Origin of the sequence: Flagellimonas algarum, from assembly GCF_040513375.1 — a bacterium.
GTDB classification, from domain to species: domain Bacteria; phylum Bacteroidota; class Bacteroidia; order Flavobacteriales; family Flavobacteriaceae; genus Flagellimonas_B; species Flagellimonas_B algarum.
Window position 1 is genome coordinate 115,343 of sequence record NZ_JBEVTG010000001.1, and the last position, 57,671, is coordinate 173,013.

General features: G+C 47.0%; 57 protein-coding genes and 2 riboswitches (2 of these 59 running past the window's edge). Of the genes, 5 read left to right on the top strand and 52 right to left on the bottom strand.

What is annotated here, in order from left to right; genetic code table 11:
- Positions 1–1,079 carry the 5' portion of a DNA primase gene (dnaG, locus tag ABV409_RS00610; protein ID WP_353875547.1) on the bottom strand. It extends 895 nt beyond the left edge of the window, so 1,079 of the gene's 1,974 nt are visible here — the first part of the coding sequence; its start codon is at positions 1,077–1,079; its stop codon lies beyond the left edge, outside the window.
- A 44-nt stretch (positions 1,080–1,123) separates the two neighbouring features.
- Here dnaG and ABV409_RS00615 point away from each other — a divergent pair, with 44 nt between their 5' ends.
- Positions 1,124–1,381 carry a zinc-ribbon domain-containing protein gene (locus ABV409_RS00615; RefSeq protein ID WP_353875549.1) on the top strand — a complete coding sequence of 86 codons (258 nt, stop codon included), beginning with the start codon at positions 1,124–1,126 and terminating at the stop codon, positions 1,379–1,381.
- Here ABV409_RS00615 and ABV409_RS00620 read toward each other — a convergent pair whose 3' ends face one another.
- The 12 genes from ABV409_RS00620 to rsgA all read right to left on the bottom strand — a co-directional run bounded on the left by ABV409_RS00620 (position 1,382) and on the right by rsgA (position 14,505).
- Positions 1,382–2,452 carry a hypothetical protein gene (locus ABV409_RS00620; RefSeq protein WP_353875550.1) on the bottom strand — a complete coding sequence of 357 codons (1,071 nt, stop codon included), beginning with the start codon at positions 2,450–2,452 and terminating at the stop codon, positions 1,382–1,384.
- Positions 2,453–2,532: 80 nt separating this feature from the next.
- The gene (locus ABV409_RS00625) at positions 2,533–3,264 is read right to left on the bottom strand and encodes a hypothetical protein (RefSeq protein WP_353875551.1); all 732 of its coding nucleotides are present in this window, start codon (positions 3,262–3,264) and stop codon (positions 2,533–2,535) included.
- A gap of 10 nt (positions 3,265–3,274) precedes the next feature.
- Positions 3,275–3,844 carry an RNA polymerase sigma factor gene (locus tag ABV409_RS00630; RefSeq protein ID WP_353875552.1) on the bottom strand — a complete coding sequence of 190 codons (570 nt, stop codon included), beginning with the start codon at positions 3,842–3,844 and terminating at the stop codon, positions 3,275–3,277.
- A 94-nt stretch (positions 3,845–3,938) separates the two neighbouring features.
- A complete protein-coding gene (locus tag ABV409_RS00635; protein WP_353875553.1) occupies positions 3,939–4,916 on the bottom strand; it encodes a polyprenyl synthetase family protein in 978 nt (325 codons plus the stop codon).
- A gap of 118 nt (positions 4,917–5,034) precedes the next feature.
- Positions 5,035–6,075, bottom strand: a complete 1,041-nt coding sequence (gene rlmN / locus ABV409_RS00640) for a dual-specificity RNA methyltransferase RlmN (RefSeq protein WP_353875554.1) — start codon at positions 6,073–6,075, stop codon at positions 5,035–5,037.
- Positions 6,076–6,150: 75 nt separating this feature from the next.
- On the bottom strand, positions 6,151–7,200 hold the full coding sequence (gene queA / locus ABV409_RS00645; protein ID WP_353875555.1) for a tRNA preQ1(34) S-adenosylmethionine ribosyltransferase-isomerase QueA: 1,050 nt from the start codon (positions 7,198–7,200) through the stop codon (positions 6,151–6,153).
- 76 nt (positions 7,201–7,276) lie between these two features.
- Entirely contained in the window at positions 7,277–8,506 is a 1,230-nt protein-coding gene (locus ABV409_RS00650; protein WP_353875556.1) for a 3-phosphoshikimate 1-carboxyvinyltransferase, read from the bottom strand.
- A gap of 56 nt (positions 8,507–8,562) precedes the next feature.
- Positions 8,563–8,889 (bottom strand): nucleotide pyrophosphohydrolase, encoded by a 327-nt coding sequence (locus tag ABV409_RS00655; RefSeq protein ID WP_353875557.1) that lies wholly within the window; start codon positions 8,887–8,889, stop codon positions 8,563–8,565.
- 219 nt (positions 8,890–9,108) lie between these two features.
- Positions 9,109–11,121: a DUF3858 domain-containing protein gene (locus tag ABV409_RS00660; protein WP_353875559.1), complete on the bottom strand. Its 2,013-nt coding sequence runs from the start codon at positions 11,119–11,121 to the stop codon at positions 9,109–9,111.
- Complete coding sequence (locus ABV409_RS00665; protein ID WP_353875560.1) at positions 11,118–13,019, bottom strand: DUF3857 domain-containing transglutaminase family protein; 1,902 nt, start codon at positions 13,017–13,019, stop codon at positions 11,118–11,120. The genes ABV409_RS00660 and ABV409_RS00665 overlap by 4 nt, the downstream gene beginning before the upstream one ends.
- An 80-nt stretch (positions 13,020–13,099) precedes the next feature.
- The gene (gene dtd, locus ABV409_RS00670) at positions 13,100–13,552 is read right to left on the bottom strand and encodes a D-aminoacyl-tRNA deacylase (RefSeq protein ID WP_353875562.1); all 453 of its coding nucleotides are present in this window, start codon (positions 13,550–13,552) and stop codon (positions 13,100–13,102) included.
- Complete coding sequence (gene rsgA, locus ABV409_RS00675; RefSeq protein ID WP_353875564.1) at positions 13,552–14,505, bottom strand: ribosome small subunit-dependent GTPase A; 954 nt, start codon at positions 14,503–14,505, stop codon at positions 13,552–13,554. Before rsgA ends, dtd begins: the two co-directional genes overlap by 1 nt.
- Positions 14,506–14,609: 104 nt before the next feature.
- Between rsgA and ABV409_RS00680 the strand changes: the two genes are divergently transcribed.
- Complete coding sequence (locus tag ABV409_RS00680; RefSeq protein ID WP_353875566.1) at positions 14,610–15,050, top strand: hypothetical protein; 441 nt, start codon at positions 14,610–14,612, stop codon at positions 15,048–15,050.
- A 50-nt stretch (positions 15,051–15,100) separates the two neighbouring features.
- Here the strand turns inward: ABV409_RS00680 and ABV409_RS00685 are convergent, their stop codons facing one another.
- The 5 genes from ABV409_RS00685 to ABV409_RS00705 form a co-directional block, all read right to left on the bottom strand.
- Entirely contained in the window at positions 15,101–15,775 is a 675-nt protein-coding gene (locus ABV409_RS00685) for a head GIN domain-containing protein (RefSeq protein ID WP_353875568.1), read from the bottom strand.
- 115 nt (positions 15,776–15,890) lie between these two features.
- Complete coding sequence (locus ABV409_RS00690; protein ID WP_353875569.1) at positions 15,891–16,973, bottom strand: chorismate mutase; 1,083 nt, start codon at positions 16,971–16,973, stop codon at positions 15,891–15,893.
- A gap of 2 nt (positions 16,974–16,975) precedes the next feature.
- Entirely contained in the window at positions 16,976–17,845 is an 870-nt protein-coding gene (locus tag ABV409_RS00695) for a prephenate dehydrogenase (protein ID WP_353875570.1), read from the bottom strand.
- Between the two features lies 1 nt (position 17,846).
- Positions 17,847–18,989 (bottom strand): pyridoxal phosphate-dependent aminotransferase, encoded by a 1,143-nt coding sequence (locus ABV409_RS00700; RefSeq protein ID WP_353875571.1) that lies wholly within the window; start codon positions 18,987–18,989, stop codon positions 17,847–17,849.
- Positions 18,986–19,813 (bottom strand): prephenate dehydratase, encoded by an 828-nt coding sequence (locus tag ABV409_RS00705; protein WP_353875573.1) that lies wholly within the window; start codon positions 19,811–19,813, stop codon positions 18,986–18,988. Before ABV409_RS00705 ends, ABV409_RS00700 begins: the two co-directional genes overlap by 4 nt.
- Positions 19,814–20,117: 304 nt before the next feature.
- On the opposite strand from ABV409_RS00705, the gene gldA reads away from it, so the two are divergent.
- On the top strand, positions 20,118–21,014 hold the full coding sequence (gldA, locus tag ABV409_RS00710) for a gliding motility-associated ABC transporter ATP-binding subunit GldA (RefSeq protein WP_353875575.1): 897 nt from the start codon (positions 20,118–20,120) through the stop codon (positions 21,012–21,014).
- 6 nt (positions 21,015–21,020) lie between these two features.
- On the opposite strand, the gene ABV409_RS00715 is transcribed toward gldA, so the two are convergent.
- The 29 genes from ABV409_RS00715 to ABV409_RS00855 all read right to left on the bottom strand — a co-directional run bounded on the left by ABV409_RS00715 (position 21,021) and on the right by ABV409_RS00855 (position 49,742).
- Positions 21,021–23,342 carry an outer membrane beta-barrel protein gene (locus tag ABV409_RS00715; RefSeq protein ID WP_353875576.1) on the bottom strand — a complete coding sequence of 774 codons (2,322 nt, stop codon included), beginning with the start codon at positions 23,340–23,342 and terminating at the stop codon, positions 21,021–21,023.
- A gap of 66 nt (positions 23,343–23,408) precedes the next feature.
- On the bottom strand, positions 23,409–24,122 hold the full coding sequence (locus ABV409_RS00720; protein ID WP_353875577.1) for a helix-turn-helix transcriptional regulator: 714 nt from the start codon (positions 24,120–24,122) through the stop codon (positions 23,409–23,411).
- A gap of 41 nt (positions 24,123–24,163) precedes the next feature.
- Positions 24,164–24,823, bottom strand: coding sequence for a hypothetical protein (locus tag ABV409_RS00725; protein WP_353875578.1), 660 nt, complete (start codon positions 24,821–24,823; stop codon positions 24,164–24,166).
- A 97-nt stretch (positions 24,824–24,920) separates the two neighbouring features.
- Positions 24,921–25,070 (bottom strand): hypothetical protein, encoded by a 150-nt coding sequence (locus tag ABV409_RS00730; protein ID WP_353875580.1) that lies wholly within the window; start codon positions 25,068–25,070, stop codon positions 24,921–24,923.
- A 139-nt stretch (positions 25,071–25,209) separates the two neighbouring features.
- Entirely contained in the window at positions 25,210–25,818 is a 609-nt protein-coding gene (locus tag ABV409_RS00735) for a MarR family winged helix-turn-helix transcriptional regulator (RefSeq protein ID WP_353875582.1), read from the bottom strand.
- A gap of 57 nt (positions 25,819–25,875) precedes the next feature.
- Positions 25,876–26,139 carry a DUF2024 family protein gene (locus tag ABV409_RS00740; protein ID WP_353875584.1) on the bottom strand — a complete coding sequence of 88 codons (264 nt, stop codon included), beginning with the start codon at positions 26,137–26,139 and terminating at the stop codon, positions 25,876–25,878.
- A gap of 4 nt (positions 26,140–26,143) precedes the next feature.
- Positions 26,144–26,863, bottom strand: a complete 720-nt coding sequence (locus tag ABV409_RS00745) for a hypothetical protein (RefSeq protein ID WP_353875585.1) — start codon at positions 26,861–26,863, stop codon at positions 26,144–26,146.
- 43 nt (positions 26,864–26,906) lie between these two features.
- The gene (locus ABV409_RS00750) at positions 26,907–27,140 is read right to left on the bottom strand and encodes a thioredoxin domain-containing protein (protein ID WP_353875587.1); all 234 of its coding nucleotides are present in this window, start codon (positions 27,138–27,140) and stop codon (positions 26,907–26,909) included.
- Between the two features lie 97 nt (positions 27,141–27,237).
- Positions 27,238–27,627, bottom strand: a complete 390-nt coding sequence (locus ABV409_RS00755) for a group III truncated hemoglobin (protein ID WP_353875588.1) — start codon at positions 27,625–27,627, stop codon at positions 27,238–27,240.
- A gap of 3 nt (positions 27,628–27,630) precedes the next feature.
- Positions 27,631–27,909, bottom strand: a complete 279-nt coding sequence (locus ABV409_RS00760) for a hypothetical protein (RefSeq protein ID WP_353875590.1) — start codon at positions 27,907–27,909, stop codon at positions 27,631–27,633.
- Positions 27,910–28,000: 91 nt separating this feature from the next.
- Positions 28,001–28,597 carry a Crp/Fnr family transcriptional regulator gene (locus ABV409_RS00765; RefSeq protein WP_353875591.1) on the bottom strand — a complete coding sequence of 199 codons (597 nt, stop codon included), beginning with the start codon at positions 28,595–28,597 and terminating at the stop codon, positions 28,001–28,003.
- Positions 28,594–29,691 (bottom strand): serine hydrolase domain-containing protein, encoded by a 1,098-nt coding sequence (locus ABV409_RS00770; RefSeq protein WP_353875593.1) that lies wholly within the window; start codon positions 29,689–29,691, stop codon positions 28,594–28,596. The genes ABV409_RS00765 and ABV409_RS00770 overlap by 4 nt, the downstream gene beginning before the upstream one ends.
- Positions 29,691–30,485 (bottom strand): head GIN domain-containing protein, encoded by a 795-nt coding sequence (locus ABV409_RS00775; RefSeq protein ID WP_353875595.1) that lies wholly within the window; start codon positions 30,483–30,485, stop codon positions 29,691–29,693. Before ABV409_RS00775 ends, ABV409_RS00770 begins: the two co-directional genes overlap by 1 nt.
- A gap of 13 nt (positions 30,486–30,498) precedes the next feature.
- Positions 30,499–31,599 (bottom strand): acyloxyacyl hydrolase, encoded by a 1,101-nt coding sequence (locus tag ABV409_RS00780; protein WP_353875597.1) that lies wholly within the window; start codon positions 31,597–31,599, stop codon positions 30,499–30,501.
- Positions 31,600–31,658: 59 nt separating this feature from the next.
- Positions 31,659–32,612, bottom strand: coding sequence for a methylenetetrahydrofolate reductase [NAD(P)H] (metF, locus tag ABV409_RS00785; RefSeq protein ID WP_353875598.1), 954 nt, complete (start codon positions 32,610–32,612; stop codon positions 31,659–31,661).
- Positions 32,609–35,299, bottom strand: a complete 2,691-nt coding sequence (gene metH, locus ABV409_RS00790) for a methionine synthase (RefSeq protein ID WP_353875599.1) — start codon at positions 35,297–35,299, stop codon at positions 32,609–32,611. The genes metF and metH overlap by 4 nt, the downstream gene beginning before the upstream one ends.
- Positions 35,300–35,581: an antibiotic biosynthesis monooxygenase family protein gene (locus tag ABV409_RS00795; protein WP_353875601.1), complete on the bottom strand. Its 282-nt coding sequence runs from the start codon at positions 35,579–35,581 to the stop codon at positions 35,300–35,302.
- Positions 35,582–35,584: 3 nt separating this feature from the next.
- Entirely contained in the window at positions 35,585–36,586 is a 1,002-nt protein-coding gene (locus ABV409_RS00800; protein WP_353875602.1) for a homocysteine S-methyltransferase family protein, read from the bottom strand.
- 75 nt (positions 36,587–36,661) lie between these two features.
- A riboswitch (SAM riboswitch) is annotated at positions 36,662–36,764 on the bottom strand.
- A gap of 142 nt (positions 36,765–36,906) precedes the next feature.
- Positions 36,907–37,968 carry an NAD(P)/FAD-dependent oxidoreductase gene (locus ABV409_RS00805; protein WP_353875603.1) on the bottom strand — a complete coding sequence of 354 codons (1,062 nt, stop codon included), beginning with the start codon at positions 37,966–37,968 and terminating at the stop codon, positions 36,907–36,909.
- Positions 37,969–37,982: 14 nt separating this feature from the next.
- Positions 37,983–38,564, bottom strand: a complete 582-nt coding sequence (locus tag ABV409_RS00810) for a precorrin-2 dehydrogenase/sirohydrochlorin ferrochelatase family protein (RefSeq protein WP_353875604.1) — start codon at positions 38,562–38,564, stop codon at positions 37,983–37,985.
- Positions 38,557–39,318 carry a uroporphyrinogen-III C-methyltransferase gene (cobA, locus tag ABV409_RS00815; RefSeq protein ID WP_353875606.1) on the bottom strand — a complete coding sequence of 254 codons (762 nt, stop codon included), beginning with the start codon at positions 39,316–39,318 and terminating at the stop codon, positions 38,557–38,559. The genes ABV409_RS00810 and cobA overlap by 8 nt, the downstream gene beginning before the upstream one ends.
- Positions 39,311–41,401: a HEPN domain-containing protein gene (locus tag ABV409_RS00820; protein ID WP_353875607.1), complete on the bottom strand. Its 2,091-nt coding sequence runs from the start codon at positions 41,399–41,401 to the stop codon at positions 39,311–39,313. Before ABV409_RS00820 ends, cobA begins: the two co-directional genes overlap by 8 nt.
- A gap of 69 nt (positions 41,402–41,470) precedes the next feature.
- The gene (locus ABV409_RS00825) at positions 41,471–42,094 is read right to left on the bottom strand and encodes a phosphoadenosine phosphosulfate reductase domain-containing protein (RefSeq protein ID WP_353875609.1); all 624 of its coding nucleotides are present in this window, start codon (positions 42,092–42,094) and stop codon (positions 41,471–41,473) included.
- A gap of 148 nt (positions 42,095–42,242) precedes the next feature.
- Positions 42,243–42,665, bottom strand: a complete 423-nt coding sequence (locus ABV409_RS00830; protein WP_353875610.1) for an RrF2 family transcriptional regulator — start codon at positions 42,663–42,665, stop codon at positions 42,243–42,245.
- A gap of 54 nt (positions 42,666–42,719) precedes the next feature.
- A complete protein-coding gene (locus tag ABV409_RS00835; RefSeq protein WP_353875612.1) occupies positions 42,720–43,193 on the bottom strand; it encodes a GNAT family N-acetyltransferase in 474 nt (157 codons plus the stop codon).
- A 6-nt stretch (positions 43,194–43,199) separates the two neighbouring features.
- Positions 43,200–44,369 carry a trans-sulfuration enzyme family protein gene (locus ABV409_RS00840; protein ID WP_353875613.1) on the bottom strand — a complete coding sequence of 390 codons (1,170 nt, stop codon included), beginning with the start codon at positions 44,367–44,369 and terminating at the stop codon, positions 43,200–43,202.
- Between the two features lie 78 nt (positions 44,370–44,447).
- Positions 44,448–44,768 (bottom strand): GIY-YIG nuclease family protein, encoded by a 321-nt coding sequence (locus ABV409_RS00845; RefSeq protein ID WP_353875614.1) that lies wholly within the window; start codon positions 44,766–44,768, stop codon positions 44,448–44,450.
- 227 nt (positions 44,769–44,995) lie between these two features.
- On the bottom strand, positions 44,996–48,382 hold the full coding sequence (gene thrA, locus ABV409_RS00850) for a bifunctional aspartate kinase/homoserine dehydrogenase I (RefSeq protein ID WP_353875615.1): 3,387 nt from the start codon (positions 48,380–48,382) through the stop codon (positions 44,996–44,998).
- 61 nt (positions 48,383–48,443) lie between these two features.
- Positions 48,444–49,742 carry an O-acetylhomoserine aminocarboxypropyltransferase/cysteine synthase family protein gene (locus tag ABV409_RS00855; protein ID WP_353875617.1) on the bottom strand — a complete coding sequence of 433 codons (1,299 nt, stop codon included), beginning with the start codon at positions 49,740–49,742 and terminating at the stop codon, positions 48,444–48,446.
- Between the two features lie 107 nt (positions 49,743–49,849).
- Positions 49,850–49,958: riboswitch (SAM riboswitch) on the bottom strand.
- Between the two features lie 220 nt (positions 49,959–50,178).
- On the opposite strand from ABV409_RS00855, the gene ABV409_RS00860 reads away from it, so the two are divergent.
- Entirely contained in the window at positions 50,179–50,880 is a 702-nt protein-coding gene (locus ABV409_RS00860; RefSeq protein WP_353875618.1) for a CPBP family intramembrane glutamic endopeptidase, read from the top strand.
- Between the two features lie 3 nt (positions 50,881–50,883).
- On the opposite strand, the gene ABV409_RS00865 is transcribed toward ABV409_RS00860, so the two are convergent.
- The 3 genes from ABV409_RS00865 to ABV409_RS00875 form a co-directional block, all read right to left on the bottom strand.
- A complete protein-coding gene (locus ABV409_RS00865; protein WP_353875619.1) occupies positions 50,884–51,177 on the bottom strand; it encodes a YdhR family protein in 294 nt (97 codons plus the stop codon).
- A gap of 46 nt (positions 51,178–51,223) precedes the next feature.
- Positions 51,224–51,592 carry a DUF2200 domain-containing protein gene (locus tag ABV409_RS00870; RefSeq protein WP_353875620.1) on the bottom strand — a complete coding sequence of 123 codons (369 nt, stop codon included), beginning with the start codon at positions 51,590–51,592 and terminating at the stop codon, positions 51,224–51,226.
- Between the two features lie 85 nt (positions 51,593–51,677).
- On the bottom strand, positions 51,678–53,606 hold the full coding sequence (locus ABV409_RS00875; RefSeq protein WP_353876868.1) for a CocE/NonD family hydrolase: 1,929 nt from the start codon (positions 53,604–53,606) through the stop codon (positions 51,678–51,680).
- A gap of 117 nt (positions 53,607–53,723) precedes the next feature.
- Here ABV409_RS00875 and ABV409_RS00880 point away from each other — a divergent pair, with 117 nt between their 5' ends.
- On the top strand, positions 53,724–54,659 hold the full coding sequence (locus ABV409_RS00880; RefSeq protein ID WP_353875622.1) for an ion channel: 936 nt from the start codon (positions 53,724–53,726) through the stop codon (positions 54,657–54,659).
- An 8-nt stretch (positions 54,660–54,667) separates the two neighbouring features.
- Here ABV409_RS00880 and metK read toward each other — a convergent pair whose 3' ends face one another.
- Both metK and ABV409_RS00890 read right to left on the bottom strand, forming a co-directional pair.
- Positions 54,668–55,921 (bottom strand): methionine adenosyltransferase, encoded by a 1,254-nt coding sequence (gene metK, locus ABV409_RS00885; RefSeq protein ID WP_353875623.1) that lies wholly within the window; start codon positions 55,919–55,921, stop codon positions 54,668–54,670.
- A gap of 152 nt (positions 55,922–56,073) precedes the next feature.
- Positions 56,074–57,671, bottom strand: the 3' portion of a protein-coding gene (locus ABV409_RS00890; RefSeq protein ID WP_353875624.1) for a carboxypeptidase regulatory-like domain-containing protein. Its footprint extends 1,090 nt past the window's final position; only the last 1,598 of its 2,688 coding nucleotides appear in the window; its start codon lies beyond the right edge, outside the window; the stop codon is at positions 56,074–56,076.

Here is a 57,671-nt window from a genome sequence, read left to right on the forward strand (position 1 = left end):
ACGTCTTCAAGGGCATTGTTTTTGGCGAAACTGTCGGGATCTTCCCCTTCAGGAAAGGTACAGACCTTGACGTTCATGCCTTGTTCGAGGATCAAATCGATACCTCGAAGTGAAGCCCTTAGGCCCGCGGCATCCCCATCGAATAGTACGGTGATGTTGTTGGTCAAGCGATTGATCAATCGGATTTGCTCTGGCGTCAATGCCGTTCCGCTCGAGGCGACGACATTTTCGATTCCCCTTTGGTAGAATTGGATCACATCGGTGTATCCTTCTACCAAAAAGCAATTGTCTTGTCTTGCAATGGCCTGCTTTGCGAAATAAATACCATAAAGCACCTTGCTTTTATGGTAGATGTCGCTTTCGGGCGAATTCAAGTACTTAGCGGCTTTCTTGTCATTCCCTAAAATACGCCCTCCGAAACCCAAGACCCTACCACTCATCGAATGGATCGGAAAAAGGACCCGGCCTTTGAACCTATCGAACTTTTTGGCAGGCCCGTTTTGCTGTTCCTTTACAATGGTCAATCCTGTTTTTTCAAGATATTCCAATTGATAGCCCTGTTCGATAGCCGTATCGGTAAAGGCACCCCACTCATCGAGGTTATACCCCAAACCGAACTTTTTCACGGTCTCATCGGTGAACCCACGTTCCTTGAAATAACTTAAGCCAATGGCTTTGCCTGGTGTGGAGTTCCAAAGGATATCGGCATAGTATTTTTGCGCATATTCTGAGACCAAGTACATGCTTTCCCGTTCGTTGGCAGCTTCCTTTTGTTCGTCGGTCTGCTCCGTCTCCTCGATTTCAATGTTGTATTTCTTGGCCAAATACCGAATAGCCTCCGGATAATTGAAATGTTCATGCTCCATCAAAAAAGCCACGACATTGCCTCCTTTACCGCTACTGAAATCTTTCCATATCTGTTTGACCGGCGATACCATGAAACTAGGCGTACGCTCATCGCTAAAGGGGCTTAGCCCCTTGAAGTTGGAACCGGATTTCTTCAACTGGACGAAATCACCGATCACCTCTTCGACCCGGGCGGTCTCATAAACTTGATCTATGGTACTTTTCGATATCACGATTGGGCAAACTGTAGTCGCTAAAGGTAGCCAAAATTCGTATTTTGAAAGACACAAACGCCCGAGATATGATTCTTTTCTTCGGAACCCGCACCGGAAAGAAACAAAGCCGTCGTTTAGCGGTCATTTGCCCTTTTTGCCAACAAAATAACAGCCTGACCTATAGCCAACAGGCCAACTATTTGCATCTCTTCTGGATACCTTTATTCAAAATCGGCAGTTTGCAAATGGTACAATGTTCCCATTGCAAAAAGACGTACCGTGAAAATGAATTTACCGAGGCGATGCGCGATGCGCTTTGATCAAAGGTCAAAGCGCAAGCCCAAAGAGATATTCCGTTGTTTGACCGGAGCATCCCTAAAAATCGGATTGAGATCGTATTTAACGTACAACAAGGTACCGCCGACACCGGCATAGGCGCTAAGACCGTATATCAGGTCGCTGGTGTTGTAATCGCGCTTAAGCTTGTCTTTGATCCGATCACCGTTGTTGGTGTACTTCAACTTTTGCCGGGTACCGATATTGAAACCGCCGTACCCCCCTATTCCAAGTCGGAACTGTCGATCTAAGGAGTAACGAATGCGATCTTTGCCTTCATAAAACTTCGATGAGCCGAATTCGAAGTGTAACGGAAATACAAGATTATCCATCCTGAACTTCGATTTATTCAATTCAAATTCAAATTCCTGTAGTTCGGTCTGATCGCCATTGGTGACGAAATACTGGTTATTGTCGGGTTTAAGTCCATTGAACTGAAAGTTAAAGCCATAATTCAATCGCAAAAAGTTGGAATTTCGAAAGACCCGGGTGCGCCATTGCCATCCCATTTCGAAAAATCGGCTTCCCCCTATTTTATAGGGCGAATCGTCTAAAGATTGATCTTCGATGATGGCATTGTTCAAACCAATGGCAATGACGAAATCGGAATAGGTACGACGATCGTATTTGATTTCTTTCTTCCACTTTTTCGAATTCACGCTAAAGAAAGGCCGGCCATCGACCATTAGGTTCAATCGGATGTCGTCATCGGAGATGGTATCGGCCTCGAGCAAGACCAAGGTCTTGCCTTCGTTACGGTCGAGCAAGGCAATTTGGTTTTCGATGATCGCCAAACGGTTTTCGATGTTCAAGGCCCTCTTTTTAGCGGCCTCCTCCTTTAAGATAGCGGCTTCTTCAGTTGAAATCGCCCCACGTTCGAGCCGCTCGTTTATCGACTTCACTTCAAGTTTCAAGGCATCTTTTTCTTGCTGGGTGATGCGTTCTTTTTGCTCTTTCAATACGGTAATGCGATCGTTGTAGTCTTTTTGTGCAAGCAATGGCACCGAGGTGATCAATAGTATGATCGCGATAAAGGCTCTGGTTTTTTTTCTCATGGTTTTTCGATTTATGACCGCCCCAGCCAGCCTCCCTTTCGGGAGGTCATGGAATGGGTTGGTTTGATTGATGAATGGATTTAATTGTTTCTATCGGCAACGGCCGTTCGTAGTTTGAGATAACCGCTCTTCAAACGTTCGAAGATTTGATCCCGAAAGGACTGATCCAATTCGGCTTCTACTTCGCCCAAAAGGGCCATGGCGTCGACCTTTCCACTATCATTGACCAGCTGATCGAGTAAAATCGATTTTTGGGCCGCATGCAATAAGGAGTCGATTTCGGCCTCAGTTACTTCAATGGCATTCCCTTCAAGGGCGGTTACCTGCGTCAATACTTCTTGGATTTTGGCATCGATGATCCCATCGTCAACGAGTTTCTCCTGCCCAGGTCCTTCCTGACTTTGTTCAATATCCAGATCCAGCTGCGGTGTTTCGACCACTGCGGCCAACTGATCATTATCTTCTTTTCCCATACGCTGATCACCTACCCTGGGAGCCTCAATATCCTGTGTTTCGGCCAAGGCTTCTTCTACTGGAGGAATCCGTTCTTCAACGACAGGGTCGACCGCTGGTTTGGCAGACTCCGTTTCAACGACTTTGATCTGTTGCTCTTGCGTTGATGGGCCCTGAAAGAACATGCTGGTCACAATAGCGATACCGACCAGACTGGCCGCAACGGCATACCACTTCCATTTGAAACCACTTTGGGGTTCCGGGTCCAATTGCGAAGCGACCCGTTGCCAACCCCTATCCGTTGGCTCGATACTTCGCTCTTCCAATTTCGTTTTGATATGTTCTTCCAATTTCCCCATATCGTTTTGTTTACGCTTGGCCAGTTCCTTTAGGGGCCAAGCCTTTGAGTTTTAAATTTTCTTGCAAGACCTTACGGGCCTTATACAACTGCGACTTTGAAGTGCCTTCTGAAATGTCTAGCATTTCAGCGATCTCGTGATGCTTGTATCCTTCAACCGCATACAAAACAAACACCATTTTATACCCTTCGGGCAAGGCATCGATCATCGCCTGAATATGCTCAACATCGTCAAAATGATCTTCATGCAAATTGCGATCACCAGCCAAATCAACCGTAGCGTCGTCATAAACAACAAACTGTTTTTTGCGCAGGTAAGAGATACTTTCCCTCACCATGATCCGGCGTACCCAACCTTCGAAACTTCCTTGGTTTCGAAAATCCTTTAAATGTTTGAACACCTTGACAAACCCTCCGATCATCACATCTTCAGCGAATTGCAGATCTTTGATATACTGCCTACAGACACTGAGCATTTTTGGCGCATAGCGGTCATAGATATGCTGCTGGGCCGCACGATGGCCAGCCGTCGCTTTTTTCAGCAACTGTCTTTCATTGCTATAAAATGAAATGATCTTCAATGGTTCTCGGTTTGTCTCTATTCTATAGACGCAGCCTTTTTCAAAATGGTTGTATCGGTAAGGAAATTTTTATCCGTTGGGTCCCTGACTTTGGCTATTTCTTTCGGTCGACCACATATTCGACCATCAGGATCAAGGCATCCTTATAGGGGGAGTCCGGGTAGTCTTGCAATAAGGCCAAGGCTTCATCTTTGAATTCCAACATCTTGGCAACGGCATACTCCAAACCACCTTTCTTCTTGACAAAGGCAATGACTTCTTTGACCCTTTGCTTGTCTTTGTTGTGGTTTTTTATCGAATTGATGAGCCATTTTCGCTCTGCCTTATCCGATTGGTTCAAGGCATGGATCAAAGGCAGCGTCATTTTCTTTTCTTTGATATCGATGCCGGTCGGTTTGCCGATACGTTCATTCCCGTAATCGAATAGGTCGTCTTTGATCTGAAAAGCCATCCCGCATAATTCGCCGAACCGTCTGAACTTCTCTACTTCAGGCGAATCGGGTTTGACCGAAGCGGCCCCCATACTGCAACATGAGGCGATAAGACGGGCCGTTTTCTGCTGAATGATCTGGTAATATACTTCTTCGGTGATATCGAGAAGTCGCGCTTTCTCGATTTGGAGCAGTTCACCCTCGCTCATCGAACGCACTGATTCGGAAATGATGTGCAACAGATCATAATCGCCATGCTCCAAAGCGACCAACAGGCCCTTGGAGAAAAGATAATCCCCGACCAAGACGGCGATCTTGTTCTTCCAAAGCGCATTGATAGAGAAAAAACCACGACGCTTGAGACTATCATCGACAACATCATCATGCACGAGGCTTGCCGTATGGATCAATTCAATAATCGAGGCGCCCGTATAGGTGCGTTGTACTACCTCGCCACCATTCAACATTTTTGCCGTCAGAAAAACGAACATGGGGCGCATTTGCTTGCCCTTGCGATTGACGATGTAGTAGGTGATGCGATTGAACAGGGCGACTTTAGAGGACATGGAATCGCGGAACTTCTCTTCGAAAAGTTCCATTTCTTCCTCAATCGGTTCGCGTATTTGGGCTGTGACCTTCAATTAAAATGCGTAAAACGCCAACATGGTTTCAAACATCAAATTTAGGTAAAATAGCTTCCTAAAACATCCTAGTTCCCAGTTTTCGCTTAGCGGTGGCAAAGGATCGATTTCCTGCAAATCAGGCTTTGTTGGCCAATTGGCCACAAGCGGCATCGATATCCTTACCCCGTGAACGTCTGACCGTAACCGTGATACCGTTTCGTTCAAGGGTTTCGATATAATTCGCTATTGCCGATTCGTCGGCTTGGGCGAATTCACCATCATCGATAGGGTTGTACTCGATAAGGTTGACTTTTGAAGGTGCGAATTTGCAAAACCGGACCAAAGCATCGATATCGATCTGACGGTCGTTGATCCCTTTCCAGACCACGTATTCATAGGTGATGCGATTTTTGGTCTTCGCATACCAATATTCAAGGGCACTTCTCAGGTCACTCAAGGGGAAGGTCGCATTGAACGGCATGATCGAGGTACGCACTTCATCAATGGCCGAATGTAGCGAAACGGCCAGTTTGAACCGCACTTCGTCATCGGCCATTTTTCGGATCATTTTCGGCACTCCCGAAGTTGAGACGGTGATGCGTTTTGGAGACATGCCCAGACCTTCGCTAGACGTGATTTTTTCTATGGATTTCAACACGTTGTTGTAGTTCATCAACGGCTCTCCCATACCCATGAACACGATATTGCTCAAAGGACGATTGAAATACAACCGGCTCTCTTTGTCAATAGCTACCACCTGATCATAAATCTCATCGGGATTCAGGTTGCGCATGCGCTTCAATCGTGCCGTGGCACAGAACTTACAGTCCAAACTACATCCTACTTGACTGGAAACACAGGCCGTGCTGCGATTTTCTGTTGGAATGAGGACGGATTCCACAATGAGACCATCGTGAAGCCGTACGGCATTCTTGATCGTACCGTCGCCACTGCGCTGCATGGTATCGACTTCAATATGGTTGATGGTGAAATTCGCCTCGAGCATGGAACGTGTCTCCTTAGACAGATTCGTCATGACTTCGAAGGAATGGGCCGATTTTCTCCAAAGCCATTCATATACCTGGTTGCCTCGAAACGCTTGATCCCCTTGCGAAACGAAAAACTCGCGCAATTGGTCTTTGGTCAGGGCCCTGATATCTTTTTTGGTGGCATTCATCGCAGCAAAGGTAGGAAAGTAAAAATCCCGTCACGGAGAATCGCAACGGGATCTTTGGTATTCGTTTCGTTTCGACTACAAAATCAGCATGGCATCACCGTACGAATAGAACTTGTATTGTTCCAAAATAGCCTGTTTGTAGGCCTTCTTCATCAATTCGTGTCCTGTAAACGCGGAAATCATCATCATCAAGGTCGATTTCGGCAAGTGGAAATTCGTCACCATACAGTCAGCGATACTGAACTCATAAGGAGGAAAAATGAACTTGTTCGTCCAACCTTCGAAGGTATTCAAGCTGCGTTCTGAAGACACCGCACTTTCGAGACCACGCATGACGGTGGTACCTACCGCACAGACCTTTCGCTTATTGGCTTTGGCCGAATTTACGATTTCAGTGGCACGTTCATCGATTACCAATTCCTCACTGTCCATTTTGTGTTTCGAAAGGTCTTCGACCTCTACCGGGCTGAAGGTCCCTAGCCCGACATGAAGCGTCACTTCGGCGAAATCGATGCCTTTGATCTCAAGGCGTTTCAAAAGGTGTTTCGAAAAGTGCAAGCCCGCGGTTGGAGCTGCAACGGCCCCTTCATGTTTTGCATAAATCGTTTGGTAACGTTCCTCATCTTCGGGCTCAACATCACGCTTGATGTATTTTGGCAAGGGCGTTTGCCCCAGTTCGCGTAATTTACGTCTAAAATCAGTGTACGATCCGTCGTAGAGAAAACGAAGGGTCCTTCCCCTTGAAGTGGTATTATCGATTACTTCTGCCACAAGACTTTCGTCTTCCCCGAAATAGAGTTTGTTTCCGATTCGGATCTTACGCGCGGGATCGACCAACACGTCCCACAGGCGTTGTTCATCGTTCAATTCGCGTAACAAAAACACCTCAATACGAGCCCCGGTCTTTTCCTTATTGCCGTACAATCGGGCCGGAAATACCTTGGTATTGTTCAACACCATCACATCACCTTCATCGAAATACTCGATCATGTCTTTGAACATGCGATGCTCGATTTTTCCGGTATCACGATGAACGACCATTAGCCGTGATTCATCGCGATTCTCTGCAGGATATTCTGCCAACAATTCGTTGGGTAGCTCAAAATTGAAGTTTGATAATTTCATCTACGGAATTTTATAAGAGCGCAAATATACAATCTGGCTATAGGGGATGTCAAGCAAAACGAGGAATTATTTGACCTTAGGCCTCTTTGACCGAAAAACCGATACCGGCCAGGTCGTTCCAAAAGTCAGGATACGATTTTGAAACCACTTCGGCCTCGTTTACCTGAAAAGCCCGTTTCATGGCCAAAGGAGCGAAAGCCATGGCCATTCTATGGTCGTGGTAGGTATCGACCGCGACCGGATCTGAATGGAGGTTCGTTGCCTTCAAGTGCAGACTCTCGGCATCGATGACGACAGTGGCACCGAATTTTTCCAATTCGGTCTTCATGGCCGCCAAACGATCGGTTTCCTTGATCGGAAGGGTATGCAAGCCCGACAGATGACAGGTCATACCAAGCCCGTAGCAGCTTACGGCTACCGTCTGCGCAATATCGGGAGCATTGGCAAGATCGAGCTGCAGATGGCCCGTCTTTGGCGTTTCGGTTTTGGTCAGGACGATATGGTTTTCAAAAAAATCCGTCACCACCCCCATCGCGTTATAGACCTCCGCAAGGACCCGATCACCTTGAAGGGAACGGTCTTTATAGGAAGCCAACTCAATGGTCGACCCTACTTCGGAAAGGGCTGCGATGCTATAGTAATAACTCGCGGCACTCCAATCCGATTCGACTACCATGGTCGTATCGGCAACCTCCGATTTCGGTTGGATACGGATGGTTTGCCCATCAAAATCCGCGGTGACCCCAATTTCGGCCAACAACCCCAAGGTCATATTGATATAGGGTACCGAGGTCACTTTGCCGATCAATTCGATTTCAAGGCCATTTTCGAGACTCGGGGCCACAAGGCAGAGCGAAGAAATGTATTGGCTACTGATATTCGCCGGTAAGCTAACCTGTTGCTTTACAATCTTCACGCCATTGATGGCCAGGGGCGGGTAGCCGTCGTTTTCGACATATCGGATATCGGCTCCAAGATCGGTCAAGGCATCGACCAACACTTTGATCGGGCGCTGCTTCATGCGGGGTGATCCCGTCAATTCGACCGATTTACCCGGTTGGGTGGCGAAGAACGAGGTCAGAAAGCGCATGGCCGTACCGGCATGAAAAATATCGACTATTCCTTGATCGATGGCCAGACCTTTCTGCATCACCTGGGCATCGTCACTGTTGGAAAGGTTGGTCAGACTGAGATTCGGAAATAGTTTTTGCAAGAGCAACAAACGGTTCGTCTCACTTTTGGAGCCGGTAATCTGTACGCTTGCACTGATTTTTTTACTGGACGGATAGGAAAGCTGTATTCTCAAAATGCGCCGTTTTCGGAAGCTCCAAATTTAAGGAATCGCCCTTAGCCGAACGGTATTTATTTTAACTTTTGGTTGTTGTGATGCCGGTCATGGTCCCTTTTGGTCTTGAGGTCCAATTTTTTATCGAAGGAAGCCTGTAAATCGATTTCGGTTTGATTCGCCAAACACAACAAGACGAACAATACATCGGCCAGTTCTTCACCAAGATCCTTGTCTTTGTCGGAAGCTTTCTCACTCTGCTCGCCATACCGACGGGCAATGATCCGGGCGACCTCACCGACCTCTTCGGTCAATTGGGCCATATTGGTCAGTTCATTGAAATAGCGCACCCCATGTGCCTTGATCCAATCATCTACCGCTTTTTGGGCATTTTCAATGTTCATCAGTCGAACTTTTAGGTGTTCTTTTTGTTTTCAATGACAATATAGGCATTGTTAAGGGTCTATTGGTATTTTTGACTTTTACCTAAATCAAGCCGTTACGATCCCAATACTATCGAAATCGAAGGACCCTTTGCTACGGTTTCCATCAAATGGGCTATAAACGCTTACAGTCCAATCCTTAGCAATAGGCACTAACCCCTTTAGCTAGGCTGCGGTTCCTTATATCCTTGTCAATACTACTTTCTCAGCTTCTTTTTTGATAATCCGCGAATAAAATTCCTTAAGGGCTTGGTAGTAATTCGGAGGCACGATCGAAGTATTGATCTCGGTCGAACAGGAAAATTGCAGTTTATTTCCCATGGCCTTCAAATTGTATTTGAAAGCTCCCAATCCCTCAGGCAAAGCAAAGGATGCCGTTTCGGGTATGGTCTCGACCTGATACCCTTCGGGGATTTCAAAATTGATGGTTATCTTCCCGGTTTTCGGATAAGAGAAATCGACCGGATAATCCCGTGAATCCAGCTTGAACGGATTCTCGTCCATGGCCATGAACAGCATGGGCCTAAAATAGATCTTGTCACCGATGATTTCAGTCTGGTTCTCCTTTTCGAACGAATAGATTTCGGAAACAGGTTTCCCCATTTGTTTTAGGTTTTTAAGTTCAAAATCCAGGATTTCCATTTCACCATAACGGTTCTCCAATCGTTCGATATAATCGTCCTCCTTGTTTTCATCGAACCCTTTTCGAAACTGGAAAGCCCGTTGGTAGGTGAATTGGTTTCGCAGTTTCCCTTCAATTTGTCCTTCCTCTCCGATTTTGACCTGTGCAAAGGAAATGAGTTTTGAATTGCCGTTTGGCGTCAATTTGATCGAGGTCGAACTTCCGTCTTTTCGCACCAATCGCCCATTCCAGTTCATTACCCTTGGGGCCAATATCCCGGGAATGGCTTTTTTCTCGGTGGCATCGCATAGGATCATCCCTTTATCGGTCTGAACAGCGGTAATCACATAATTGAACCCATCTTGTGTGGGAAACAGGGGAATGCCGTGCGATTTGGTACTGACCAAGACCGGATCCGCCTTCAAACCCGCATGACGCAACATGGCGGTTAACATGAGATTGATGTCGGCCACATTTCCGACCCCTTCTTTATACGCCTTTTTAAGACCATTACTACCGATGGAGTTGAAATTATTCCAGGTCATCTTATTTTGTACATAACCATAGACCAAAGCTACCTTCTGCATATCATCACCAGCTTCGGCCAATAAAGGATCTAAATCACCATTGAAGTAATTCACTTTTGCCAATTCACCACCAAAACTATCATACTTGTAAATGGATTCGGCCACATCTTCCCAACTCAGGCTGTAGTTTTTGTACGGACGGTTTGGGAATTGAGTGGATGCCAGTTCGAACTTGACAGCACTGCGGTAGTTATCGATATTATCCGTATAATCGACTTCCTTTAAAGAAGGGATGGCCGTTGATTTGACTTTATAGACGTTTTCATAGAAATTAAGTTCCCCATTTTGGGTTCGTGAACCCGTTCTTGCTCCCAATCTGCCGGGATCGAAATCTTCTTTATACTGAACGGCGATCTTGCGGTTCTTTCGCGATTGTGCGATATCTATAGGATAAAACCCCCTGCCGTACCGCTTGAAAATGAAATACTGCGGAATCTCGATGGTCACATCCACTTCGTTCACCGGCACTCCGTATTGGAATTGAAAGTCATCCATATGCCAATACAGGGTCGATCGAATATCGAATACAATATCAAGTACACTACCCTCTTTGACTTCCGGCATAGTGATGGAAACCTTGTTTCTGTATTTGTTGACTTCCTCTTGGAAAACCCCATCTTTTTTAAGTTTCACCTTCTCGACCGAACCATTAGCCAGATTAAAGGTATAGCCCTTGACCCCTGAAATCCGTTCGCCGTCAACCCCTGACACGTAGAGCGGCACTTGAAAAGTACCTCTTTCAAGGCCTTCCTTCTTATAAATTTTGATTCGGTAATGCGCCTCCCGCATTTGCGACCATCCGGTTTCTGGATTGTAGTCGAAATAAACCCGTTCTTTTTTATATAAGATAGCGGCTTCGGCATCCTTTTCAACAGGATGCTCCGTCGCCTCGACTTCAGCTTTGGAGACTTTTCCGAATTTAACTTCGTTTGCGCTCAATTGCAGTGCACTGACCAGTGCAAAAAACAACAGACTTTTTCTCATGGTTTGGTTTTGGTTAAAACAATTCGTGAATTATCGCTGCGGGCGACTTTCTTTTTAAAATTTCGGTACGACTCGTAATCAGCCTTATCGTATCTACCGGCCCTGATGATCAACTCCCTACTATACTTGATCCGATTGGGGTCCAACAGCTCGATTTTCCTGAGGTATAGACCGAAGTCATTCTTGATTTCAAGGTCTTGGAGCATACTTGAAATCGAATAACCTTCTGGAAGTTGGATGATGAATTCATCAATATCGTGATATCCCCTGGAGATGACCATATCCTGTTCTCGATTTCGATGGCGTTTGGGCACATATCGGTTCTTGTTGAACATGTTCGGGGCAAACAACAATTCGTTGTTTACCACGCTGGCATAGTTGGAGGCATTGAGCACGACCTTCTCTGAAAATACGATTTGGTTCTTGTCATTGTCGAGGGTAATGTTGTCAACAGACAAATCATTGATGTCGCTCCAATATTCCTTGTAATACGTTTCGAGTTCGTCTTTCTTTTTCATCGGCAGATCGTCGCGATCGGCATATTGGATGCCGGTGGATTCCAATTCAACCGATGCCTTGATTGATCCATCAGCACCTAAATTGCATTGGGCAAAGGTCTTAAGGGCACTGTCTTCGGCTTTATAGGTCTTGGTCGAAACAATCTCACCTCCCTCTGGGGTCACACGTAAAACCTTGCGATTATCCGTGAAGGTGCCGTGAAAATCGACCGGATCTCTTTGACTGGTGCATTCCAACCAGATCTCCCGTTCTCCAAGGGGTACGTTTAAAATAACATGATTGCCTTGCATGGCCGGGAAATTTGGGTCGATATCCTTGGCTTGCCGGCCCGCATGGACAACGGTATAATAGGAGGGTATTCCGACGGCGTCCAAAAGTGCTTTGGTATAATTGGTCAAGCCTTTACAATCCCCATATTTAACGCGATCGACTTCGTCGGCCGCAATGGGCATCCAACCTCCGATTCCCAATTGCACACTGATGTAACGCGTATTGTTTTGGACGTATTCATAAATCGTCCTGACTTTTTCTTCATTGGTCATCGCACCGTTTACCAATTGTCTGATCTTGGCAACCGTGCTCTCATCCAAATTCGCCTGATCTCTGAGCAAACGTTCGTACATCCATTTCCCAAAACCATTCCAGTCCTTTGCCTCCCCGTCGATCCCTTCGATATGGAAACGTTCAAGGGCCAACTTGACCGATGGGGCGATTTCAGAAAACGGAGGTGAAAGGGTTTCCCTTTTCAAGGCTGTTAAGGGCCCAGCACTGAATTCATAGGACGCTGGATCACTATCGGAACGCACACCGAATTTTTCAAAGTGATAGGTTTTATGACGAACTGCGATCGAAGGAAGCACATTGAGCTTGTAATGACTCTTCTCCACACTGACATTGTAGCCGTCCAAGAAATACCAATTCGGAAGAAAGGCCGTGTTAATCGTGCCCGTCTTTTTTTCAAAAACCACGGTGTAGGGGTAGGCAGTCGGGGTATATCTTAAAAATTTCATTCGGGAATCGGAATACAGGGTGCCGCCGGATACGGCACTTTGATCGATAAAATCCTTTTCCTTGAATTTCTTGATTTCCTTACCGAGCTTGTCATAAACCCTGGCCTCTAAATCCAAAACTTTATCATTCTTATCGTAACCGACATAGGCATGCACAAAGCGTTCACCATCCTTGTTCAATACCGTTACGACCCGTTTGGATTCGATTTGCATATAATCTTGACGCTCAACGGTAATTTGTGTTTGGTCTAGACGTACTACCGCATCGGCATTTTCAAGAAGGGTTGGGTCAATGGAATTGTAGGTAAGTCCTTCTTGCTGAGCAACTAACAAACAAGGAAGAACAAGGCTTAGAAAAAACAAGCGCATGTTAGGGTCGGTTTAGGTTTTAGCTTAACGACATGAAAGTACTTTTTCTTACGGAATGAGCGAAAAAAATGTCAGAAAAATTATTCCTTCTTTTTGCTGTCCATCACAATGGTTACCGGTCCGTCATTCAACAAGGATACTTTCATGTCGGCACCGAAAATACCGGTTCCTACTTGCTTGCCAAGCAAGACTTCGATAGTCTTCACGAATTTCCGATATATGGGTATTGCGATATCGGGTTTCGCAGCCTTGATATACGAAGGGCGATTCCCTTTCTTGGTCGCTGCCTGTAAGGTGAATTGACTAACGACGATGGCGTCGCCGGCTTCTTGCAATAACGAACGGTTCATTACGCCATCTTCGTCATTGAAAATGCGAAGGTTGCAGATTTTCTTGGCCAACCAATCAATATCTTCTTGCCCGTCGGCTTCTTCGATACCGACCAGAACCAGTAATCCTTTTGCCATGGCCGCAACGGTTTTGCCCTCAACCACGACACTTGCTTCCGAAACCCTTTGGATCACTGCGCGCATCAGTCTATTTTATGGATATCCACGCGATAACTCTCTGTCGTATCTTCCTCCAGCATCTGCACATAGCTCCGGTATCTGCTCCATGGCAGCTCCCCTGATTCCAAAGCTGCTTTGACCGCGCATTTGGGTTCATCGAGATGCAGGCAATTGTTGAATTTGCATGCTGCTTTCAGTGCGAAGAACTCAGGGAAATAATCGCCGATTTCCTCCTTATCCATATCAACGATACCAAAACCCCGTATTCCGGGGGTATCGATGATCTTGGCCCCGAAAGACAAGTCATACATTTCGGCAAAAGTAGTGGTGTGTTGGCCTTGCAAGTGTTGGCTGGATATTTCGGAAGTCTTTAATCGCAACTCGGGTTCCATTTTGTTGATCAGGGTCGATTTGCCTACCCCTGAATGCCCAGAGAACATGCTGGTCTTTCCCTGCATCATTTCCATCACCTGTGTCACGTTCGTTCCTTGCTTGGCACAGATCTCGATACAAGGATATCCGATTTTCCGATACAGGGCGATCAAATATTCGACCTCGACGGCTTGTTCGTCATCATAGAGGTCCATTTTGTTGAACAATAAGACGGCCGGAATGCCATAGGCCTCCGCCGTAACCAAGAAGCGATCGATAAAACTCGTAAACGTGGTCGGGTTGTATAGGGTCACCATCAAGAACACTTGATCAAGGTTGGCCGCTATGATGTGTGTCTGTTTCGACAGGTTGACCGATTTTCGGATGATGTAATTCCGGCGTTCCGAAATGCCCGTAATCACCCCAAGGGTCTCGTCTCCGACGGTTTCCAGTTCGAATTCGACCTCATCACCGACAGCCACCGGGTTGGTGCTTTTAATGCCTTTGATCCGGAATTTCCCCTTGATCCTACACTGAAAGAACCCCTCATCGGCCGATTTGACGGTATACCAGCTGCCTGTCGATTTATATACGGTTCCGCGCATTAAATGGCTTGTTGATAACAATTTATACAATAACAAAGAAACAATTTTCTTTTCTTACAAAATCCTGTTAACATTGGATTCAAATTCATAAAACATAAGCAACCATGAAAAAAATCGTATCACTTGTCGTTTTGGCACTTGTCGCTTCTTTCGGCGTTGAAGCCCAAGAATTCAAGGTCATTACCAGTGTGGAATCGATCGTACCCAACGGATTGGGAAGATCGCGAATCATCAATGCCTTGGAAGACAAGGATTATCGGGAATACACCAGTGTGCAGACCGAAGAAGACAACACCCGTAACAAATCGAAACGAGGCGAAATCCGCGTTAAGAACTTCGAGGAGACCAAATTGTTGAACTTCTACAATCTGGGAGGTATCCGTTTTCAGAACATTGCGGCCAACGATGCCCTGATCACTTCGATGATCAATGACATGGTCACCAATGGATGGGAATTGGTTTTCGTCACCAGTGCCGTTGAGAGTGAAGGCGGTAAAGGGGATGGAAAAGGGATATTCATCACCCGATACATTTTCAAAAAGTAAGCCAACAAAAAAGCCCCGGAATACCGGGGCTTTTTCTTTATCACCTCAATTTACTCCACTATGCGGACCCTTCCGCCAGCGAATGTCTTTTTGTTCACTTGTTGAGGCTGCCCGTAGACGGTAACGTCTCCACCGGCCCTTACATTGATATCGACCCTTTCAGAGGCGAACACATCGGCCTCACCGCCCGCTGAGATCTTTACTTCCAAGGTTGCGCTCCGCAAGTCACGGCCATCAAAAATACCTCCGGTATTCAGCACGATGTTTTGATTCTCGGCCAATCCGGAAGCTTCAATGATCCCTCCGGTCACCGCCCTGATATCGGCAAAACCGACTTCCATACCGATTCGGATTTGGGCACCTTCTTGGGCCCTGAGTTCAATTTTATTTTGATCGACCATCTCATTGCAGGTAATGCGGGCGCCTTCATTGGCGTCGATGACGTCGACCGAGGTATAGTACACCTCGATAAAGGTATCTTCCCCTGTGAATTTCTTGTCCAATTGCATGCGCAATTTCAATACCCCGTCTTTGTTCGTCCAGGTGATGTCATCCACGTTTCTCCCTTTGATCATGATCCTGTTCTCATCGGATTGGATCATATTGACCTCGATCAAATCGAATACTTTGATCTTATTGAATTCACCGACTTCACGGTCGATGGTACGTTGCGCGATCAAGGTTGATGCGAACAAGGCGAAGCAAACTGTAATTATGGCTCTCATGTTGTAGTGATTTGTTTGTTGAATGATTGTCGGATTTTCGATTTGTTACAGTACCAATCAAAAAAAATGCCATTTCGTTTGAAATGGCATTAAAATCCAAAAAGCAAAAAAAGCTTTAAGCGTTGATGATTTTTTCTTGATGATTGATCGATTCTTGGTGGATGGCCTTGAACATGCGGAGCACGAACTCCTCGCTCAAGCCATATTGCTCCCCTTCCAGGATCATCTTACCCAAGATGGCGTTCCATCGGTTGGTCTGAAGCACGGCTACGTTGCGTTTCTTTTTCAGGGCACCGATACCATCGGAAACTTTCATACGATCCCCCATCATTTCGATCAATTTATTGTCGATTACATCGATTTGGGCCCTTAGATTGGCCAAATGGGCATTATACTCGGCTTCTTCATCGGTTTCCTTTCGCATCTTCAAGTCTTTGAACATCTGCTTTAGTACCGTTGGGGTGACCTGTTGGGCGGCATCACTCCAAGCGTTATCCGGATCGGTATGGGTTTCGATCATCAAACCGTCAAAGTTCAAATCGAGGGCGGTTTGCGATACATCGAAGACCATATCCCTTTTTCCGGTGATGTGGCTTGGGTCATTGATCAAAGGCAGGTCAGGAAACCTGCTCTGTAATTCGATCGCCAACTGCCATTCGGGAATGTTGCGGTATTTCGTTTTTTGATAAGTTGAAAACCCTCTGTGGATGACCCCCAGTTTTTCGATACTGGCCGAATACAACCGCTCGACAGCCCCAAGCCATAAAGATAAATCCGGATTGACCGGGTTTTTGATCAGAACGACCTTATCGGTACCTTCCAAGGCATCGGCGATCTCTTGTACGATAAATGGACTCACCGTTGAACGGGCCCCGATCCAAAGCAGGTCGACATCGTGCTCCAAAGCCAAATCGACATGGGCTTTATTCGCTACTTCGGTGGCGGTTTTCAATCCGGTCTCTTCCTTTACCTTTTGCAACCATTTAAGGCCTATGGCGCCCACCCCTTCGAAATTACCGGGTCTTGTTCGTGGTTTCCAGATCCCGGCACGGTAGTAGCTTACGTCGGAGTCTTTCAACTCGTGGGCGATCTTCAACACCTGCTCCTCGGTTTCCGCGCTGCACGGACCGGCAATGACCAGCGGGTGCGGTAATTCCATTTCATCTAACCAGGTCCGTAATTTTTTTGAATTTTCCATTTTCAATCTGCTGTTTTAGTAAGGGGTATTCCTTTTAAGATTTGTTTTATTCGATTCGTATTGTTCATTTCATCGTAGATTGCCTTGAAATCACCTGATTGCATCAGCGCTTTAAAGGCTTCGAGATTTTGTATGTATTCATCCAAGGTCTCGATAACATTGGCTTTGTTCTGTTCGAAAATCGGTGTCCACATATCCGGTGAACTTTTCGCCAGCCTTACGGTACTTTCAAAACCACTCCCTGCCATATCGAAGATATCGCGTTCGTTTTTTTCCTTTTCAATGACGGTCTTGCCCAACATAAAGGAACTGATGTGCGACAAGTGCGACACATAGGCGATATGCTTGTCATGGGCATCGGGGTTCATATACCGGATGCGCATGCCCAGGTCTTGAAACAGTTTCAAAGCCCGTTCCTGTAATTGAAACGCGGTCATTTCAACCTCGCAAATAATATTCGTCTTGCCATCGTACAAGCCATCAAAGGCAGCCGAAGGACCTGAGAATTCCGTTCCAGCGATCGGATGGCACGACAAGTAGTTGCGACGTTTTGGATGATCGGCTACCGTTTCGCAGATCAGGGCCTTAGTCGAACCTGCATCTACGACCACACAAGTATCGTTGACGGCATCCAACACTTTGGGCAATTCACTGACCAAGGCATCGACCGGTATCGCAAGGAGTACCATATCGGCTTTTTTCAGGGCATCCGTATCGGCCTTGTCATCGATGAGGCCCTGTGCAAGGGCTTCTTCCAAATGTCGGGCATTGGCATCGGCCCCCTGGATTGAAACCGCAGGATGCAGTCGCTTGATTCCCTTGGCAAAAGAACCGCCGATTAGGCCAACTCCGATGATCACTACATTTTCCATATTATAATCGGGCTATCGCCTCTTTTATCTTTTCTTCGGTGACGCATAAGGAAAATCTGATATAGCCTTCCCCATTGCTTCCGAAAATCGTTCCGGGAGCTACGAAAATATTCTTATCATAGAGCAGCTCGTCAATATAAGTCTCGGCTTTCTTGGCATCTTCAGGCAACTTGGCCCAAACGAACATCCCTACTGCCCCAGGGTCGTATGAGCAGCCCAAGGCTTCGACCAATTCATAGATCGCGCTCCTTCTTCTCGAATAGACGGCATCTAGCGTTTCGAACCATTCCTGACCGCTTTCAAGGGCGGCTATCGCCCCCTTTTGGATGCCATAGAACATTCCCGAGTCCATGTTACTCTTTACTTTTAAAACCGCATTGATATGATCTTGGTCCCCCATAAGCATCCCCACACGCCAACCGGCCATGTTGAAGGTTTTGCTCAGGCTATTCAATTCCAATACCTGTCCTGTGGCACCAGGCACTGCCAAAATACTTTTAGCACTGGGATTTAGAACGAAACTATACGGATTGTCATTGATCAAAAGGATGTCGTGTGATTTGGCAAAAGCCACCAGGGCCACGAACTGTTCGATTTCGGCCGTGGCCCCTGTGGGCATATGCGGATAGCTGCACCACATCAATTTCACTTTTGAAAGGTCTTGTGCCACCAAAGCTTCCAGATCAGGAAACCACCCGTTTGCGGCCTTTAGATCGTAAAACCGGGGTGCGGCCTCTACCAATCGGGTGACCGCAGCATAGGTCGGATAGCCAGGGTTCGGTAAAAGCACTTCATCACCGGGATTTAAAAACGCCATGCTGATATGCATGATCCCTTCTTTAGAACCCATAAGGGGTAAAATCTCCTTATCGGCATCGAGTCGTACCCCGAATTTATCGGCATAGAATTCCGCCATGGCCGCGCGTAAAGCCGGTAATCCTTGATAACTTTGGTATTGATGGGCCCCTTGATCACTCAATGCGGAGCTTATCGCCTCAATCACCGCTTCAGATGGGGCGAGGTCAGGAGAGCCGATCCCCATATTGATGATCGGTCGACCTGCTGCCATTAATCCGCGGACCTCGCGCAATTTTTTGGAGAAATAGTACTCTTGAACGCTATGTAACCGGTTCGCTGTTTTCATTTCAAGGCATTCTGATATTCCCCCAAGACCCGAAAGTCTTCTGACATGATTTCGAGTAGGGCTTTTGATTTTTCAAATGAGGCGTAGTCATCGAAGGTCACATCGACGAAAAACGCATATTTCCATGGTGTTTCAATAACCGGTAGCGATTGTATCTTGGTCAAGTTGAGATTGCAATCACTCATCACATTGAGCACCGTGGCAAGGCTTCCCCTTTTATGGTCGGTTATGAACCGTAAAGAGGCTTTGTTGATCGCCTCTTTTGGAAGGACCTTGTTCTGTCGTTTTAAAACAATGAATCGGGTCGCATTGTTTTTGATCGTTTGAATGTCTGCCGCAATGACGTCCAACCCATATAACTCAGCAGCGACCTTAGGGGCGATGGCAGCCACATGCCCCAGCTGGGACTTTTGGATCTGACGGGCGGTCTCGGCCGTGTCGACGTCCTCAACCAGTTTCAAATGCGGGTATTGTTTTAGATACTGTTTGCATTGCAACAACGCCATGGGGTGGGTACGCACTTCCTCGATGTCGGCCATTGTTTGGCCTTTCAGTACCATCAGGTTATGGTGGATACCCAAATAGTGCTCCCCGATAATGTGTAAATCGTTATGATAGATCAGGTTGTAATTCGGGATAATGGAACCGGCAATGGAGTTCTCAAGCGCCATCACCCCTTGATCGGCTGTACCTTCAAGCAGGTGTTGTACCAAAGCATCAAAAGAAAGGCACTCGACCAAGACAATGTCTTGACCAAAATAATCAAGGGCGACCTGGTGGTGGTTGCTTCCTTTTACTCCTTGTATGGCGATTTTCGGTTTCATTCAAAAAAAAAGCCCCGAATGATTTCGGGACTTTCAGTGTTGTATCGTTATCCTATACTAGCACAGCCCCTTACCTCCCTCAAAGAAGTAAAAATAAAAGCCGGTCCAGAAATAAGTATGGTTCATAATCAGTAATTCCCGGCTAAGATTATCCATTCCTTCGAGAATTCAAAGCAATGCCCGGAATTTTTTGGATTTTTAGGCAAATCAGGGATTTCGGTAAAAATTCCGCTCGCGAATCCGCCAAGAATTCAGAATATCGAAATGGAATGGAAAGTGTATTTTTGAAATCAAAACCACACCCATGTCGATATCCGTCGCGAACATCTCGAAATCCTTTGGGGAGCAACAAGCACTCAAATCGGTTTCCTTCACCATTGAAAAAGGGGAAATCGTTGGTTTTTTAGGACCCAATGGCGCGGGCAAATCAACCTTAATGAGGATCCTGACCACCTATTACAGTGCCGATGAAGGTGATGCCCAAGTAAACGGTTTCGACGTTTTGCAGACCCCAAAATCGGTTCAGCGCAGTATCGGGTACCTTCCAGAACACAACCCGCTCTATCTCGACCTATACGTCAAGGAATATTTAGCTTTCAATGCCAAGGTTTACGGGGTCGATAAGGCTACGATAGCCGAAGCCATCGAAAAGACTGGACTAGGTCAAGAGGCCCATAAAAAAATCGGACAGCTTTCGAAAGGGTATCGCCAAAGGGTGGGTTTGGCCGCTGCCCTTTTACACGATCCCGAAGTGCTCATCTTGGATGAACCCACGACCGGGCTCGACCCCAACCAATTGATCGAAATACGCAAGCTGATCCAAGAAATAGGGCGACAAAAGACCATTTTACTTTCGACCCATATTATGAAGGAAGTCGAGGCCGTATGCGATCGGGTCATCATCATCAACAAAGGGGAAGTCGTTGCCGATAAAAAAATCGAAGCCTTACGTGAGGCGACCTCGCAAATCATCGAAGTCGAATTTGATTATCGCGTCGAAGAAGTGTTGCTCAAACAACTTGGGCATGTAAAGCAGGTGAAAAACACCGGTGGTTTCGTCTATGAAATCGAATTCGATACCGACACCGACATGCGCCCGGCCGTATTCGATTTCGCCCATGACAACCAGCTTAAGACCTTGCAATTGAGTCGAAAGAACAAAAACCTCGAAACACTTTTCACTGAATTGACCGCTCCTTGATCCGAATCATCGAATGCGATCTGAATTGGCATCAACATTCCTGTTTTTGAATTTGGCATTGCCTGAATTCCCAAAGCGGTATTTCAAGGCTACCGCAACTTCACGTACGTCACCGAAGTAAACCCCATCCGCGATGACCCCGTTCAGGGAATAGCGCTCCTCAAAGTCCATCGCCCGAGTGATATCGTTGAAGCGTACACTAAGGTCCCAATGTTCGAAAAGGCGTTTTGAGACCGCGGCTTCTAAAACGACCAATCCATTTCGCTCAAAGATGCCTTCACGTCGTTTCCCCATCGCCCAGCCCCCTAAGACCAAAGTGGTGTCTTTCGCGATTTGCAGTTGGTGGTTGGTATAGGCATAGAGAAAGGGCCTTGTCCCTGAAAAACCCGCACCTTCGTCCTTGATTTCATTGTAATTGAGAGTAAGGGTATTGTTCGAAGTCCATATCCCTTTGGTGAATGGAAGGGTGAGACCCAGGTACCCTCCGATTTCCTTATCTAGATTGACCAAGGACAACAAGGCGATATCATTGGCAGCATCATAGGAAATGGTAAAGTTGGTCGGGTATCGACTTTGATAGAGGTTTAGGAAAACCGTTTTGGAGCCCTTTTGGTAACTCAAGGAAACCTCATCGGTCAAGGTTGGTCTTAAATTGACGTTACCCGTACCCTCGAGAAACGGATTGATAAAAACGGTGATGGAACTGGATCTTGAAAAATCAGGGCGTTGGATGGTTCGGGCGTAGCTGAGGTTCAGCGTCTGTGTGCTATCCAAAGTCATATTGAACTTGGCTTTTGGAAATAAATTAGTGTTCTCCCTAGCGATTACCGGCGATGTTTCCGAAGCCAAGACCCCATCGACCTCATTGTGTTCGATCCGCAGCCCCAATTCGAAATCGATTTTGGATTCGGGTTTACCCGATACGGAGGCATATCCGGCCCAAAGGGATTCGTCATAAGCGAAATCGATAGGATCCATTGTATCGATCCCATCGTTTATTTGGGTGAAAGCTTCCGCTTTGGCCCTACTGGCATTGATACCGGCCTCCCATTTGAAGTTTTCATGGAATGTTTTCGAAAGATCAATTCGAAATCCGAAAGCATTGATTGCATACTCCTGTTCCCGAAACTGCCCATCGGCAATGGTCTGCCCTTGCTCGACATTATCAATTTCGGTTTCCAGTTCTTGCCGAAAGCCGGAATACTGTAACCCAGCGAAGTATTCGAGTCCCCCCGACCCTTTTTTGTTGAAATTTATCGAACCGCTGTAGTAGTCTTTTCGATTGTCGTTACGGGTATCCGTCAACACATTGGATAGGTCTCCCCGATCATTGATCGAAGTCTCGGTATCGAATGGGGCTTCATCGGTCTGCAAACGTACCGAACTGTTCAATGAAACATAATCGGTTTCGTTCCATTGGTAGTAGGCCCCGAATCCACCATTCCATTGTACACGTTGGTTTTTCGGGATACGTACTGCATAGTCGACCACAAGCTCCCGTTCCGGGATTTCAAAAAGGAAACTGTTACTCTCCCATTGTTGGAGTTTGTTATAGGCCAAATTTCCCCTTAGCGTCAGTTTATCATTCGCATAGGTGAGGTTCGACGCCAGGTAATTATTGAAATTCCGTTTGAAGGAAACGGTTTCTTGAATACTTCCTTGCATACCCAGGTCTTGCTGCCTTGATAAAGTTACTTTGACCACGGCACGCCCATCGGCCTCATATTTGGCGGATGGACTGTTGATCAGTTCAATGGATTGGATAGCGGCGACCGGCAAGTTCAAGAACTCTTCCATACTGATCCGTTGCCCGGATAAATAAATCAACGGTGTCCCCTTTCCCAATAAGGTAAACGATTCACGATCGGTGGCCAATTGTACGGTCGGTATCCGGGCCATCAATTCAACGGGGTCTGAGATTGTATTAAAGTACGGATTGGTAACGTCGACCTTCACATTTCCGGATGCGTAGGAGATGGGGTTCTTTGCAGCGAAGACCGAAACCCCATCCAATTCCGTAATATCCTCCTGTAAGGTCACCGTCAAAAAGCGATCCCCCTTGATGGTAATCGGTGTTTCGAAGGTTACGTACCCCAATCCTGAGATCTTCAAGACATACGCCCCATTGGCAACCCCATCCAAACTGAAAGCACCATTGACCACGGTGGAATATTGGAGGAGTCGCTCTTGGTCCTGGTCGAAAAGCAGGGCATCACCTATGGCAATCGGTATTCCTTGGGCATCGATGACCCTACCCGATAGTTGGGCAGCTTGCTGTGCAGCGAGTTTTAATGTAAACAAGAGCAAGAGAACCAGAAGTCGTTTCACATCAAAGGGATTTCGATGCAAAGAAACGGCCGAAGACCTTGGGGACCCGAAAAGCAGGGGTATGAATTAGGTACTAGTACCCGTACCCATTCGCATTAATTCTTGTCGGTTCGAGACTTTCGACTTGGCGTAGATATTGGTGATATGCGATTTGACGGTGCTTAAGCTGATAAACAACTCATTGGCGATTTCTTTGTTGGTCTTGCCTTCCAAAATCAATTGTCGCACCGTGATCTCCTGCTTGCTCAGTTCGGGCTTGACTTGCTTTCGCGATCGTATCAAGCGATGGGCCGACCACCCCACTACCAACAAAATTCCAAACAAGGCCAAATTCAATCCTTGGCTCCATCCTAGTTGTCGTTCCAATTCACGTTGGTTCAAAAGGGCCATCTTTTCTTCCAAAAAGACATATTCAACCGGTGGAATCGCACTTAGCCGCAACTCTTGCAAAAGATTTTGATAATACCCGACATTCTCGGCAATATCCTTTCGCAACAGGGCCTTTTCATCCAAGAGTTTGACTGCCATGAGTTTTACCCCGAGAATACGGATGGAATCCTTTGCATATCCTATCAACCGTTGTTCTATTGACGGACTTGCCAATTTGGAATCCGCCAACTTTTGCTCAAAGGCTTTGAATTTTTTCCATTCGGATAGGGATAATTCTTGAAAAGCCGTGTCTTCAAACCCGAAAAGATCTTCGGCCGACCCTTCACGGTCTTGGGCAGTCAACTGAAAGGCTACCAATAGCAAGGCGATAAAATAATTGATTCTAGGCATAGTGTGTTTTTTAGTAATTACCTACTTTGACCCCATTCGGATCACGCCCGCTGCCGGTCAACCCAAAAAGCGATTCCGGCAAGTACAAAGTAAGTGACCAAGGCCGAAACGGTCAAACCCATCAGGTCGTTATTGGCCGGCAGTACGTAATAATTCAAATAATTCACTGCGATCAAAAAAGCGACCAATGCGATGGACGCGAATTTTCCGGTTCTTGAGCGGGAGGTGGTTTTCTTCAAATAATAACCCAAACCGGCGATCAGCAACAAGGCCTCTAACCAAACCGTGGCCGCCTTATACTGCCACAAACCAAAACCCAACTTCGGTTCGCCGGCAACAATAGGCAAATCAGGGGTATGTACGACCAAATCGGCAACCCAATGGGAAGCCACCGCGATCGCCAATACCCATGCAATTCGTTTTCGATCTGTACGTTTGGGTCCGGCCAGCACATAATATACAGTTGCGAAAACCAGACACCAAAACAAGGTTCCAACGATGCCGTGGGTAAATGGGAATTCCATTTTAAAGTCATTTACGGCGGTATACCCCGGAACGAATTCTATGGATTCAAGCCCCAATAAAGCGAGTGGAAAAAAAAGGATATCAACGAACTGGACCGCAATGAACAACGGCCCCAACGGTGTTTTCGGTTCTTTTCCCTTGAGCGCCAGTGCGGCCGCATAATGACCTACGAACATAATGGATACTTTTAAAATCCACCAAGTGGATTTCAATCGAAGATACTAAAAGTGGGGGCTAATTGCCGAAAATCAAGCTAAGAAGGATGACGTGGCCCTAGTTCTTGGCGATTTTGTCGTCATTGGATTCGGTAACCAATTCATCAACGGCGGTTTCATTCCATTGATTTTCTTCAGCGACTTCGCTAACCTTCCAAAGGAAGATGGCTACCAATAAAAGAAAAAACAAGAGTACACTTTTTCTCATAGAAACGCTTATCTCCCTCCAAAGTATTGAGAAGCTGGACAACTCGGGTAAATTTCCTATGAAGTGCAGTATTTTGGGATGAACTGTCGGTAATTGGCGTTTTTCGAGCGATGAATGCCCCTTTTCGCGGGTTCGGAGGTCATTGCCCAAGGGGTCGGTGTTCCAAACAATCGATTCGCATTTCAGCAATGGTCAACGGCTTTTCCAACAGTTGGCAGTACGAACGATCAGCCGACTTTTCAAAATAACGGCAGGTTTGACACATGCGCTGCAACTGCAAGACGTTTTTGCTTTTCAATCGAAAGAGCAATTTTGACAGCATTTGGTACCACTGCTTTTGCTGTTCGACCGATAAACCTTCGATGGATTCGTAAACCGGATTTGCAAAAGCTTCGGTTTCGGATACGATGGCCGCTCCCTTTGGTGAAAGACCAATGACATAACTTCGGGAATCTTCGCTAGTAGCGTGTTTCTCGATCAACCCTTTTTTGAACAAGACTTTGATGGCATCACTGATTGTCGGCTTGGTAACATTGAACTCCCGCGCCAAACCACTCACTTTGTTCAATTCTGAAGGGTGATATGCTATGAAAATCAAAAGTTGGATTTGGATGGGACTCAGGCCCATCTTTTTCGCGTGATCCCATAACAGCACTTTATACGCTTGCCCAACGCGCTCCAAACCTGCGACGATCTTGGCCGGAAGGTCCGATTCTTGGAAATGGGGATCGAATGCTGTTTTCTTCATCAGATTAAATTGCCTGTCCGCCTAAGCCGACAGGCAAAGTTAGTTATCCTTATCAAATTAATCGCAATTCTCGATTTCGATGATATGGTATCCTTTTTTGCGAATAGAGAACGCCAAGGGCCCAGGGGCCACAGCGATATGGCATAATCGGCATTCGCTAGTCGTCAAAGTACCCGTTTCATACGATTTGGCACTTAAATAATCCCGACCATAGCGCAATATCGTCTCAGTGTCTATGACATCCTTAGGTACCAAAATGTCAAAGTGCATGGTCTTGTTGCCAGCGCGTGCTACATAGGTGTCCCAAACTGCTACTTCCATATGCTTATTCTACTCGAAATGGAAGGGAAAGATCGCCACTGGCCACACCATAAACCTCATAGACCCCCAATAAGGGCAGCGTATCATCAGAGGTATTGACTTTCATGAAAGCCGTAACCCCATCATAGTTGAAATCGGTTTTATGATTGATCCGATAATCAGGAACGACCACCTGGATGGTTTGTTTCGAAGTGCGCACCCCAAACCCGGGTGAATCCATATACATGGGCATCCCCGGATTGGTTTTTGGTAAAACCACCGAATCATCACCCTGCTTGAATTGCTTGACCGAAAATCCACCTGAAACCCGTTCGTCTTTGATCAATATGACCCAATGCGGATGCCAGACCAATCCATCATTGTCGTAGTCTTGATCACTATTCTCGTCCCAAAGTGGCGTATCGTCGAAATCTGGGTGCGAAGTCAAGGCCAAGGCAACAATACCCTCCGTTGTACCGAAACCTACATCAGAGGTACCCAAACTGGTTGGAAACACATAACCTAAGACCGGTGCACCATCCAATTGGCCCTTTGCCTGAGGAACGGTTTCCCCGGCCGTACCTACTAAGGTCATTTGCCAAACCGTAACGGCAAGGTCAGCATGATGGGTCACCTTGACCTTCTTGATTTGAAAATCATTGTTTTTCTTTTTGTTTTCTTGCGCACAGGCCGATACCAAAATGGTACAGGCCAGAATTGCTAAATAATGCTTGTGTTTATACATTGCTTTAATATTTAGGATTCCTAACTTTATGATTTAAAATTTTTTACTTTTTCAGATCATCCAAAGAAGCCCCGAAGTTGATATGAAGCACATTCCCCTTTGGGGTGACCAAGGCTGGAACGGACTTAACCAGATAGGATGCCGCCGTTTCGATAGCCTCGGTATCCTTTGATAAATCGACCACTCGTACTTTCTGACTACCGATCAGGTCTAAAATTTCATTTTCCGCTTCCACACAGACCGGACAGCCCGCATGATAAAAAATTGATTGTTCCATGATGTTTTTTTTAAGTTGTGCAAAATCGCGGAACAAATATAGTAAGGATTCCTTACTTTACAAAAGACTGTTGGATTTCATCATAGGAATCCCACTTCTATTCCTTTTGGTTTTTATGGATAGCAAGCATCAGTTGGGTACCCATCGCACGGGCTACATGCTTTAATTTGTCGGCATTCGGGCCCTCATAAGCGGTATCGATGGTTTGCATCCAATGCCGAAGCCATAGTCCGAAATGATACGGGGAAATCCCGCCGGTATGGCCCGCTGCCAATCTAGCATGTACGGCTTTCGGATTCCCAATGTAGCTACGTGTGTAAAATAGTTGGGATTCCCAAAAGTCAGCGATCCTTTTTAAATGTGCGGGCCAATCGGATATGGCGGTTTCGAAAAACACCCCTAGTTCCGCATCGGCCCGAACTTCCCGATAGAAGGTTTGCACCACCTCATCGATATGCTTACGGTCTTGGATATCGGTCAATCCCATGTATTAGCTGTTCAACAATAAAAGTACGGTGTTGACCAGTAAACCGACAAAGAACAGTTCAAAAATGAGTTTCGGTTTTTGTTGCGACAAAATGGAGGCATTGAATACCATGCAGATGATGGTCACTAAAAACAATTGTAACAACTGGGATATACTCGTGCCCTGCATGAGAATGAACATGGCAGCGATGGATCCCAAACAACTTTGGACAATGATGAAAATGGACGAATATCCTTTTTCGTTTCTTTTGAATTCCTCTAGATAGGTCAGGTACGTCTTCATGATCTTGGTATTTAAAGATGATGAAGCAAAGGTATTCCGACCCTTCAGCTTGATTTTATGACTTATGTCATATCCACCTGAATTGCACCGATCATCGCATGATCTTGTGATCCTTTAAGCGCAACTCCCCTTGATGTTCAAGTGCTTTTACGGTTCTGATCACGGTTTCGACCCGCAGTCCGGTCAAGTCGGCAAGCTGCTGCCTTGATAAATCGACAATGAAGACCTCCTCCTTGGATTTATGATGTACATGCTCCTTTAAATAATCGATCAACCGCAAGATCCGATGTCCGGCATTTTCCGATGATATTTCCGCGGCCATGGTAGCTTTATAGTGCAAGCGATGGGCCAGGCTTTTGGTCAGTTCAAGATGGGCATCCGGGTTCTCTTGAAGCAACTTGAAGAATCGTTCGGAAGAAAGACGCCATAAACTGCTTTTCTCCATAGCTTGGCAACCGGCCGGATAGTTCAGGTCGACTAACAAAGGGGGTTCACCGAAACCCATTCCGGAAGTAAACATGCCTTGGATGAACTCCTTGCCTTCACTATTGAAGTTGTTCATTTTGACCTTTCCGGAAATCACTTGAAAGTAATAGCGTGCTTGATTCCCGTTGTCAAATAGTATTTCCTTGGAATCCAATTGGATTTTGACGGCCCCATAGCGTTCCAACAGCGTTTGCGAAATCATAGCGAGTGCGAATTGAATAGTTGTAACACGGAGTCAATTGCCCCATCAAGCTCCTTTTGCACCCCTGGATCTGAACAATTGATCAGTAGCGAAACGACCACCCCTTGATCGGGAAAGACGAAAAAGTTGGTGTAGGCCCCAACGCTATTGCCAACATGGCCTACAAAACGAAACCCGGAAGGGTTGAAACTCGATTGAAAGCCTAAGCCGTAATAGGTAGACCTACCCTTGACCGAACCCGCCTCAAAAAGGGCGGCATAGGTGTCGCTTCGCAAGATTTTACCCGCTAAGACCGCTTGACCTAATTTCGCGATGTCGGCACTAGTGGCCAAATAGCCTCCACCGGCCAATTTATAGAAATTATCGACCGGAATCGCCTCCCGAAACCCCCTACCCGAACGCTTGGTATAAAAAAGGGCGCTTTCCGTCCCTTTGGCGATCGAAGGGTCGATTTCCTTTGGTGTCAAGGTATGTCGCATATCCAAGGGCAGCAATACTTCTTGCTTGACATACTCTTCAAAAGGCATCCCCGATGCTTCTTGCATTGCCAGGGCCAGGAGCACAAAATCAAAGGAGTTATACTGATACCCCATACCCGGTTCGAACAGCAAGGGGTCTTCTTGAAAGACCCCGATTCCTTGCTTGATGGAAAGGGTTTGGTTCAATCCGAATTCCTTGCCCCGATACGGACGTATTCCCGCTTGATGACCCGCAAGTTGCCTTAGGGTGAAATCCCATTTCTTTTTTGGAAAATAGGGCACATGGTCATAGATGGAGTCATCCCAGCCCAGCAAACCTTGTTCGACCATTTTACCAAAAGCCAAACCCGTGATACATTTCGAAATACTGGCCACCCGGAACAAGGTCAGGGCCGGGTCGATTTTGGATGCCTTAGTGATGTCAGCCCATCCATACCCTTTCTGGAGTAGCGTTTCCCCATGATGGGCTATGGTTGCCGACAATCCCGGAAGCGCTTTCGACGCCGCCAATTGCCCGAATACGGCATCCGCATGTTCGACTCCGTTCACGATTTCCTCCGGCTGGGTTTCCCCGGTGTTAAAAAACCAGTTGCGAAGGCTATCCAATGTCCCCATCAATCCCTAAAAATAAGTCGTCCTTCAAACAGCTCTTCCACGGCTATGGTGGCCGGGCGATTCAAACTGATCACATCCCCATATCCACGAATCACCCCTTCGATCCCCAACTGCGGATTCACAATGACATCATTGGTGCCCCGGTGATCGATGATCACTTGGTCGGCCATGAGATCATCGGTTTCAATTCGTGAATCACCGGCGGCTATGGTAATATCCAAACGAGGTGATCGACCACTGAGTTTAAAATAGGCGATGCCATTGACGAAGATTTCGATAGCCGTGTTATCGAATTGCAAGTCGAACGACCCATCGGTCGTTTCCGAATCCGGATTTACGAAACTTTCAGACACCAAAGACAAAGCCGGATAAGACAATGGGCCATCACTGGATATTAAGAGCCCCGTACTACTACGGATCTGGGTGATATTTGGGGCGGTTACATAAACCGTTGAAATACCGAATTCGCGAAATAAGTTGCACCCATTGTCATTACTGACCAAAAGGCGATCCCCTTCGACCTTTGCTACCAGATCGTTCAATAGGAAACGTCCTGATTCCAATTCGACTTTTTGTTCGGCACCTTGCTTGAGCACCAGGTTAAGGTTTTCAAAAACGGTGATGCGCGAGAATTCAGGCAATTCGACTTCGATGCGTTCGAGTGGGCCGGCATTTTGGAAACAATCAGGCGCATTTTCATCGTTGCAGGCCAAACTGAACCACATACAAGACATGAGCACTAGGGCAAGCTTGATTTTGGTCAAAAAACCAGTCATCGACGTTCTTTTTTTCATGGTCTCTTTATTGCTATAATCGAAAACCGATGCCGAATTCGACGGCTTCGGCGGCGGCCGCATGTGATTTTAAAGTTACGGCACCAAACCATCGGTCGCCGAAATAGTGTTTTAACCCAATGCGATTGTATACCCGACCTTCAAAATCGAAAGGATAATATACATAATACCCTAACTGGGTAATCACACTAAGTTTGTTGATGAACAATTCATGTCCGAGAAACACCCCTGCCCTTTTGAAATCGGTATCGGCATCCACTTCCATTTCAGGAAATGAAATGGATTGAAAACGAATCAGATCTTTCAAAAAGTAGGAAGCGAAAAAATCAGCCCCTACTTGTAGGGCGCTTTTCCGTCCAAGCCTTTTTTCGGCGTATGCCGAAAGGATCCAAAACCCGAATTGTCCTGAATTGACCACATCACTTTCATTGATCCCTCCCCTCAAAACGACATTCATCGCAATGGGAAGCGGTTCGAAGATTTTCTTTTCGCGTTCGATATAAGAAGGGTCCTTGTCCGGGTTCAGGTCATAAGTAATTCCGAAGTTGAAGGCCATGGTATTCGTTGAGGTATTGGGCGCCCTGAAGTTGGCATTGCTATAATGGATCAGGGCCAGTCCCGCCTTTAGCCCGAAACCGTGGAACAGCCGTTCCTTCTGATAATTCAATAACGCCATGGTCGAACTCAAAAGATGGGAGCCATAGGCATTGTTCCGAAAGTTCGATTGCCGGTCGTAGGGGTTGGTATTGTATGCGATACCCTGCCCTATCCTAAGTTGTAGGTTCCGCTTGAAAAAATAGAAGTTATAGTGGGCATATACCCCGAAATGCTCCCCTAAAGTGGGATTGTTCATGTCTTGGTAGATAAAGGTAAACCCGGTATCGGGATACCCATAGTCCGATTCCCATTCCGATTCGCCAAAGCGTTTCCGGTTCAGGCTAATTAGATACCCATCAGGACGTGAGGTGATCAAATGGGCGATGTCGGGATTGTGCAACAAAATCGAACCATTGAACCGGTTGAAATCGAGCACGTATTTAGGGCCGTGGTCATTTTCTTGGGCATTGCTGATGACAAGGAAGAACAAAAAAAGAAGTTTGACGAACTTTCGCATGCTGGGCAAAGGTAGCTGTTTAGGATCTAGAATATGGGGTGTCGGCCCAAATTGCAACCCTAGAAAACCGCTTGGGCAATGGCCTTAATATTGTCTGATTTTCCCATGGAATAATAGTGCAATACGGGTACTCCCGCCTTTTTAAGTTCCTTGGATTGTTCGATACACCATTCGACGCCGACCTGACGTACTTGCTTGTTGGTATCGCAGCGTTCAACGGCTTCTATCAATTGTTCGGGGATATCGACACGAAATACCTGGGGCAACAATTGCAGGTGCTTTTTTATGGCAATGGGTTTGATACCGGGTATAATGGGTACCGTGATGCCCATAGCCCTTGCCGCATCGACGAATTCAAAATACTTCTTGTTGTCAAAAAACATTTGGGTCACTACATAGTCGGCACCCAATTCGACCTTCTCTTTCAATCGCTTTAAATCGGTGCGGAGCGAAGGCGCTTCCATGTGTTTTTCAGGATAACCGGCCACCCCGATACAAAAATCGGCACAGTTGTCGGTTTCGATGACCTCATGCAAGTAATTGCCTTGATTCAAGTCAGTGATCTGTTTGACCAGATCTGAGGCGTAAAGATGCCCCCCGTGCGAAGGTTCGAAGTACCGTTCCTCCTTCATGGCATCACCTCGAAGTGCCATGACGTTGTCGATCCCCAAATAATGGCAATCGACCAAGAGATACTCCGTTTCCTCTTTGGTGAATCCGCCGCAAAGCACATGGGGTATGGCGTCAACATCATATTTATGCTTGATCGCGGCGCATATGCCCAAGGTACCTGGCCGCATTCTCGTGAGTTTTTTATCCAGCAGACCATCACGATCGATGTACACATATTCTTCACGTGAAGTCGTGACATCAATGAAGGGTGGATCGAATTCCATCAAAGGATCGATGTTGTCGTAAAGTTCTTGGATGCTTTTGCCTTTGACCGGGGGAATGATCTCAAAACTGAACAAGGTATCCCCTTTGGCCTGTTCGATATGCTCGGTTACTTTCATTGCTCTTCCGCTATATTGGGGGCCAACCATTTCTGGGCGACCCCAAGTTCGATTCCTTTTCTATTGGCGAAGTCGGCGACTTGATCGTCCTTGATCTTACCCAATCCGAAATATTTCGCTTCGGGATGGGCAAAATAATAGCCACTTACACTTGCTGCTGGCCACATGGCCAAACTTTCGGTCAAGGTCACCCCAATGGTAGCCGCCACATCGAGTATTTCCCAAATGGTCAATTTCTCCAAATGATCCGGACAGGCAGGATACCCTGGTGCCGGACGGATACCTTGGTACCGCTCTTCGATCAATTCGTCGTTATCGAATCGTTCTTCTTGGGCATACCCCCAATGGGTGGTCCGCACTTCTTTGTGTAGGTATTCGGCAAAGGCTTCGGCCAACCGATCGGCAAGTGCTTTGATCATGATCGCGCTGTAATCGTCGTGTTGTCTTTCAAAGTCCTCGGCCAGTTCACGGGTACCAAACCCGGCACTCACACAAAAACAGCCTACATAATCCTGTATACCTTTATTTTTGGGCGCAACGAAATCGGCCAAGGCGATGTTCGGCACCCCATCCCGCTTTTTGAGTTGTTGTCGGAGGGTCCTAAAATGGTAAAGGGTTTCTTTGTTTCCGTTCGCTACCCGCACTTCAATATCATCGTCATCCACCTGATTCGCCGGAAACAAACCGAATACGGCCTTGCCTTTCAATTGTCGTTTTGCAAGCACCTCGGCCAGCATGCTCCTGGCATCAGCGAACAACTCCGTGGCCTGCTCACCCACTACGGCATCTTGCAAGATATCAGGGTATTTACCATGGAGGTCCCAGGATCGAAAGAAAGGGGTCCAATCGATGAACTCCTCCAACTTCGACAGATCGAAATCATCCCAAACTTGGACTCCCAAATGACGTGGCCTCGAAATCGTCTCCCCCGAAAAGTCCAAACGGATTTTGTTGTTGCGCGCAGCTTGAACATCCAAGAACGCTTGTTGTTTTTTTCTTCCCAAGAACTTCTCCCTAAAACTTTCATAATCGAGCTTGACAGCATGTTTATAGGTATCGGAATTGCCTTGGTGCAATAGATCGCCCACAACGGTAACCGCCCTCGAAGCATCGTTTACGTGTACGACCGCATGGCTGTAGACCGGATCGATCTTGACTGCCGTATGGGCCTTACTTGTCGTTGCCCCACCGATCAGTAAGGGCACTTTGAAATCTTGACGCTCCATTTCTTTGGCCAAAAACACCATCTCATCAAGTGAAGGGGTGATCAATCCACTCAAACCGATGATATCGACCTGTTCCGCAATGGCTTTTGCTATGATCTTCTCCGGGGGCACCATGACGCCCAAATCAACGATCTCATAGTTGTTACAAGCCAAAACCACCGATACGATGTTCTTACCGATGTCGTGCACATCCCCTTTGACCGTGGCCATCAATATCTTACCGGCCGATTTGGTATCGGCATCTTTTTCTTCTTCTATAAATGGGGTCAAATGGGCCACGGCCTTCTTCATGACCCGGGCCGATTTCACGACTTGGGGCAAAAACATTTTTCCACTGCCGAACAAATCGCCTACCACGTTCATGCCGGTCATCAAATGCCCTTCGATAACGGCCAAGGGTCGTGAAGCTTGTTGTCGGGCTTCTTCGACATCTTCAACGATGTATTCATCGATTCCTTTGACCAAGGCCCTGGTAATGCGCGCCTGTAAGGGCTCGTTACGCCAAGACAAGTCTACCGTGGTTTCTTTGGCCTTACCCTGAACGGTCTGGGCAAACTCCAATAAGCGTTCAGTGGCATCGTCCCTACGGTTCAAGATCACATCTTCGACATGTTCGAGCAACTCCTTTGGAATGTCATCATACACCTCCAACATCGCTGGATTGACGATACCCATATTCATACCTGCCTTAATGGCGTGGAAAAGAAAGACCGAATGCATGGCCTCACGAACCGGATCGTTACCTCGAAACGAGAAGGAGACATTGCTGACGCCTCCACTGACACTGCAATAGGGAAGGTTTTCACGGACCCATCGCGTGCCCTCGATGAAATCGAGTGCATTTCGTTTGTGTTCATCCATACCCGTCGCCACGGGAAAAATGTTCAAATCGAAAATAATGTCTTCAGGGGCGAACTTGACCTGGTCGACCAAAATTCGATAGGAGCGTTCGGCAATTTCGATACGACGCTCTAGGGTATCGGCTTGACCGACTTCATCAAAAGCCATTACGATCACGGCAGCACCATAGCGCTTGATCAAGGTCGCTTGTTTCATAAAGACCTCTTCACCTTCTTTTAGGCTTATCGAATTGACGACGCACTTGCCCTGGACCACTTGTAGCCCGGCTTCGATGATGTCCCATTTGGAGGAATCGATCATGATGGGTACCCGGGCAATGTCAGGTTCAGCGACCACCAAATTCAGGAATTTGACCATGGCCTCCTTACCGTCGATCAACCCATCATCCATATTGACATCGATGATCTGTGCCCCTCCTTCGACCTGATGTCTGGCAATCTGAAGGGCTTCCTCATAGCGATCTTCCTTGATTAATCGAAGAAACTTTCGGGATCCGGCCACATTGGTACGTTCACCCACATTGATGAAATTGCTTTCGGGGGTGATGACCAGGGGTTCAAGGCCGCTTAATTTCAGATATTTCGTTTTACGATCTGCCATTCAGTGGTAATGTAGTACTTCAGGGAACGGATTGTAAAAATGATGTAACAACCGCTTCCATTCTTGATATTCCTTTGATTTTCGAAAACCGACTTCATGATCTTCCAAGCTTTGCCATCGCACCAACAATATGTATTGGTCTTTACGTTCGATACCCTTTTTCAATTCGTGGCCGATGTACCCCTTCATTCCAATTAGGATACGTTCCGCTTGGGCAAAACTGCGTTCAAACGCTGCTTGCCGTTCTAATTGTACGGGTAATATGGCTACTTCCAAAATCATGGTTCAGAATTGCAACAATTTTTTGCGTGGTTTATAGTCAGCCACGATGTCGGCCATCGCCTTGATATGTTCCGGGGTGGTTCCGCAACACCCGCCGACGATATTGACCAGTTGTTTCTCTAAATATTCACGGATCTGCGCTGCCATCATCGTTGCGGTCTCGTCATATTCGCCAAAGGCATTCGGAAGTCCCGCATTCGGGTAGGCCGATATGTAGAAATCCGCTTTTGCTGCCAAAACCTCTAGATATGGAGTGAGTTGTTTGGCCCCTAAAGCGCAATTGAACCCGACGGAGAGTAAGGGAATGTGCGATACCGAAATCAAAAAAGCCTCGGCAGTCTGACCTGACAAGGTGCGCCCGGAGGCATCGGTGATCGTACCACTGACCATAATCGGGATATCCAAACCACGTTCTTCCTTAAGCTCTTCGATGGCGAACAAGGCCGCTTTGGCATTCAGGGTGTCGAATATGGTCTCGACCATCAGCATATCGGCCCCGCCATCAATCAAAGCCCCGGCCTGTTCCTTGTACGCTCTTCTAAGATCGTCGAATGAAACGGCCCGAAAGCCTGGATCGTTAACATCGGGTGAAAGACTGGCCGTCTTGTTGGTAGGTCCCATGGTTCCTGCTACGAAGCGAGGTTTATCCGGATTTTTTTCCGTGATTTCATCAGCGACCTGTTTTGCAATTTTGGCTGATTCGAAATTCAATTCATAGACCAAGTCCTCCATCGCATAATCGGCCATGGCAATGGTCGTTCCTGAAAAGGTGTTGGTTTCCACGATATCGGCGCCCGCTTCGAAGTATTTTCGATGTACTTCGGCAATGGCTTGGGGTTGGGTCAACGATAACAGGTCATTGTTTCCTTGCAAAGGATTAGGCCAGTCTTTAAAGCGCTCCCCCCTAAAATCCGATTCGTCGAACCCATAGCGTTGTAACATCGTGCCCATCGCACCATCCAACACCAGGATCCGTTCTTCCAAAATATCATATATCGTATTCATATCCTTTGGGTCATTTTTAATTTGACCGGAACGTTACCAAGGAAAATGAATGTGCAGAAGACCTAAAGGCCGTTGACGTCATCTGTTTCCTTAACCGGAATAGAATGTAGCACCTTCTCGAAGTCGAGGGTTGCTAAGGCTTCAAAGGGTCTATTCCCTCCACCTTTCTTGATAACTATTCAATCTATAATGAACTGAAACGCAAAGTAACGTTAGGTAAAAATCAAAACCAAATTATTCCCCTTGTTTTTGGTCTTAAAACCAAAAAACCTTCCCGATCTGAATCCGGGAAGGTTTCTCGCTGATGAATAACCCCACATTTAAGCGATGCTTTGCACCACTTCTTTCTTTGCTTCTTTTTTGGTGCCGTCGAATCCTTCCACTCCCCCGACAGTCGTATACTTCATGACGAACCTTTTGTCAGGGTTGATGATCTTATAGGCATATTGGCACATGACCGCGGCTTCATGAAAGCCCGATAAGATCAACTTGAGTTTCCCTTCGTAGGTATTGACATCCCCAATCGCAAAAACCCCGGGAATGTTCGTTTGGTAATCCTTGGCGTTGTTGACCTTAATGGCGTTTTTCTCGATTTCGAGTCCCCAATTCCCCAAGGGTCCCAGTTTGGGGGAAAGACCGAACAAGGGGATGAAGTGATCGACTTCCAAATATTCCGGTGCTTTTTCAGGATCGGTGTACTTGATGACCACTGCTTTAAGTTCCTCTTCACCATGCAGTTCTTTGACCTCGGCCTTGGTGAACAACTTGATCTTACCGATCTGGGCAAGTTCACGGGCTTTTTCAACAGAATCCAAAGCACCCCTGAACTCGTTCCTGCGGTGTACCAAGGTGACTTCGGAGGCGATATCGGCCAAGAAAATGGACCAATCCAAAGCCGAATCCCCACCGCCTGCGATGACTACCTTCTTGTTTCGATAGACTTCGGGGTCTTTGATGATATAGGAAACCCCTTTTTCTTCGTAAGACGCTAAATTTTCGATTTGGGGCTTTCTAGGTTCAAAGGAACCCAGACCTCCTGCAATGACCACTACCGGGGCATGGTGCTTCGTACCTTTATTCGTGGTCACGATAAAGGAACCATCATCTTGCTTTTCAAGGGTATCGGCCCTTTCTCCTAAGGTATAGCCCGCATCGAAGGGTTTGATCTGTTCCAATAAGCGTGTAACCAAATCACCGGCCAGGATTTCGGGATAGGCCGGAATATCATAGATCGGTTTTTTAGGATAGATTTCAGCACATTGCCCCCCAGGCTCTGCTAAGGCGTCGATCAAATGGCACTTCATTTTAAGGAGTCCTGCTTCAAAGACCGTAAAGAGTCCCGTTGGTCCCGCGCCAATAATCAAAATATCCGTTTTTATCATTTTTTAGTTCTTTTTTATGCGTTTTGCACCAATTTCTCGGTGATTTCATTCATTTTATTGACTTTTTCCTCAAAATCACCGGTCAGCCTTTTTCGATAACTGTTTAGATATTCGACCATATCGCTGATATTATCAGGGAGCACCTGTTCAAAGAATTGTCGGAGCCTCTTGGCCGTAGTCGGTGATTTACCATTGGTTGAAATGGCTATTTTCACATGGCCTTTATTGACGATTCCGCCCATATAAAAATCACACAAAGGTGGGTTGTCGGCCACGTTGACCAAAATGTTCAATTTTCTACAATCTTGGTATACTTGTTCGTTTACCTGGGGATCATCGGTGGTTGCGATGACCATATGCTTTCCATAGAGCAGGTTGGCATCATACCGCTGTTCGATGATTTCGACATTAAAGGCCTTTGCTAGGGTCAAGGTAGCTTCCCGCACAAAAGGAGCGATTAAAGTCACCTTGGCATCCGGACTTGATTTCGTCAAAAAATGCAATTTCTCTTCGGCGACATTGCCCCCACCAACGATCAAAATCTCCAATTGGGAGGTTTTCAAAAAAATCGGATATAGCGTATTTCGTTCATTCATGGGTGACCAGTTGTTCGTTCGCAATATGCAAGAGTCGTTGCCTGTGGTTGACGACTTCGCCAATGATAATGATCGCGGGATTGGACAGCTGTTGCTCCCTTGCCTTGGATTCAATCGAAGCAACAGTGCCAATTCCTATTTTTTCTTCCGCGGTCGTACCCGCTTGAATGATCGCAACCGGGGTATCCGCTTTTCCTTCTTTTATGAAACAGGCCATGATCTCGTCGAGTTTAGACATCCCCATCAAAATGACCACGGTCGCGTTCGATCGGGCTGCCAATGCGATATCTGAAGACAGCTTGTGTTCTTTGGTGGTTCCGGTAATGACCCAAAAACTCTCGGCGGCCCCGCGTTTGGTTACCGGAATATGTTGCATGGCGGGTACGGCTACCGATGAAGAGATGCCCGGCACCACGGCTACCTCCATCCCATGCGAAGCCGCAAAAGCCAGCTCCTCGGCCCCACGTCCGAATACAAAAGGATCTCCGCCTTTCAATCGCACTACATGTTTGCCTTGGGTTCCACGTTGCACGATCAGTTCGTTGATCTGTTCTTGCATATAGCGGTAACAGCCTTTCCGTTTGCCCACGTCGATCTTTTCGGCCTGTGGTGCATGATCAAGCAATCGTTTATCGATCAAAGCGTCATACAAGACCACATCGGCGCTTCGCAGTACCGAAATTCCACGAAGGGTAATTAGATCCACAGCCCCGGGACCGGCCCCTACCACACTTAATTTTCCTTTTTCAAACATGCTCCAATTCCAATTTACGGTAGGCTTCCAGTTGCTCTAAAACAGCCTTGGCATCTTCCAAATAGGCTTTGGCGAATGCCTCGTCAGGCCGGTTTTTGTTCAACTGCAATACCAAATCCCCAAAATTCGAAATCGCCGGGATCTTCGCCGTTTCAATAAACAAGCGGTCAAAATCCTTGATGATACTCGAATGGGTATTCGTTTTCACTTTTTCGGCGGTCAAAAGGGCCTTTGCCGAATTCACCATCGATTGATAGCTATAATAGATACTCGCGGCCCACTTGCCTAGACCGTACGCTTCAGTTGCTTGATCGATCTTTTCTTGGCTTTCGAAAAATAAAGTCGCCACAAGATCCACGATGACCCCGGCACATTCTCCGATCCCGATTTCTTTTTTATAGCGTTCCGCATTGCCCCAGTCGATAAAGTCGTCGGTAACCAAATTATCAACGTTCGAAAGGTGTTTCAAAAGCTCATAAAAATACGCTTCACCCTTTTCGGCATAGTACTCCTCAAAACCCAGTCCGCGACCATTGCTTTCGTAATCATCCAATATCAACCGCAGTGCTTCCGGGCCACGTTTACTTGGTATTTTCACCACCTTGTCGGCGAAGGTCGCCCGGCCATTGCCATGGTTACCTCCTCCCAACAGTACTTGTAACCCAGGGGCCACCAATTTGTCTTTGGTACGGATGCTCATACCTTGAAACCCGATATGGGCCATGTTGTGTTGCCCACACGCGTTCATGCATCCACTGATCTTAATCACCAAATCAGGGTTGTTGACATAGGAAGGGTATTCTTCTTTGATGACGGATTCCAACTTGGCGGCAATACCGGTACTGCTTGCAATACCAAGATTGCAGGTATCGGTACCCGGGCAGGCGGTAATATCAAGGGCTTTATTATACCCAGGGTCGGCAAAGCCCAACTTGTCGAGTTCTTGGAAGAACCAAGGAAGCATCGCCTCTTTAACATGGGGTATCAAGATGTTTTGTCGCAACGACAACCGGATTTCGGAAGCGGCATATTGCTTGACCAAGTTGGCCAATTGCCTGGCTTTATCGGTATAAAAATCCCCTAAGAGTACCTTGACCCCTATCGCCACATAGCCCTGTTGCTTCTGCGGGATGACATTGTTCGATTTCCACGCCAAGTAGCGATCTTCATCGTCGATTTTGGCGGCTTTGGCTTCGGCTTCGGCTAGCTGTACTTTGGGATAGGTCTCCACCGCAATGGGATAACTGACTATCGGAATGGCTTGTCGCTCGTTGTCGAGCAGCGCTTTGAACGCTTCCAAACCGATATTCTTGATCAGAAACTTCATTCGGGCCTTTGCCCTACTCTTCCGCTCCCCATACCGATCGAATACCCGTATGACCCCTTCCATTAGCGGAATGATTTGATCTTCGGCTAAAAATTCATACAACACATCGGCATGACGCGGTTGCGATCCCAATCCGCCGCCTATCATTACTTTAAATCCTCTATTTCCGTTGTCGACTTTGGCGATAAAACCCAGATCATGCATGTATGACAGTCCGGTATCGGCATCCGTTGCCGAAAAGGAAACCTTGAACTTCCTTCCCATTTCCTGACCGATGGGGTTTCGCAAAAAATACTCGAAAACCGCTTGGGCGTATGGTGAAACATCAAAAGGCTCATCGGGATCTATCCCTGCGGTTTCACTTGCCGTAACGTTACGCACGGTATTGCCACAAGCTTCCCGAAGGGTCACCTGGTCCTTTTCGAGCTGTGCCCATAATTCTGGGGTCCGCTCCAAGTCGACATAGTGAATTTGGATATCTTGTCTCGTAGTGATATGCAACCTTCCGGTGGAATATTCATCCGAAACATCACAGATACGAAGCAGTTGATCTGCTGTCACCTTACCATAAGGCAGTTTGATCCTGATCATCTGAACCCCTTGCTGTCGCTGTCCATATACCCCACGGGCAAGACGAAGACTACGGAACTTTTCTTCATCCATGTTCCCTTCATTGAACAACTTGATCTTTCGTTCCAAATCAATGATATCGCGTTCGACGACTGGATTTTCTATTTCGGTTCTGAAGCTTTGCATTATCCTATTTTTCCTATTATTTTTATAGACTATTAAAATAAACGTTTCCCTGCTGGTATTTGGCATGGATCAGGTCAGGTGGATGCCGCATTCACGCGACTCCAAAGCCTTGACGGGATCGAAATAGGTACTGTTTTTCGGGAGTTCATGGGCCTCTAAATAGTCATCGAGGTCTTCATCGGACCAATAGTAAAACGGACTGACCTTCAAAATACCCTCCTTACTATAGCTTAAAATGTCTTTGGAAGTCCGTAGCTCGGTTTTGCGGATGCGGATGTTGGTAAACCAAATTTCAGGTTGGTGTTCGGCCAAGGCCCTTCTAAACGGTTCCAATTTGACGATTTCGGAAAACTCGGAATGCTCCGGTTGATCTGCTGTCGGAAAACCCAAGCGGTGTTCGGTATACGCTTTGGTTTCTTTTGGCACATAGGTATGCAGATCCAAATTCAACCGTTGCGTCAGGTACGCCGCGTGCTCGTAGGTTTCAGGTAGGTTATAACCCGTATCACACCAAATCACCTTTACTTTGGGGTCGTTGATGCTAAACGTATTCAACAACACCGCGGAATATTTGCCAAAACTGGTAGTCACGATACGACGTTCCGATAGTTGGATCGCCCAACCGATGATCTCTTCAGGGGGAATGCCCCTGAACTGCCTGTTATAATATTCCAAATCCAATTGTAGCGCCATAGCTCCTTATTCTCTACTGTTTTACTAGGGTAACAAACATAGGACAAATATTTCGTTGAATTCGTTAAAATCACGATAAATATTTATTTGTCCTATAGTTTTAATAGATTATTTGTTTTGATGGATGCACATTGCGGTTTTTTCAGTCTTAGGAGGGTTGCTTTGCGATTAAATCGGCCAGTGAGGTATTTCGGTATACCTCTAGGTTGGCATCTCGGACCTTTAGCATCAAACGGAAGACCGAACAAGCCCCTTCGTTCGGGCAATCATCACATTTTTCGTAGAAGTTTAAGCTGACGCAAGGCACCATGGCTATGGGGCCCTCCAAAATACGCATAACGGCCGTCATCGGAATCTGTTCGGGTTCTTTGATCAGGTAGTACCCGCCCCCTTTGCCTTTCTTGGAACCCAACATGCCATTTCTTCTTAAAGTAAGCAAGATGCTTTCCAAAAATTTCTGGGAAATGTTCTCGTGGGATGCGATTTCAGCTATCTGAACGGGATCTCGGTTTTCTTGGGCGGCCAGATACGTCAACGCCTTTAATCCGTATTTGGTCTTTTTGGACAGCATCCGACTAAGATATGAAAAATTAACGCAAAGGCTTTTGCACGAAGGGATGCGCGCTTATTCGATGACGAATTCCATCTTGATGTCACCACGTTCATACGGCGGGTTCTCTTCCATTTCGACTTCCACGAAACCGTATTTCCGATAAATATAAATCGCATTTTGAAGGGTGGTATTGGAATACAAAACGATTTTCGACCATCCTTGTCCCCTGCCGAAATCGATACACCGCTTCATCAGCAATTGTCCGATTTTCAAGCCTTGGTACTGCGATGATACGGCCATTTTACCCAGTTCGAAAACCCCCTTCACTAGGGGAATCAAAGCCACCGTACCAACGACTTCGTCACCTAATTTCGCAAAGAAGATATGTCCGCCTTTCCCAATGATATTGGCTTCGCAGTCTTCCATCAACTCCACGTCATGGGGTTCAACCGCAAAGAATTTCTCAAGCCATTCGATATTCAATCGCGCGAAGTCTTTGGCGTAGGGCGATTCAAAGGGTACGATATGGACCTGGTCTTGCAACATGGTTCGTTATTTTTCCAATGCTTGTCCAATATCCGAAATAATATCCTCATGGTGCTCCAATCCGACCGACACCCGCACCATGCCGTCAGTAATACCCACTTTCAATCGTTCGGCTTCGGTCAGCTTGCTATGGGTCGTCGATGCGGGATGCGTAACGATACTGCGCGAATCGCCCAAATTCGCCGATAATGACAAGAGCTGTATGGCATTAAAAAAGCTTTTCCCCGCAGCCAATCCGCCTTTGACCTCAAAAGCGACCACACAACCACCGGCCTTCATCTGCTTTTTGGCTATGGCATGGTTCGGATGCGATTTCAAGAAGGGATACTTCACCCAATTCACCCGCTCGTGCCCTTCAAGAAAAGTCGCCAAGCGTAGTGCATTGTCACAGTGTCGATCAACGCGTACGGCGAGGGTTTCAAGGCTTTTCGATAAGATCCAGGCATTAAAAGGCGACAATGCCGGGCCGGTAATCCTGGAGAATCGATAAATCTTTTCGATCAATTCGGCCGAACCTACGGTAATACCGGCAAGAACGCGGCCTTGTCCATCCATGAGTTTTGTTCCGGAATGGATGACCAAATCAGCACCGAATCGAATCGGCTGCTGTAGGTACGGTGATGCGAAACAATTATCTACGATAAAGACCAAACCATGCTTTTTGGCAATGGCCCCCAGGGATTCCAGATCGATCACATCCACACCCGGATTGGTAGGTGATTCTACGTAGAGCACCTTGGTATTCGGCTGGATCAGCCCTTCTACCCTACTCAGATCATCGGCTTCGAAAAAGGAGGTGTCGATATCCCAATTCGGAAAAAAATTAGTGTACAGACTGTGGGTCGATCCGAAAACACTTCGGGCAGAAAGGATATGATCGCCACTTTTCAAAAGGGCCGCGAAGGTCGAAAATACGGCAGCCATACCCGAGGCAAAGGCGAATCCGGCTTCTGCCCCTTCCATTCGGCAAACCTTTTGTACGAATTCAGAGGTATTCGGATTTGAGTAACGCGAATAAATATTCCGTTCCTTCTCTTCGGCGAAAGATGCGCGCATATCCTCGGCATCTTCGAATACATAACTCGACGTCAAGAACATGGGCGAAGAATGTTCAAGGTACTGGGTGCGTTCCAATTGGTCGCGTATTGCCGCGGTTTCGAATTTTCTATTTTCCATATTTACTTTTCAAGGGTCACTGCGATTACGCTCCCTTCGACTCCGCTCAGGGACCGAAGTGGTAACGAATTCTAGTGACTAGCACTTATCCGTTTCTTTAAAGAATCTGAAATGGGAATCATTCATACATGTTGCTAATTTGGGTAGTTTTTCCAACTCCCCATTAATAAGGGCTTGCTTTTTAATTCTTGACCACTTCTTCAGTTGTTTCTCCCGAATAAATGCAGTATCAATTCTCAAATATTGTTCCACATATACCAACTTGACCGGTACTCTTTTTCTTGTATAATTCGCACCTTCTCCATTTTGATGTTGCAAGATTCTTTGTTCCAAATTAACCGTACTTCCAACATAAAAGCTACCATCTGAACATTCCAGTATATAAACGTATCCCTTCATTTTTATAATGTAATCACTTCGACTACGCTCAGTGGCCGGTTCTTTAGGTGCCTGAGCGGAGTCGAAGGCAATTTTGGTTCTTTATTCCTTATAATTAGTGTGTTTCACCTCTTCAAAACTTACCAAATAAATCTTCACATTATAAAACTAAATCCTTTCTCTTTCATTTATCACTTCGAATACGCTCACTTAGACTCCGCTCACTTCGACTCCGCTCAGTGACCGCATTACAATTTTTCAGCGATACGTAAAATATCGCCGAAAACCCCTCTGGCTGTAACCGCTGCCCCGGCACCGGCTCCCTGTATCACTAAGGGCTGGTCGCCATAAGAATCGGTGTAAATCTCGATAATCGAGTCGGAACCCTTCACTTGCCCTAGGGCACTTTCTTGAGGTACCGCAATCAACTTGACTTCCAAAATCCCTTTCTCTTTTTGGAGGTCACCGTGTAATTCGCCTACATAGCGCAACACCTCACCTGGCGAAACGGTTTTTTTAATGGTCTCATAATGCCTATCAAGTTCTTTGATACGTTCTATGAAACCATCCCCTGGGATATCTTTCAATGCTTCGGGTACGAGGTTCTGAATTTCAATATCCTCAAATTCATTGGCGAGATCCAGTTCCCTCGCCAAAATCAATAATTTTCGGCCCACATCATTACCTGAAAGATCTTCTCGGGGATCCGGCTCGGTATACCCCTTTTCCATGGCTTGCAGAACGATATCCGAAAATGCAACATCCGTGGCCGAAAAGGTATTGAAAACATAGCTTAGCGAACCTGAAAAGACCCCTTTGATCCGGGTAATGTTCTCTCCTGATAAATGCAGGAGTTTGATGGTATCGATCAGGGGCAGGCCCGCCCCGACATTCGTCTCGTACAAATATTGCTTTTGGTTTTTGCGCAGCGCTTTGCGAATCCCACGGTAAAAATCGATGCCCAGGGTATTGGCGATCTTATTCGATGACACCATATCAAAACCGGCGGCGATCAAGTCTTCATAGTCCCCAACAAACGAACCGCTTGCCGTATTATCGATGGCGATCAGGTTTTCAAGATGATGGTCTTGGGCATATTGAACGATATCCTCCAAGGTGTAAGGGCAACCATGGGCTTCAATTTCCGATTTCCATTCACTGCCGATTCCGGTTGCTGACAACAACACTTTTTTCGAGTTGGCAATGGCGAAAATATGGAGACTGATGTCCTTGCGTGCTTCGATCTCGGATTTGGAATCCAACAGCTGATCGATCAGGGTGCCGCCAACCGTTCCATGACCGAAAACGGCCAAGTTCACCTTCTTCGCGATTCCGAACAACTGACCGTGAATAACGTTTAGCGTCTTGTTCAAATCCGCATTCCGTACCACGAGACTCACATTTTTACCTGAAACGGTATTGTTGAACAACAGGGGAACGATCTTATTCTTTATCAGCGCATTGTAGGGTTTATGGAAGGAACTCAGGTCTTCGCCCACAATAGAAACAACGGAAACTTCTTTTTCGACCCGTATGGTACTGACATCACGTGCCGAATAATCGGTATCGAATTCTTCTTCAAGGGTTCGCTTGGCCTCATCGGCCCGAGAGGCATCAACGACCAGACCGATGCCCCGTTCAGAAGAGCCTTGTGAAATGATACCCACATTGATACCCCGTCTTCCCAGGCTTCCGAAAATCCTAGCATCAACACCCACCTTGCCTAAAAGTCCGCGTCCTTCCAAATGGATCAGCGCCCGCTTTTCGATAACCGATATCGATTTGATGCCATCGTGATTACTTTCGGCCCCGATCAAAGTACCCTTCGAATTAGGATTGAAGGTGTTCAAAATACGCAGGGGGATATTCTTTTCCAACAAGGGAATGATCGTTTTCGCATGCAAGATCGATGCTCCGAAATTGGCCAATTCATTGGCTTCGCTATAACTGAGGTCATCGATGATCTGGGCGTCGGGCACCAAATCGGGATTCGCCGTATAGATGCCATCCACATGGGTGAAGTTCCGCAATTCATCCGCATCGAGGTAATTGGCCAATAAGGCGGCGGAATAATTGCTTCCATTCCGGCCTAAAGTCGTGGTCTCCCCTGCTTCGTTGGCTGCAATAAACCCGGTCACAATCGGAACCTCATCGGCCTTGAAGGTGGAAAACCGTTGGATTACCTGGATCTTGGAAACCGCTTCATCGACCGTAGCGTTGCCAAACCCGCTATCGGTATGGAACAACCCACGGGTATCGACCGCTACGGCCTTGATACCCCTGTCGCGAAGGAGCTTGACCACCAAACGGGTAGAAAGGAGTTCACCAACGGCCAGCACGGCATCTTTGGTCTTCAGACTGTAATCACCGATAAGTCCGACCCCTTCCAACTTCTGTCGTAAAGCGTCGACTTCCGAATCCAAAAGAAAATCGGGAGCGGGCTGTTGTTGGTAAGCGATGAATTCTTCCAGTTTCGCTTCAACGGACTTCCCCTTAGCGGCCCTTTCCAATAATTTTTCCAAGGTATCGGTAGACTTTCCACGAGCCGAAAGTACGACCGCGATACGCTCCCCTTCTTTGAGTTGCTTTATGATACTTTCGACCACTTTTTCAATACCCCCATCGTTTCGAAGGGATTTTCCACCGAATTTCAGCACCTTCCATGCTTGCCCTTCATCGGGTTTTGGAAATACCGGGGCCAAGAGCTGGTCCAATTGATCGAACTCCATCAAAAATGCATCGTGGCCATGTACTGATTGCACCTCGCCATAAGTCACTTTGGAATTGGCTTGGGCGATTCTACGATAGGTCTCTTTATTCTCCTCAGCGCTAAAGAACAAATCGGAATTTACCCCGATGATATGGATTTTGGTGGCACTTTGCTGCAGGGCCACGAAAGCATGTTCATCTTGGCGCGTCACGTCAATGGTCTTCAACAACTGGTTCATCAATTTGTAGGCCGACAATTGGAAACGTTCTTGCAATTTCTTCCCGTGGTGCATCAACCAGCTCTCTACATTGAACACCTGTAATTCTTCATTGGTACTTCTTTGAAAGCGTTCTTTGAAAGACTCCGGGGTACGATAGCAAAGCATGGCATGCATGCGCGCATCATGTACGGGCTCTTTGGAGTTGTTCAAGATTTGTTCTTGGATCTGACAATTGGCGATCAACCAATCGGTCGATTTCCAATCGGAGGCCACGGGGATCAAGTGTTCGGTAATACTGGGGTCGAGAACGGCCATTTCCCAAGCGATGCCCCCGCCCAAAGACCCTCCGATTATGGCAAAGAGCCTTGATATTCGCAGCTGCGCCAGTCCTTCCAGAAAAATACGCGCCACATCACCGGCCACAAACTCCTTGTAAGCCTCGACCACAAAACCGTCATAACCGTTACCGGGAATATTGAAGGCCAAAACGGTGTACCTATCGGTATCGATGCGTTTGCCCACCCCGATAATATCGGACCACCAGCCGTTTTCACCTGCTACCTGTGAATTGCCCGTCAAGGCATGGTTGACCAAAACAATGGGTGCCTGACCTAAGGCCGGACCAAAGGTTTCGTAAGACAATTCCAAGTCTTGGGTATGCCCACTAAGCGTGGTAAAATCGGGTATGTTCAGTTGTTGCAACATGGACGTATGTATCGATCGCTTTGTTTAGGTTCAAACCACTGTTGTAAGGCTATTTCCTTTTTTAGGCAAAGACGGAAGCATCGATGGTCGCGAAGGCGGCTTCCAAATCGGCTTGCAAATCGGACAAGGCCTCCAATCCGACGGAGAGACGTATCAGGTCTTTGGTCACCCCGGTGGCTTCTTGAGACGCATCGTCTAACTGCTGATGGGTCGTACTCGCCGGATGGATGATCAATGATTTACTGTCGCCGATATTGGCCAAGAGGGAGAACAGTTGGGTGTTGTCTGCGATTTTTTTCGCAGACTCGTATCCTCCTTTCACCCCAAAGGTGACGATACCACTCTGACCGTTCGGCAAATAGGCATCGGCTTGGGCCTTGTATTTACTTGAAGGCAAACCCGGATAGTTCACCCAGGCAACTTCCTTTCTGTTTTCAAGCCATTGCGCCAAGGCCAGGGCATTCTCACTATGCTTCTTGATGCGTACTTCCAGGGTTTCCAATCCTTGGATGATCTGAAAGGCATTGAACGGACTTAGCGCCGCTCCATGATCACGCAAGCCTTCGATACGCACTTTGGCGATAAAGGCAGCGGCCCCCAAGGCATCGTGGTAAACCAACCCATGATACCCTGCGGATGGTTCGGTGAATTCAGGAAACTTACCATTGGCCCAGTCAAAGGTTCCGGCATCGATGATCACTCCACCTAAAGCCGTACCGTTTCCATTGATGTATTTGGTCAATGAATGGATGACGATGTTCGCCCCGTGCTCGATCGGATTCAAGAGGGCCGGGGTGGCCACGGTATTATCAACAATGAACGGAACTTTCGCTTTTTTGGCTTCCGATGAAATGGCCTTTAGATCCAAAACATCCAATTTCGGGTTCCCCAGCGATTCAACGAAAATGGCCCGGGTGTTTTCTTGGACCGCCTTGCCGAAATTCTCCGGATCATTGGGATCGACGAAAGTGGTGGTAATCCCTAGGCGTGGTAAGGTTACGCTCAACAGGTTATACGTACCTCCATACAAACTATTCGAGGCGACAATATGGTCTCCTGATTTCAACAGCACCAACAGGGCGGTATTGATCGCTGCGGTGCCGGAAGCGGTCACCACGGAGGCGACCCCCCCCTCAAGGGCCGCAAGCCGTTGTTCAAGGATATCGTTCGTCGGATTGTTGATCCGGGTGTAGATATTACCGAATTCGGCCAAAGAGAATAAGTTGGCCGCATGATCGGAATCGTTGAATACGTAGGCCGTACTCTGGTAAAGGGGTACCGCACGGGTACCGGCATTAGCTTTGACATCATGACCCGCATGAAGGGCATTGGTCGCTTTTGAAAAATTTTGATCACTCATGGTTTTTAAATTTTTAGTTACAAATGATTTAAAAACACGAAGCCTACCCCAAGGGAGCTGACCAAATCAAAAAGTTATAAGAAAGTGAAGTCGACAATGATCGACGGTTGCTATCTTTTCCCTTGCGGGGATAGAATGTAGCACCTTCTTGACACTAGGGGTCAAGGGTTGCTAAGGCTTCATAGGGTCTATTCCCTCCACCTTTCTTGATAACTATTCAATACGTGTTTGAACTTATGCCACAAAGATAACGGCAGAATTTTCGAATTTCCTAATCGTTTTGAAAAATTTCACAAAAACCTGGCAAGCGAAGGAATAAAAACGCTTTGGGAAACCCAAATCCGATTTCGATTCGGAATCGTGTTGGGTTCCAATAGACAACGCATCCCATTTTCAACAATTTGGGTAACTTTCCAAACCTAAAGCCAATATTCCGATGCTAGGAGTTCTTGTCGCCTTTGTCTTTTCCGTCGTGTTGTTGTGGATCTTAAGAAGGGAACCCATTACGGTTTTGGGTATCGTTCCGAACCGAGATCGTTTGTACCTGTTCGTACTCGGAATGCTCTTTATGGCGTTTTCCTGTACGTTCAACCAACTGGGGCAAGCTTATTTCAAAGGGATCGTCTACTTGCGCAACCCCGAATACGGACTTTCAGAAGGATCCTTCGCGCTTTGGTGGACCTTCAAGGCCGCGTTGTTCGAAGAACTTATTTTTCGTGGGGCCTTACTCTACCTGTTGATCAAATGGTTGGGAGACCGATGGGCATGCCTGATCAGCGCAACCGCTTTCGGGATCTACCACTGGTTCAGCTATCAAATGTTCGGTCGGGGAGTGATTCCCATGGCCTATGTGTTTTTATTGACAGGAGCGGCCGGGTGGATGTTCGCCTATGCCTTTGCGAAAAGCAAATCGCTGCTCGTACCCCTTGGGTTGCACTTCGGATGGATCGTCATGAGTATCGTGGTTTTTTCTTCGGGCCCTTTGGGGGATTCGCTCTTCGTGCCCGACGTCGAAGGCCAAGAGTTGGGAGGATGGGAACAATTGTTCTTTTTTCTTTTCCAGACGATTGCGGTTCCTGGTGCCGTGTGTTGGTTTGTCATGAAACGCTACCGTTCGGACCGAACCGATATCGATTGACCGTTATTCGGCTTCCCGAAGTCGAAAGAGAATGTCCATGAATTCCATGGCCGGAGCTTCGGTAACCCCATAGGCCTCCGGGATGCTCTTCGCCAAATCCGACACTTTGTATGCCTGCATGGAAGCCGCGGAATCCCAAACGTAAACCCCTCCGAAATTGCCTTCACCCTCAAGCTTGACATAGTACTTTTGGAGCAGCCCTGGAATGGCCCTAAAGCGAGGTTCGCGTTCTTTTGCTTTTTGGAGCAACTCGGCTTCAGGCAGCTTCGACCGCAATCGGATGAACTGTAGTATCATGTTTTTCTTTTTTTGGATTCAATGGTTGATATAGATCTTCACGAACTTATTGCCGCATGATTTTCTCCATCTTTCTACCCTTGGCCAATTCATCGACCAGTTTGTCGAGATAGCGGCATTGTCGGTACAATTCGAATTCGTCATCGATATCTTCAATGCGGTAACCGCAGATGACCCCTTTGATCATATGGGCGTTGGGATGGATGTTCGCCTGTTCGAAAAACGTCTTAAAGGTGATCTTGTCTTCCATATGTCGGAGCAAGGTGGCTTCATCGAAACCGGTGAGCCATTCGATGACCTGGTGCAGTTCCTCTTTGGTACGTCCTTTCTTCTCCAATTTGTTCACGTAGTGGGGGTAAATAGATCCAAATACCATATTTCCCACTTTTTCGTTTTTTTCAGCGGTGACTTTCATGAATACATCGGTTTAAATTAATCCCTGGTTCCTTTATCCATTCAACTTAAGGCTTTGCGAAGACTAACGATACTAAGATACCACCCTACTCCAATACGGTAAACTCCAAATTCGAATCGGTAAAAACGGTATGCGTTTGGGTCTTGAAATCGCTTTCCTTGGCCTTAAAGATATTCTCGACATAGGTCTGCGGGTTCAAATCGATTAACGGAAACCAAGTACTTTGCACTTGCACTTGCAGTTTATGCCCTTTCTTGAAGGTATGGAATACATCCTGCAATTTGATATCGACATCGGTTTTTTGGTTCGGCACAAAGGGTTCCGGATTTGCAAAGCTATTGCGGAAACGCCCCCGCAACACCTCACTTCGTACCATCAAATGGTAGTTGCTCATCTTCAAGTGATCTTGCATTTCCTCATTGGTCGCTACATTTTCAGGATGCACATCGACGACCTTGACGATCCAATCGGCTGCGGTACCCGTTGTGGCCACCTTAAGATGGGCCATGATATCACCGGCTAGGGTAAGATCTTCTTCCAAGACTTCGGTCTCAAAGACCAACACATCGGAACGCCGTGCCGCAAATCGTTGGTCATCGGTCATGTATTTACGCGGGGTGAAGACCGATTTGATATCTTCTGAATACGGAACCGGTTTTTTCACGTTACTAACGAACTGGACACCCGTATTCCCCTGCAAGTCAGTGGTCAAAGCATCGTCTTCCGAAAGGTACATGGTTCGCTTGGTCACGCCGGCAGGAGGCCACGAATCGTACTGCTGCCAATCTTTGCGCCCCGTATCAAAAACATAGGCTTCTGGCAAACCGCTATCGGGTCCACCATCCCCTTTTAAGAAATGATGGAAGAATTTAGTCTCGATTTGATCTTGGTAAAAGGTCGAAATCGAATCACCGAAATAGTAATTACCGACCAAGTTACGTTCGCTACGGCGTGCCCATCGGCCATGGTCCCAGGGACCGAATACCATGGTATTGTATGCGCCCTCATTGTGTTTTTCAATGTTTTTATAGGTTTCCAAAGGACCATATAGATCTTCGGCATCGAACCACCCCCCAACGATCATGGTGGCCACATGGGAGTCGGTTTTATCCAAATGCTGGATCAACCCCCTACTTTGCCACAAGGCGTCATAGTTGGGGTGTTCCTTCAATTCGTTCCAAAAGAAATCATCGGTCATCCCCTCTGGCCGAAGTTTTGGGGTATCTGCGGTTTCATACTCGAAAAAGGTATTCAAGTTTTCGAGCGGGCCAGCATTCAAAAAGAACTGGTATTGGTCTTCTGCGCCGATATCAGGCAGGGTATACCAGGCGGTATCGATCGGACTGTCGTTATTGGGTCGTGGTGTCCCGAACAAGGATGTCGCCCTGAAATAACTCAACAAATACGCCCCGTTATGGTGAAAATCGTCAAAAAAGAAATCGCCGATACAGGCTTGTGGCGAAGAGGCTTTCAGAGCCGGATGCGGGTCGATGGTACCGTAGGTTGCGTAAAACCCGGGATAGGATATGCCCCATAAGCCGACACGGCCGTTGTTGTTGGCGACATTGTTCACCAACCATTCGATGGTATCATAGGTATCCGAACTTTCGTCGACTTGGTCATCACTGGTTTTGTTCGGGATATAGGCCCGCATGTTCTCATAATGCCCCTCACTCAACCAACGCCCGCGAACATCTTGGTAGACCACGATATAGCCTTCTTTCATCATGTTCACGTTCGGGCCGATGCGAGAACGGAATCCATCCTCCCCGTAGGGTCTCGAGCTATACGGGGTACGTTGCATCACGATCGGGTACTCCTTTGAGGTATCCTTGGGTGCGTAAATGGTGGTATGGAGTTTGACACCATCACGCATTTCGATATCGACCTCTTGTTTGGTATAGTTGTCAGCGACAAAGTTTTCTTCTACCGCAGTTGCGGTTTTCGTGGTTTTCGTACACGAACTAAGCGCCAGCCCAAAAACCAAGGCGACAAGGTAGCTGCGAGCTATCATTTTCATGGAATGGAATTTTGAGAACTAAAGCTACTAAACATTTTTCAGGAAGCCTTCTTAAAACGACTGGATTCCCAAAAAAGGAGTCGCTATCTTTAGCCCCATAGCAACACATCCATGGCAACGAAAAAAAAAGGGAAATACAACGATCTCGGGCTGGGTACCAAAGCCGATGTCGGCGGGTATCGGGCCATTAACAAAGACGGCTCGTTCAACGTAAAAAAAATCAACGTCCCCTTTTGGGAGCGGTTGAACTATTTCCACTCCTTGATCACTATGCCTTGGTACCGTTTTTTGATCGTGGTTTTGCTGTCTTATTTCTGCATCAACCTCATCTTTGCCACTGCCTATACCTTGATCGGGGTCGAAAACCTAACCGGGGTAGCGGCCGGTTCGACCAGCGAAGGCTTCATCGAGGCCTTTTTCTTCAGTGCACAGACCATCACCACCTTGGGCTATGGCCGTGTCGCTCCGATAGGCAACCTTGCCAATACGGTAGCCGCCATCGAATCCATGCTGGGGTTGTTGGGTTTCGCACTGGCAACCGGTTTGCTTTACGGGCGATTTTCAAGACCGACCACCATGATCCAATACAGCGAACACGGGGTAATCGCGCCTTATCAGGATAAGAACGGTTTCATGTTTCGGGTGGTCAACCCTCGAAAAAACAACCTGTTGGAACTGGAAGTACAGCTGAACCTTTTCATGCAACGGGAAAACTCCACCTTACGCGATTTTTATGCCTTGGAACTCGAACGCGATCGGGTGGCCTTTATGCCCTATATGTGGACCATCGTACATCCGATTTTAGAGACCAGCCCACTCCATGGGATCGAGCAAGGACAGTTGGTGGAAAAAGATGCCGAATTTATCGTGACCATGAAGGCTTTTGACGAATCGACTTCACAGAACGTATATTCCCGTTCTTCCTATAAAGCTTCTGAAATCAAATGGGGCCAAAAGTTCGTTTATGCAGTGACCCGCGAGAATGGCGGCCTTACCATTGATGTCGGACAGCTCGATGTAACCGAAACGGCGGAATTGAACAGCTAGAGCTACTATCAAAGTCCGAAAGCGGCCTTCACCGATTCGACTTGATCCAGTTTTTCCCAAGTGAAGAGTTCGACCTCTTTTTCAACCCTACCATTGTAAGGCGATTCGAAGACTTTGTTCACCGTTCGGGGCTCCTTTCCGAAATGCCCATAGGCGGCCGTTTCGGCATAGATCGGGTTGCGGAGTTTCAATCGGCTTTCAATGGCATACGGACGCATATCAAAAAGTCCTGCTACTTTTTCGGCGATTTCCCCATCCGTTAATCCCGTTTTCGAAGTCCCATAGGTGTCAACGAAAATCGAGGTAGGTTCGACCACCCCGATGGCATAACTCACTTGTACCAATAGCTCGTCGGCTACCCCGGCAGCCACTAAGTTCTTCGCGGCATGTCGCGCGGCGTAGGCGGCACTGCGGTCTACTTTGCTGGGATCTTTTCCACTGAACGCCCCACCACCGTGGGCCCCTTTACCACCATAGGTATCCACGATGATCTTACGTCCGGTCAAACCGGTATCGCCATGGGGTCCTCCGATGACGAATTTACCGGTCGGGTTAATGTGGTAATTGATTGCATCGGTAAACAAGGCCTGCACCCCGTCAGGGAATTGGGCCTTCACCTTTGGCATCAATATATCGATCAAATCCTTTTTGATCTGCGCCAGCATTACCCCGTTTTCATCAAAATCGTCATGCTGGGTCGACACTACGATGGTATCGATCCGTTGGGGTCGGTTGTCGTCTGAATATTCTATGGTCACCTGGGCTTTGGCATCGGGCCGCAGATAACCAATTTCGGTACCCTCGCGCCGCAAATCGGCCAAGACCTGGAGAATTTTATGTGAAATATCCAAAGCAAGTGGCATATAGTTGGCCGTCTCTTTGCTGGCATAGCCGAACATCATGCCTTGGTCACCTGCCCCTTGTTCTTCCTTGGAGGCCCGGTCGACACCTTGGTTGATGTCTTGTGATTGCTCGTGGATCAAGGAAATCACACCGCAAGAATCACCACTGAACTGGTATTCACCTTTGGTGTAGCCGATGCGGTTCACCACGTCACGCGCGATGTGCTGCACATCCAAATAAGTCCCGCTCTTGACTTCTCCGGCCAATATCACTTGACCGGTGGTCACCATGGTCTCACAAGCCACCTTGCTATCGGGATCAAAGGCCAAAAAGTTATCCAACAAGGCGTCGCTGATTTGATCGGCAACTTTATCGGGATGTCCCTCACTAACGGATTCGGAGGTGAATAAATAGGGCATTCATATCGGTTTTGTGGAAGGATTTGACGGGAAAGTCCAAAGAAGTTTACACCACTTTTTAGCATTTTTTACTGAGGTTGCAATCAGCCAAATCCATCCTCGTTATCGGATGCCAAAAATAGGAAATCTTTTTCTTATCGGTTTCACAAAAATCAAAGCGAATATTTGACACTGAGCATGAAATACCGCGGTTGTACAAAGTACTCATAGGTACTGATCAAGTTTTCGCTAAAGGCGTCTTGGCGGATCGAGCCGGTATTCAGAAGGTTCAGGCCCGACAACTTGATTTCCCAAGGACTGTCCTCTTTTTCGAAATAAAGTGCGGCATTCAAAAAATCATAGTAACTGCTCACCCCACCGGCCCGGTTCTTGTATTCATTGTATTGGTAATCGATCGTGAAGGCAAAGTGCTTTAAAAAGTAGGCTTCCATATTGGCAAAAGGTCGGTTGGTCACGAAGCGGTTATCGATTGCCACGGTTTCGTAGTCGTTCCATATTTTTTCGAATCCGATCTCGACATTCGGGGCTTCTTTGAACCGGGTCTCCAAGGCCAATTTATAATTCTGGGTCAACGATCGGTTGAAGTTGGGCTGGTCGTCGATCAGGTTATTGAATTTCGCATACCGAAGGTTTGCCTCGAACTTTCCTTTCCAAAAGGGAAAACGACGTTCATAATTGCCAAATACCGAAAAGGTTTCGTTCGGGTCGTCGATATTGATCGGGGTAGCTTCACGGTCCAAACCGACAAATCGCAAGGTATTGGTTATGGCCTGATAGCGTTTTTCATAGGTAAACCCGCCATTGATATTGGTAAAACTGAACATACTGAAGTTGAAATAGTTCAGGCTCAGGTTATGGTACCAGGCATTGCGCAATTCCGGATTTCCGGCGAACAGACCGTTATAGCCTGAAAGTAAGGTGGCTTGGGCCAGGTTTCGGATATCGGCGAACTCGGCCTGCACGCTGTAATCGAAGCGAAGGCTTTGGGTGTTGTTGAACTCGTATTTGGCACGCAATTGTGGCAACCAAAGGGTCTTATCCAGATTTACGGTTTCTTCAAACTGGGTGTTTTCGGTATCGTAAATGTGGAAATTCATGCCGGGGCTCAAGGTCAATTTCCCCAATTTGGCACGATAGGAAACCCCCATATAGACGTCCCAGAAATCAAACCGGGCCTGGTTTCCGAATTGCGGGGTGTCGAAAGTCGTTTCAGAGCCGTCACTAAAGCGTTGGGCCAAGGAAGAACGCATACGCTGGCCATTCAACGAGGTACCCCATTTGAAATTCAAATGGTTGGTATTGTTCAAGACCCGATAATAGTTGACTTCGGCATCCAACTTATTGGTTACGGTACGCTGTTCTTGAAACAGTCTGAACGTGGTATCCGGTTGCAGGGGAATCGTCCCCACAAAGGGTTGCTGGGTCGCGTTCAGATCGAAATCAGGGCGTTGCTCTTTATATAAATAATTGGTCTCTAGCGAAAACACGTTCTTTTCGTTCTTCGCAAAAAAAGCGCTTAAGGTCTGTTCGATCGAAAAGGGCCTACGCAAGTCATTGGAAGCAATGGTATTGCTGAAGGTGTCGAATTCAGACAACAAATTTCGATCGTCTTCGATACGGGCATTTTTCAAGAATCCATCATAATCGAAATACCATCTCGCATTAGGGGCGAAGGTCGATGAGAGTTTGAGCAAAGTAGCCGTATTTTTTTGAAGGGTCCCAGAAGCCAGGGTCTCTTGATTATCACCCG

Bases quoted from the DNA above. Each gene is read 5' to 3' on its own strand.
- ABV409_RS00860 (WP_353875618.1), top strand. From the start codon at position 50,179: ATGCTAGGAGTTCTTGTCGCCTTTGTCTTTTCCGTCGTGTTGTTGTGG.
- metK (WP_353875623.1), bottom strand. From the start codon at position 55,921: ATGCCCTATTTATTCACCTCCGAATCCGTTAGTGAGGGACATCCCGAT.
- ABV409_RS00755 (WP_353875588.1), bottom strand. From the start codon at position 27,627: ATGGGATTGACCGATATCCAAGACCGTAAGCATATCGATGAGGTGGTG.
- dtd (WP_353875562.1), bottom strand. From the start codon at position 13,552: ATGCGCGCAGTGATCCAAAGGGTTTCGGAAGCAAGTGTCGTGGTTGAG.
- ABV409_RS00835 (WP_353875612.1), bottom strand. From the start codon at position 43,193: ATGTTGCAAGACCAGGTCCATATCGTACCCTTTGAATCGCCCTACGCC.
- ABV409_RS00725 (WP_353875578.1), bottom strand. From the start codon at position 24,823: ATGTTCGTAGGTCATTATGCGGCCGCACTGGCGCTCAAGGGAAAAGAA.
- ABV409_RS00690 (WP_353875569.1), bottom strand. From the start codon at position 16,973: ATGGAAAATTCAAAAAAATTACGGACCTGGTTAGATGAAATGGAATTA.
- ABV409_RS00720 (WP_353875577.1), bottom strand. From the start codon at position 24,122: ATGCCTAGAATCAATTATTTTATCGCCTTGCTATTGGTAGCCTTTCAG.
- cobA (WP_353875606.1), bottom strand. From the start codon at position 39,318: ATGTTTGAAAAAGGAAAATTAAGTGTGGTAGGGGCCGGTCCCGGGGCT.
- gldA (WP_353875575.1), top strand. From the start codon at position 20,118: ATGTCGATATCCGTCGCGAACATCTCGAAATCCTTTGGGGAGCAACAA.
- metH (WP_353875599.1), bottom strand. From the start codon at position 35,299: ATGGCAGATCGTAAAACGAAATATCTGAAATTAAGCGGCCTTGAACCC.
- ABV409_RS00770 (WP_353875593.1), bottom strand. From the start codon at position 29,691: ATGGGGACATTGGATAGCCTTCGCAACTGGTTTTTTAACACCGGGGAA.
- ABV409_RS00730 (WP_353875580.1), bottom strand. From the start codon at position 25,070: ATGAGAAAAAGTGTACTCTTGTTTTTTCTTTTATTGGTAGCCATCTTC.
- ABV409_RS00760 (WP_353875590.1), bottom strand. From the start codon at position 27,909: ATGAAGACGTACCTGACCTATCTAGAGGAATTCAAAAGAAACGAAAAA.
- ABV409_RS00830 (WP_353875610.1), bottom strand. From the start codon at position 42,665: ATGCTGTCCAAAAAGACCAAATACGGATTAAAGGCGTTGACGTATCTG.
- ABV409_RS00795 (WP_353875601.1), bottom strand. From the start codon at position 35,581: ATGATTTTGGAAGTAGCCATATTACCCGTACAATTAGAACGGCAAGCA.
- ABV409_RS00750 (WP_353875587.1), bottom strand. From the start codon at position 27,140: ATGGAACAATCAATTTTTTATCATGCGGGCTGTCCGGTCTGTGTGGAA.
- ABV409_RS00780 (WP_353875597.1), bottom strand. From the start codon at position 31,599: ATGCGAAAGTTCGTCAAACTTCTTTTTTTGTTCTTCCTTGTCATCAGC.
- ABV409_RS00880 (WP_353875622.1), top strand. From the start codon at position 53,724: ATGGCAACGAAAAAAAAAGGGAAATACAACGATCTCGGGCTGGGTACC.
- ABV409_RS00745 (WP_353875585.1), bottom strand. From the start codon at position 26,863: ATGTATAAACACAAGCATTATTTAGCAATTCTGGCCTGTACCATTTTG.
- ABV409_RS00820 (WP_353875607.1), bottom strand. From the start codon at position 41,401: ATGCAAAGCTTCAGAACCGAAATAGAAAATCCAGTCGTCGAACGCGAT.
- ABV409_RS00825 (WP_353875609.1), bottom strand. From the start codon at position 42,094: ATGGCGCTACAATTGGATTTGGAATATTATAACAGGCAGTTCAGGGGC.
- ABV409_RS00700 (WP_353875571.1), bottom strand. From the start codon at position 18,989: ATGAAAACAGCGAACCGGTTACATAGCGTTCAAGAGTACTATTTCTCC.
- ABV409_RS00865 (WP_353875619.1), bottom strand. From the start codon at position 51,177: ATGATACTACAGTTCATCCGATTGCGGTCGAAGCTGCCTGAAGCCGAG.
- ABV409_RS00800 (WP_353875602.1), bottom strand. From the start codon at position 36,586: ATGAATACGATATATGATATTTTGGAAGAACGGATCCTGGTGTTGGAT.
- ABV409_RS00875 (WP_353876868.1), bottom strand. From the start codon at position 53,606: ATGATAGCTCGCAGCTACCTTGTCGCCTTGGTTTTTGGGCTGGCGCTT.
- rsgA (WP_353875564.1), bottom strand. From the start codon at position 14,505: ATGCGCGGAACCGTATATAAATCGACAGGCAGCTGGTATACCGTCAAA.
- ABV409_RS00655 (WP_353875557.1), bottom strand. From the start codon at position 8,889: ATGAACATTGAAAATGCCCAAAAAGCGGTAGATGATTGGATCAAGGCA.
- ABV409_RS00870 (WP_353875620.1), bottom strand. From the start codon at position 51,592: ATGAAAGTCACCGCTGAAAAAAACGAAAAAGTGGGAAATATGGTATTT.
- ABV409_RS00620 (WP_353875550.1), bottom strand. From the start codon at position 2,452: ATGAGAAAAAAAACCAGAGCCTTTATCGCGATCATACTATTGATCACC.
- ABV409_RS00845 (WP_353875614.1), bottom strand. From the start codon at position 44,768: ATGAAGGGATACGTTTATATACTGGAATGTTCAGATGGTAGCTTTTAT.
- ABV409_RS00665 (WP_353875560.1), bottom strand. From the start codon at position 13,019: ATGCGCTTGTTTTTTCTAAGCCTTGTTCTTCCTTGTTTGTTAGTTGCT.
- ABV409_RS00625 (WP_353875551.1), bottom strand. From the start codon at position 3,264: ATGGGGAAATTGGAAGAACATATCAAAACGAAATTGGAAGAGCGAAGT.
- ABV409_RS00855 (WP_353875617.1), bottom strand. From the start codon at position 49,742: ATGAGTGATCAAAATTTTTCAAAAGCGACCAATGCCCTTCATGCGGGT.
- ABV409_RS00765 (WP_353875591.1), bottom strand. From the start codon at position 28,597: ATGATTTCGCAAACGCTGTTGGAACGCTATGGGGCCGTCAAAATCCAA.
- ABV409_RS00660 (WP_353875559.1), bottom strand. From the start codon at position 11,121: ATGAGAAAAAGTCTGTTGTTTTTTGCACTGGTCAGTGCACTGCAATTG.
- ABV409_RS00840 (WP_353875613.1), bottom strand. From the start codon at position 44,369: ATGGAAAATAGAAAATTCGAAACCGCGGCAATACGCGACCAATTGGAA.
- ABV409_RS00695 (WP_353875570.1), bottom strand. From the start codon at position 17,845: ATGGAAAATGTAGTGATCATCGGAGTTGGCCTAATCGGCGGTTCTTTT.
- queA (WP_353875555.1), bottom strand. From the start codon at position 7,200: ATGAAATTATCAAACTTCAATTTTGAGCTACCCAACGAATTGTTGGCA.
- thrA (WP_353875615.1), bottom strand. From the start codon at position 48,382: ATGTTGCAACAACTGAACATACCCGATTTTACCACGCTTAGTGGGCAT.
- ABV409_RS00740 (WP_353875584.1), bottom strand. From the start codon at position 26,139: ATGGAAGTAGCAGTTTGGGACACCTATGTAGCACGCGCTGGCAACAAG.
- ABV409_RS00705 (WP_353875573.1), bottom strand. From the start codon at position 19,813: ATGAAACCGAAAATCGCCATACAAGGAGTAAAAGGAAGCAACCACCAC.
- ABV409_RS00775 (WP_353875595.1), bottom strand. From the start codon at position 30,485: ATGAAAAAAAGAACGTCGATGACTGGTTTTTTGACCAAAATCAAGCTT.
- metF (WP_353875598.1), bottom strand. From the start codon at position 32,612: ATGAAAGTAACCGAGCATATCGAACAGGCCAAAGGGGATACCTTGTTC.
- ABV409_RS00680 (WP_353875566.1), top strand. From the start codon at position 14,610: ATGAAAAAAATCGTATCACTTGTCGTTTTGGCACTTGTCGCTTCTTTC.
- ABV409_RS00685 (WP_353875568.1), bottom strand. From the start codon at position 15,775: ATGAGAGCCATAATTACAGTTTGCTTCGCCTTGTTCGCATCAACCTTG.
- ABV409_RS00805 (WP_353875603.1), bottom strand. From the start codon at position 37,968: ATGATAAAAACGGATATTTTGATTATTGGCGCGGGACCAACGGGACTC.
- ABV409_RS00735 (WP_353875582.1), bottom strand. From the start codon at position 25,818: ATGAAGAAAACAGCATTCGATCCCCATTTCCAAGAATCGGACCTTCCG.
- rlmN (WP_353875554.1), bottom strand. From the start codon at position 6,075: ATGAATGCCACCAAAAAAGATATCAGGGCCCTGACCAAAGACCAATTG.
- ABV409_RS00810 (WP_353875604.1), bottom strand. From the start codon at position 38,564: ATGAATGAACGAAATACGCTATATCCGATTTTTTTGAAAACCTCCCAA.